Origin of the sequence: Streptomyces sp. NBC_01707, assembly GCF_041438805.1 — a bacterium.
Lineage (GTDB): Bacteria > Actinomycetota > Actinomycetes > Streptomycetales > Streptomycetaceae > Streptomyces.
This window is the reverse complement of record NZ_CP109190.1, coordinates 1,431,889-1,489,559: the sequence shown is the minus strand read 5'-3', so window position 1 is coordinate 1,489,559 and position 57,671 is coordinate 1,431,889. Positions and strand designations below refer to the sequence as shown.

Here is a 57,671-nt window from a genome sequence, read left to right as displayed (position 1 = left end):
GACCTGGGCCGGGTCGGCTTCCTGACCGAGGTGCCGGCCGAGGATGTCGTCCGGGCGCTCGACGCCGTCCACCGGGGAAGGGCGGCGGTCGAGGAGCGCATGCTGCTGACGATGAGGGCCTCTCGCGTCCTCGAGGTGCCCAAGGACATCGACGCTCTGATGGGCTACGGACGGCGCCCGATGCTGCCGCCACCTCAGGTCGACCAGGAAGCGGAGGCCGGGGCGGAGGGCTGGGGCGTGGCGTTGGATGTCACCGCTCTCAACGACGTCGTCGTGGAGAAGCTGGCGCGTGACCGGCAGGTGAGTCTCGGCGTCTATGTCGGCGGCCGGCTGCTCGCCTCGTACTCGGCCGACGCCGTCATCATCGCCACCCCCACCGGGTCGACCGCCTACAGCTTCGCCGCAGGTGGTCCGGTGGTCTCACCCCGCATGGATGCCGTCATCTTCACCCCTGTCGCACCGCACATGACCTTCGACCGTACGGTGGTCGTGGCGTCGGACGAACCGATCGCGGTCCGGGTGCTGCCCCACTCGGGACAGGGCGCTGTGACGATCGACGGCCACCTGCGCGGCGTGCTGGATGCCGGGGACTGGCTGGGGGTGTACGCGGCACCGCGTCGACTGCGGGCCATCAGACTCGGCCCGCACGACTTCTACGGGCGGCTGCGCACGCGTCTTCGCCTCACGGATGCTCCGGCCACGGCCGCGTACGGAGAGAGCCCACCGCTCTTCCGCCCCGACGGCCCGGTTCCGCGCGACCTGGCCCATCTCCATCTGTCCCTGGCGGACAGGGATGCGGCGGGCGGTGGTTGAGGCGGGCCGGGGGACAGCCGTCGGGTGAACCCTGGGTATCGCCGGTGGTGAGGCGTCCGTGGCGACCGGATGCTTCTCGGCCTCCGCGGGGACCCTGTCCTGTCCTGTACCGCTGCGCAACGCTGCCGCGACAGCCGCTGCGCCAGGGCCGGCTTGTGGCCCGTCGGGATCCCGCACGCTGACACATGCGGTCCCGACGGGCCTCGGATCGGCTCACGGCTGACGGAACTTCACCCGGCGCGCCGAACAGTCGGCATGGGGTCAGGACGCGGGCTCACCTGCTTCCGTGCGGGATCGCCCGCTCGCGCCGTCGCACTCGAGGTCCGCGAGGTCGATCGAGTCCGCCATCGCCTGCATGCCCTTGTCGTTGGGATGCAGATGGTCCCCTCCGTCGAACGTCGGCAGCAGCCGCTGCGGGTTGTACGGGCTGCGCAGGACCTTGTCGAAGTCCGCCACCGCGTCCACCGCGCCGCTGGTGCGGATCCACTCGTTCACCTCCATGCGTACCGCATCTCCCTGCGGATCCCACTCCGACCAGCCCTGGTACGGGAGGACGGTGGCGCCGACGACGCACTTCCCCGCCGCGTGCGCCCGGTCGATGATCCGGCGGTAGCCCGCCGTCAGCGCGGCCGCCGTGACACCGCTGTGGGACTTGATGTCATTGACGCCCTCGAACAGGACCACCGTGCGCACCCCGGGCAGCGACAGCACGTCGCGGTCGAGACGCGAGAGCGCGCTCTGCCCGGCGCCGTCCGCCAGGACCTGGTTCCCGGATATCCCCGCGTTGGCCACACCCCGCACCGTGGCGCCCGGCGCGCCGTGCAGCCGACGGGCCAGGAAGTCGGGCCAGCGCAGGTTCTTGTCGGTGGTGGACTGCCAGCCGTCCGTGATGGAGTCGCCGAGGGTGACCACGGCGCCGGTGCCGGGACCGGTGTCCACGCTGACCGCGTCGAGGTAGAACCACGACCCGACCTGTTCCGCGTACGCACCGTCCCGTTCCTCGGCCGCATGGTCGCCGGCGGTCGCGTACGACGTCTGGAGAGCCATCCCGTGCCCGGTGGCCGGGCCGCCCGCCGCCCGTACGTACAGGCTGATCGCGAGGTCGCTGCCGGCCTCGGTCCTCCCGGGCAGCGGATCGCTGTAGCGGATCTCGCCCGGTGCCAGGGTCACGGACGCCGCCCGGTCGAAACGCAGCTTCCTGTTGGAGCCCGCGACCAGCCCGGCACCACTTCTGCGCAGCCCGGCGTATGCGCTGCCGATGACCAGAGGCCGGTCACCGAACGCGTTGGACACCCGGATGCGCATACCGCTGCCGCCCGCGCTGGTCCGGACGACCAGACGGTAGGTGCGGTCGGACGGGACCTCGCCCAGCCGGTCCGCGCTGGCCGCCCAGGTGACCACCGACCGGTCGGGCACGGGAGCCGCCGCGGCGGTGGCGGAGGCGGCGTGGGCGGGGGTGAGAGTTGCGGCTGCGAGGGCCACGACCGCGACCAGGACGCGGTACGCTGCGCCGCTCATCGGAAGTTCCGCAGCGTGACGGATTCCCCGGAGCGGAGGCCGACGTCGTGCGAGACGCCGCCTGCCGTCACCGTCGTCCTGCGCCCGCCGACACTGCGGATGGTGGCTTCGCGGACCCTGCCGTCGCGCCAGCTCAGGTCGACGACGAAACCACCGCGTGCCCCGACGCCGGTGACCGAGCCGGAGCGCGCCCAGGCGGCGGGCAGCGCGGGGAGCAGTTCGATGTGTCCGGGGCGCGAGTAGAGCAGCATCTCGATCACGGCGGCGGAAGTACCGAAGTTGGACTCGATCTGAAAGATCCCGCGGCCCTTCCCGGTCTCGTAGATGTCGAACAGGTTCATCGCGCTGCCGTTGCTTCCGTCGACGGACGGCCGAAGATTGGTGATCACCAGCTGATACGCGTTCTCCGCGTGCTTCAGTCGTGCCCAGCACAGGGACCGCCAGGCGTTCGCCCAGCCGAAGTTCTCCATGCCCCGCGCGGTGAGGAGTTCGGTCGCGCCCTTCACCAGCGCCGCGGGCGACGCGTCGGGCCGGATACGGTCGCCCGGGAACAGGCCCACCAGCGGGGAGAGATGGCGGTGAGTGGTCTCGCCGAGGTTGTCCGGGGACATCCATTCCTGGAGCCAGCCGGTCTTCGGGCTGACCTCGGGCATGTACAGCCGCTCCTGGAGCCCGGCGACGGTCCTGCTGTACGCGGCGTTCCTGCCGAGCAGCGCGCTGGCCTCGCGGTAGTGCGCGAAGAGATCCCGTACCAGTTCCTGGGCGTAGGTGATGCCCTTCGCGTCCTGGGGGCCGTGCTCCGGCGACCAGTCCTTGTCGGCGACGAGGACCTCACGTTCCTTGCCGGTGTCCGCGTCGGTGACCGTCATGGTCAGCAGCCGGGTCTCCCAGAACTCGCAGGCGCCGTGCAGGAGCGGGTAGATCTTCGCGAGGTGCTGCCGGTCCTGGGTGTATTCGTAGTGTTCCCACAGGGTGTTGCACAGCCAGGCATTGCCCGACGGGTGCCACCACCAGCCCAGGCCGCCGTAGATGTTCGTGGAGAACGCCACGGTCCAGCCGGCGACCTTGCCCGAGGAGTTGCGGAACCTGTTGCGTGGATCGTTGAACAGGCTCTGGGTGAGTTCCGTCCAGACCGGAAGCTGGGAGACGCAGTAGTCGGTGAACGCGTCGAAGTTGCGGGAGAGCGCGGTGCGGTCGGCCATCCAGTAGTTCATCTGGATGTTGATGTCGGTGTGGTAATCACCCATCCAGTCAGGGTCGTTGCCGTCCAGCCATGGGCCCTGGAGGGCTACCGGAAGACCGCCCCGAGAACTGCTGATCATCAGATAGCGGCCGAACTGGAGGTACAGCGCTTCGAACTCGGGGTCGGGCTCGTCCTGCTGGGTACGCGCCTTCAGCCGCTCCCAGGTGTCGAGCGCCCGTTGCTCCGCCGTGGAAGGGCCCAGCGAGATCTGCATCCCGTCGAACTGGTCGCGATGGTCGGCCACATGGGTGTGCAGCAGGGCGGTGGGTGAATGGCCCACGGCGGTCCGGACCTTGGTCCTGGCGAGTGCTGCCGGGTCGAGGTCCGGGTCCCGGTAGCCGGCCTGCGCGTCGGGGGAGTAGTTCGTACCACCGCTGATCACGACCGTCAGATCCGCGCACCGGGTGAAGACGATCTTCGAGCCCTGGGTGGTGATCGATCCGCTCGTGCTGTGCGCGGTGACCGCCGCCCCGTACCGGAGCCCGTTGGTGAAGTCGGCGCCGAAGGAAAGGCTGTCGTGCGCGCCGTCCGCCGATGTCGTTTCGTCGTGCGTGCCGTCGAGCGAGACGGTGCCGGTGTAGTGACCGCCACCGCGTTGGGAGAACTGCACGACGATCACGTCGTCCGGCTGACTCGCGAAGACGCGGCGCTCGAAGGACACACCCGAGCGGATGTAGCTGGATGTGACCAGGCCCTGGGCGAGATCGAGTTCGCGGCGGTAGCCGTTGACCGTGCCGAGATCGTGCTCCGGGATGTCGACCGTCACATGCGCCAGCTGGGTGAGGCTGCCGAAATCGGTCCGCCCGTAGGGGAATTGACCGTCCTGCTCCAGTACGTCATTGATCCCGCCGGTCCACATGGTGGCGTCGGAGACGTAGAGCAGTTCGTGCGAGGGGTCGTTGCCGACGAGAGCGCCGAGCCGGCCGTTGCCGACCGGCAGCGCCCGCTCCAGCATCGTGTTCTCGCCGGCCGGCGCCCGGTACCACATCCGCGTCGTGGAACCTTGGCCGTCGGCCAGCATCGGGGACGTGGTGGGGCGCTGCGGCGGGGCGGTGGCGGCGAAGGCGGGGAGGCCGCCGAGAGCGGTGAGCGATCCGACGGCGGCGGCGAGCGAGAGCACGCGACGGCGGCTGGGGCTGGTGCTGGTGCTGGGCTGCGCAGGGGTGTGCGGATGCTGGTCGTTCACGGGACTTCTCCATTCCTGCGGACATGGTGGCGGGCGCGGTACGGCGTCGGGGGACCGGCGGGAGCGCGGGGAAGGGCAGCACGGGACGGGGGCGCGCCGATCAGGACGCGCCCCCGGATGTGATCGTGCGACGGGGCTACCGGAGCGGGACGTCGATCTTGTCGATGTCGGGTGAGTAGCCGGTACCGCTGTCGAAGGTGACGGTGTTGCTGCCCGCCTTCAGCGTGACCGGCACACTGATCGTGTCGGCGGCTCCCCAGCCGCCGGTGGACGGGAACGCCGTCGCGACGGGCGCCTTGCCGTTCGCGGACACGCCGATCGACCGCGGATCGCCCGACGTGTAGGCGACGTTGATCAGGTAGCGGCCGGCTTGCTTGACGACGACGTGCGTGAACTGGAGCGTGCCGCCCAGATACAGGTTGCCGACCTTCTTCGCGCCCGAGCACTCGGTGCAGTCGGCGACGGACGCGGAACCGGTCAGGACGTTGTCCGGGGACTCCGCCTCGTACGCCGTCGTCTTCAGTGCGGGGCCCTGCGGGGTGACGGTGAACAGGCGCGAGCCGTGGGCCGGCAGGGCCTGGGTGATGCCGTCCTTGTACCGGCCGAGGTTCTCGCTGTTCCACACGTCACGTACGGATGCCTGGCCCGTGAAGCCGAGGGCCGACCAGTCGGCGGTCACCGGGGAGGCGGAGTCACCCTGGTTGAACAGGGCGACGGTGTAGCTGCCGTCGGGGTTCTCGGAAGCCCAGACCTGCTCGTCACCGACCGAGGTGACGGGCTTGGCGGGCTTCCCCGGCTGCTGGTTGATCTTCAGCACGTCGCGGTTGGTCATCAGCGACAGGCCGTAGTCGTCGAGCTGGGTGAGGTCGTCCCCGCTGAAGAGCGGCGACTTGGCGATCGCCCACAGCGTCATGTAGCTCTGCCGCTCGGCCTTGGTCAGGCCGCTCATGGCGGCGTTGCCGACGTTGATCGAGTCGAGGTCGTTCCAGCCGCCGGGGCCGGCGTACCGCGTCCACCCGGGCGTGTCACGCCACCGGTCCTCGACGGAGTTCTCCCACGACACCAGCGTGTTGCAGTAGCACTCGACATCCGTGTCGACGCGCCATCCGTTGGACGTGGCCTTCCAGTCCTTGGCGTAGTTGATGTCGAGCGACCAGGAGATCTCCAGATGGATGGGCCGTCCGGTGCTCTTGATGGCCTTCTGCCAGGCCGCCACGTCCGCGCGGTTGTCGTAGTTGTCGCCGCTCTTGAAGGACCCGGGACCCACACCGTCGAGCTTGAGGAAGTCGTAGCCCCAGTCGGCGATGAGCTGCGCCTGCGAGTCGACGTACTTCTGGGCGCACGGCTTCGAGAAGTCGAGCTTGTACGAGCTGTCCCAGCCGTTGGTCGTCCGCAGATCGCTGTAGACGATGTCACCGGTGGTGCAGTTGTCGGTGTTCCAGATCGGCAGCTTGCCCTCGCCGTAGCCCTCTTTCTCCAGACCGACGGGCAGATAGATGCCGGCCTTGAGACCCTTGCCATGAATGCGGTCGGCGACCGCCTTCATCCCGCTCGGGAAACGTTCCTTGTCGGCCTTCTGGCGACCGTACGCGTCGAACTCCGGCGTCCAGTCCCAGCCGCGCCACCAGCCGGCGTCGATGTTGATGTACTCGTAGCCGTACTTCTTGAGCTTGGAGGCCAGGGCGTCCGTCTGCTTGTTGACGTTGGCTTCGGTGAGATAGCTGTAGTTGCCGTTGGGATTGATTCCCGGGTACGAGGTGGTCTGGAGGCTCCAGCTGCTCCAGCCCATGTACGGCTTCTGGGCTACGCCGTCCTCGCCGGTGCCGGCTGCGTCGGACACCGCGGTGGTGGCGACCGGGGAGGTGGCGGGGGCCTCGGACGGGGCAGCCTGCGCCGTCGGCACGGCGACTGCCAGGCCGGCGGTGACGGCGAGTACCAGCGCGGAGCGCAGGGCTCTGGCGGCGGGGCGGGTGGGTGACCGCATGAGAGGGGACCTCATTGCTTTCTCGGCGAAGGGATTCGGCAGTGGTGCGGTGTTCCGGTTGCGTGCGTGCAGGGCTGCGCAGCGCGGGACAGGGTTCGCTACTTGCCCGAACCGAGGGTGAGCCCGCTGATGAACTGACGCTGGAGCGCGAAGTACACGAGCAGCGTGGGGATCGCGGTCATCAGTGCGCCGGCCGCGATGAGGTTGGGATTGGTGAAGTACTGGCCCTGGAGGTTGGCGAGTGCGGAGGTGATCGGGCGTTTGTCACCGGTCTCGATCAGGGCGAGCGACCAGAAGAAGTCGTTGTAGATCCAGATCGATTCGAGGGTGGCCAGCGCCGCGAACGCGGGACGGCACAGCGGCAGCGCGATCTGGAAGAACTGGCGCCACACCGGGGCGCCGTCCACCAGCGCCGCCTCCGTGATCTCTTTCGGGATCGTCCGCATGTAGTTGCTGAGTACGAAGGTGCAGAAGCCGCACTGGTAGGCGATGTGGATGACGATGATGCCCCACACCGAGTTGTAGAGCAGGAACGAGTCGCTCATCCAGCCGGGCAGCGGGATGAGCAGGTAGAGCCGGTACAGCGGAGTGATCAGCACCTGGGCGGGGAGCAGGTTGCCGGCGGTGAAGAGCATCAGCAGGACGACGTTCCAGCGGAAGTCGAACCGGGAGACGAAGAAGGCCACCGCGGCGGAGAAGAGCAGCGTGCCGAGGACCGCCGGAACGGTGATCAGGACGGAGTTCCAGAAGAAGTGCGGCATCCCCGACTGGCGCCAGGCGTTGCCGAAGTTCTCGAAGCCGAGACTGTGCGGCAGGGAGAGGTAGCCGTGCCTGCTGGTGTCCGAGTAGGGCCGCAGTGAGGTGTACACGGCCCACAGCAGCGGTACGAGCCACAGGAAGGCGATCCCGCCGAGCAGCACATGCCGTCCGGTCTGTCGCGGCGGCCGCGAAGGACCCGCGTCCGGGAGTGGTGCACGGCTGCGTGGGCCGGCGGCCGGCGGTGTGACGGTCGCGGTCACTGGTCCTCCTTGCGGAAGGTCTGGGCAAGGAAGGTCCCGATGGCGAGCAGCGAGACGATGAGCAGGACGACCGCGAGTGCGGAGCCGTAACCGATGTGGCTGGACTCGCCGATGATGTTGTCGGTGATCAGAAGCGAGAGGAGCTCCATGCCGGGCTTGCTGCCGACACCACCGCCGAGCACGTAGACGATGTCGAACGCCCGCAGCGACTCCATGACGGTGACGACGAGAATGATGATGTTGACCGGCTTGAGCGCCGGGAAGACCACCCTCAGGAACGTCTGGCGTCCATTGGCGCCGTCGAGCGATGCCGCTTCCTTCAGCGCGGGGTCGAAGCCCTTCAGACCGGCCAGATAGAGAATCATGATGTAGCCGGTGTGCCGCCAGGCCGAGGCGATGAGTACGGCCCACAGGTTGAGGTCCGGATCGCCCAGCCAGTCGATGTGGTGGCCGGGTGCCACCCCGTTCAGGACGCCGCTCAGAAGTCCGTTGTCGGGGTTGTAGATGATCTCCCAGATGAAGCCGACCACGGCGAGCGAGAGCACCATGGGCAGGAAGATCGCGGTCTGGTAGAAGCGGGTGAACCTGATCTTCCGGTCGAGCTGGTACGCGAGGAAGATGCCGAACGGGGTGGGCAGCAGCGCCGTGAACAGCAGCCAGATGACGTTGTGCTGCACCGCGGGCCAGAACGGCGGGTAATTGGTGAAGATCTCCTGGTAGTTGTCCAGGCCGACCCAGCGGATGTCGCTCGGTTCGATGCCGTCCCAGCTGGTGAAGGAAAGTCCGACGGAGGCCAGCGCCGGCAGCCAGACGAAGACCAGCAGGGCGAGCAGCGGAACGCCGACGATGACCGTGAGGAACAGGCGGTCACCGCGGCCGAGCCGCAGCGGCCTGGGGCGGGCACGCGGCGCGTCGGGGCGCGCCGGGGCGGGCGCCCGGGGAGGGGCGGCGGGAGGCGCCGAGCGTACGGAGGACATGATGAACCTTCCCGGTCCGGATCAGGCCGTGAAGAAGCGCGAGCGCTGGGACTCGATCTTCTTCAGCAGGGCCGAGCCGTCGTCGGGGTGACCCAGCCACTGAGCCAGACCCGGCAGTACGACGGTGGAGACGAAGCCCGGGTCGCTGTCGCGGTCGCCGAACTGCGTGATGTGCTTCGCCGAGGCGATGAGTTCCGCCGACTTCTTCTGCAGGGCGTTGTACGAGCCGGTGTCCGCAGCGGAGTGGACGGCGACATTGCTCGGGTCGGCCCCCATGTACAGGTTCTCCGCCTGGGCGCTGCCGAGGAATTCGAGGAGGCGGGCCGCGCCCTTCTCGTTCTTCGGCTTGCGGCTGAGCATGAACCCGTCGGTGGGTGCCTCGACCGTGTCCTGGCCGTGGGCTGCGTCGATCTCCGGGAAGGCGAAGAAGTCGATGTCCGCGCGCAGCTTCTCGTCGGTGATCTGCTGTCCCAGGAACAGCCCGATGACCGCCATGCCGGACTTCTTGTCCAGCAGTGACTGAGCGGCGTCCTGCCATGAGCGGCCGCCCGCGCCCTGCTGGTAGTAGGGGCTGAGCTCACGCCACAGGTCCAGGGTCCGGCTCGTACGGCGGTCGGTCCAGGAGACCTCACCCCGCATGAGCGACATGTGGAAGTCGTATCCGTTGGCCCGCAGATTCAGATAGTCGAAGGCGCCGAGGATGGACCAGCTGTCACCCCCGCCGTATCCGGCGGCGATCGGCGACAGGCCGTCCTTCTTCATCCGCTTGGCCAGAGCGGTGAATTCGCTCCAGGTGCGGGGCGGTTCGTACCCGCGCTCCTTGAACACACTCTTGCGGTAGAAGACGGCCCACGGGTAGTTGTACAGCGGGACGAAGTAGTACTTGCCGTCCTCGCCCTTGGAGAGCTGCTTCGCGGCGTCGCTGAAGCCGGAACCTATGGTGTCCCAGACGTCGTCCAGCGGTCGGGCGAGCCCCTTCTTGGCGAAGTACTGCATGCGGTAGCCCGCGAACCAGGTGAAGACGTCGTCCGGAGTGCCCTGGAGATAGGTGGAGATGCTCTTCTGGAACGTGTCGTGGTCGACGGTGTTCGTCTTGACCTCGAGACCGCTGTCCTTGGTGAAGGCGCTGGTCAGGGCGGCGTAGGCGGCCTTGGGTGTGGCATCCGCACCGTTGGATCCGAAGGTCACCGTCTTCGGGTCGGCCGAAGGACCGCCGCCGCAGGCCGTCAGCAGCGGCGCGGCCAGTGCGGCGGCGCCGACTCCGAGTGTGCCCCGCACCACCGTGCGGCGGCTGGGATCGGTGACGGGCGACAAGATGCGGCTCTGCATCGTCATTACTGCTCCTCATACGTGTTCTGTACCGATGAAGGACTGGATCGCGGTCGCCGCGGCCCCGCGCGCCCACTCCTCGAAGGGCAGCGGACGTGTCATCACGTCGCACTGGGCGGCGGTACCGAAGGCGGCGGCGGCGAAGGTGTCGCGGATCTGTTCGGCGAAGAGGTCGTACGCCGCCAGGCCCTCGCCCGAGATGATCACCCGCTGGGGTCCGAGGACGTTGACGACGGCCCCGATGGCCCGTCCGATGGCCTCCCCGGCCCGTGCGTAGACCTCCCGGGCCCCGGGATCGCCACGGTGCGCGAGTTCAAGGGCCTGTGCGGAGTCGGTGACCGGCAATCCGGTCACCTCGCCGACCTGACGGATGATGGCGGCGTCACCGGCGATGGCTTCCACGCACCCGGTGTTGCCGCAGTGGCACGGCGGTCCCTGCGGGTCGATGGACAGATGCCCGATCTCGCCGGCCACCCCGTGCGCACCGGAGACCACCTTGCCGTGCACCACAAGACCGCAGCCGATACCCGCACCGACGGTCACCAGCGCGAAGTCCGGCACTCCCACCCCGGCGCCGAACCACTGCTCGGCCACCGTCAGGGCCCGGACGTCGTTGTCGACCGTGACGGGCAGACCCGTCACGGCCTGCGCCAGCTCGGCGAGCGGTACGTCGCGCCAGTCCAGGAACGGTGAGTAGCGGACCACCCCGGCGGTGCGGTCCACATCCCCGGACACCGCGACACCCAAGCCGCTCACCCGCACCCCGAACCCGTCGGCCTCCGTGAGGAGTTCCTGCACGAGCGCGGCGGTCGAGGCGAGCACGGCGCCCGGATCACGGGCGGTGATCCGGACGTGCCGGGCGACCCGGATACGGCAGCACAGGTCGGTCAGGACCGCGATGATCTCGTCCCCGGTGACCTTGACCCCGATGAACAGCGCGCGGCCGCCGTCCACCCGTACGAGGTTGGCGGGCCGCCCGAGGGACGGCCGTGCCTCTTCGTCCACGCCCTCCACGAGATATCCGGCCGCCATCAGGGGCCGTACGGCCTTGGTGACCGCTGCGGGCGAGAGGTCGGTCCGCCGGCCGATCTCGGCCCGGGTGAGTGGGCCGTGGGACAGCGTGGTGGTGAAGACCAGAGAAGCGGCCGGCGTCGGAACCGGGACTGCCTCGGTACGGGGCGACGAGTGCATGGCCGAAACGTAGAGGGTGTTCTTTTCTGCTGTCAATAAAAGAACCAGGCTCTTTAGAAATCTCAACTCAGCGTGGAAGAAGCATGCAAATCCCATACTGGCCCAAGGGGTTGACAGCTGATCAAAGGCACAGTTGGCTGCCGACTGCCTTCGTGGCGCAACCTGAACGTGAGGATCAATGCCTGTGATCGCCTTCGCCTCCGACACCGGGGTCTGGCTGCTCTCCACCCCGCGTACCTCGTACGCGCTACGGATCGATGCGACGGGAGCGCCGTGCCACCTTGCGTGGGGACCCGCGCTGACGCTCGAGGAGGTCCAGGAGTTCGTCACTGAGCCGGCGCCCCCGCCCAGCAGCTTCGAGGGACGGCCGTCCGTCGGTGACGAACTGCCCGTGGACGGCGGACCGCGGTACGGACCGCCTTCGCTGCAGGTGCGCTTCGCCGATGGCACCCGCGCCTTCGAATGGCAGGCCACCGGGCACCGCGTCCACGAGCCGGTACCGGGCTCGGCCGAGCTGGTCCTGGACTTCCGCGACCGCCTCCACCCCCTTCGGGTGGCACTCCACTACAGGGTCCACGACGACAGCGACGTCATCGAACGCTGGACCGTGCTGCGCAACGACGGCGACGCCCCCGTCGCACTCCAGCGCGCGGACTCCGCCGCATGGACCCTGCCGTTCCGGGAGGACTACCGGCTGAGCCATGTCACCGGCCAGTGGTCGTCCGAGACTCAACTGCGGCGGGACACCCTGCCGTTCGGTGAAACGGTCCTCACGAGCAGACGAGGTATCACCAGTCACCACGCGAACCCCTGGGTGATGCTCGACGCGGGCGACGCGACCGAGAACCACGGTCAGGTGTGGAGCGCGGCGCTGGCCTGGAGCGGCAGTTGGCGCATCACCGTGCAGCGCACCCCCGACGGCCGTGCGGGCTTCACCGCCGGCGCGGGCCACGAAGGGCCGTCCCTCCCGCTGGGCCCCGGTCAGGAGTACACCACCCCGGTCCACGCCGGCCTCTACTGCGAGGGCGGCTTCGGTGCGGCGAGCCGAGCCTGGCACGCGTACACCCTCGCCCACGTACTGCCACACCCTCAGGAGATCCGGCCGGTCCTCTACAACTCCTGGGAAGCAACCGGCTTCGACGTCGATGAAGCGGGTCAGAAGGCGCTGGCCGCGCGGGCGGCGGCGCTCGGCGTGGAGCTCTACGTCATGGACGACGGATGGTTCGGGGCGCGCCGCAGCGAAGAGGCCGGACTCGGTGACTGGGCACCGGCCCCGGACCGTTTTCCCGGAGGACTGGCGCCCCTGGCCGAGGAGGTGCACCGGCTCGGCATGCGTTTCGGCCTCTGGGTGGAGCCGGAGATGGTCAGTCCGGACAGCGACCTCTATCGCAAGCACCCGGACTGGGTGCTTCACTTCCCCCACCGCACCCGTACCGAGCTGCGCAACCAGCTGGTCCTCAACTTCGCCCGTCGCGACGTCGCCGAGTGGGCGTACGGATGGCTCACCCGGCTGGTCGGCGACCACGGCATCGACTTCCTGAAGTGGGACATGAACCGCGCGATCAGCGAAGCCGGCTGGCCGGACCGGGCGGAGGGGGCCGACGAGGTGTGGACGACGTACGTCCACCACCTCTACGACGTCGTCGACCGGCTCCGCGCCGATCATCCCCACCTCCGCATCGAGGCGTGCTCCGGCGGCGGAGGGCGGGTGGACCTGGGCATCCTGTCCCGCACCGATCAGGCATGGCCCTCGGACAACACCGACGCCGCGGACCGCGTCGCCATCCAGCACGGATACGGTCAGATCTACCCGGCACGGACCATGGCCGCCTGGGTGACCGATGTGCCCAACCAGCTCACCAGCCGTTCCGTCCCCCTGCGCTTCCGCTTCCATGTGGCGATGGCCGGGGTCCTGGGGATCGGCGGCGACCTCTCCCACTGGTCCGACGCCGAACTGGCCGAGGGCGCGGGCCTGGTCGCCGAGTACAAGCGGGTACGTCACCTCGTGCAGCACGGCACACAGCACCGGTTGCGAGCCCCGGTCGACGGCGGACCGGCCGCGACGCAGTACCTCGCCGCCGACGGCGGCGAGACGCTCCTGCTCGTCTGGCAGCGGACATCACCACATGGCAGGCCGTCACTTCCGCTCCGGCTGGCCGGCCTCGATCCCACCGCCCGCTACCGTGACGCCCGCACCGGTACGGTCCACTCCGCGACGGTGCTCCAGGAGTACGGGATGCAGCCCGAGCTTCCGCCGGGTGACTGGGCGAGCGCGGCGGTGCATCTGATCCGGGTTCCCTGACCGCTCAGCGGCGGGGGAGGAGCGGGCCGGTGACCGCCCACGCGGCTCCGGCAGCGGTCGACCGCACCCGTCGCAGATGTCGCCCGGCGACGAGGCGGGGGGCCGGCCTCATGCCGGGGGCGCCGTCGTCATCAGGATCAGGGGGACGCCGTGACAGGGGCGCAGTTGCAGCCCTCCGTGTTCGGCGCCGTCGGCCGATCCCGCCAGTACCGCCGCGAAGTCCGGGCCCTTGGTGAGCGATCCGACCAGGTGGTGGGGGTCGGTGGAGGCGGCGACCCGGCCGCGCGCGTTGACCAGGCGGGCGGGTCCCGGCAGGCGTTGGAGCAGGGGCATGACGACGGCTTCGAAGCGCCGCAGGTAGACGTCGGCGGCGGCCACTCCCATGAAGCGTCCTCCGATCGTCACCGGTGAGGAGAGGGTGAGGCTGTACTCGTCGGAGCAGAGGTAGTCGACGTACGGTCCCGCGACCGCCCGCTGTCCGGTGTCGCGCGGCAGGGCGAACCAGTCCCAGTGGGTGTAGTCGGAGTACGCCGAGTGCTCCGGGTCCAGGTCGAGCACCAGCGGATGCACGGCACCGTCCACGGTGGTCTGCCACCATTCGAGCCACGCCGGTACGTCGTCGAGCAGTCCTGGCGCCGCCACGAAGCCGATCCCCGAGACCAGGTCGTACTGGGCGAGACAGGCGCGCAGGCCGGGACGGAGCGCGGCCAGATCGGCCGAGACCGGCCGACGGCCGTCCTCGACGGCCGAGGCGAGCACCGCCTCCGTGTCCGTGGCGGTCCTGCCCACAGCGTCGAAGACTCCTTCGAGCGCGTCTTGGACGCGGGCGGCCGCGTCGGCGACCGCCGACTCGTCAAGTACCGCCGGTCCGGCGGTTGCGAGATGGGGAATGCTGCCCATCGGGGCCCTCCTTCGGACGGGGACCGCGCGCACTGTCGGCCGAGCCGAGTCGGAGTTCGATCAGGCGCGCCATGGAGGCCTGCACGCATTGTTCGGCCAGGGCCCTGGCACGGTCGTCCGCCCCATCATGCACGGCTGAGATCACGGCGTGGTGACGATCCGCTGTCTCCTCGAGGTGCCCGTCCTCGCAGAGTACGAGGCGCAGAAGTGCCCCGACTTCGGTCTGGAGAGTGACCTCTTCCCTGGTCAGCCGGGCGGACTGGGCGGCGGCGGCCAGCTCGACATGGAAGCGCCCGAAGATGCGGCTGCGCGCCCCCGAGTCCTTGGCTTCCACCAACTCTCCCAGGGATCTCTGCAGTTGCTGCAGATCCTCAGGTTCGGTGCGCTGGGCCGCGAGTCGCGCGGCGGCTCCCGAGACGGCTGCCCAGTGGTCGGCGAGATCGCGGAGTTCCTCGGTGCTCCAGTCGGAGAGGCGGGCGAGGAGCCGGTCCTCCGCAGGACCGTCGGGCACGGTGACGAAGCTGCCTCCGCCTCGGCCCCTGCGGGTGGTGACCAGGCCTCTTTGCCGCAGCGCCATCAGGGCTTCCCGCAGGGTCACGGTGGAGACGCCGAGCTGCCCGGCGAGATCGGTCTCGCCGGGCAGCTGCTCGCCGTCGGCGAGAAGTCCGAGGTCGATGGCGTCACCGAGCCGCCGCACGACGGCATCCACGCGGGCCAGGGTGTCGACGGGCGTGAAGACGACTCTGCGGGCGCCGGGTCTGTCTCGATTCACGAACACCACCTTGCCAGTTGACCAGGCTTTTACCTTAGCGGGGCCTTGAAATTAGAACTATGACTTCATATGTTTACGGCCAACTCCCGACAGCACCAGAAAGGTTCCCCCCATGGAGGGAATGGCCATCCGGTTGCAGAACCTGCGTAAGTCCTTCGGCCGGACAGAGGCTGTGGCCGGAGTCGACCTGGAGATCGCGGACGGCGAATTCTTCTCCATGCTGGGGCCGTCCGGGTCGGGCAAGACCACGGTGCTCCGGATGATCGCCGGCTTCGAGGCTCCCACCAGCGGAACCATCGAGCTCGCAGGCTCCGACGTCACCCGTCTGGCTCCCTTCGAACGGGACGTGCACACCGTCTTCCAGGACTACGCGCTCTTCCCGCACATGACCGTGGAGCAGAACGTCGCCTACGGCCTCAAGGTCCGCAAGGTGCCCAAGGCCGAGCGTCTGAGGCAGGCCAGGGAGGCTCTGGCGAGCGTCCGTCTCACAGACTTCGGGACGCGTCGCCCGTCCCAGCTCTCCGGAGGCCAGCGCCAGCGCGTTGCGCTGGCCCGCGCTCTGGTCGGCCGCCCGAAGGTGCTGCTGCTCGACGAGCCGCTGGGCGCCCTCGACCTCAAGCTGCGCGAGCAGATGCAGGTCGAACTCAAGGCGATCCAGCGCGAGGTCGGCATCACCTTCGTGTTCGTCACGCACGACCAGGAGGAAGCGCTGACGATGAGCGACCGGATCGCGGTCTTCAACCAGGGCCGCGTCGAACAGATCGGGACCCCGGCCCAGATATACGAACGCCCCGCCACCTCGTTCGTCGCGGGCTTCGTAGGTACGTCGAACCTGCTGACCGACGACGCCGCGGAGCAGGTCGTGGGCGACCGGGGAACGTACAGCATCCGGCCGGAGAAGATCCGCGTGCTCAAGGAGTCCGCCGTCGCCGACGAGCCGCAGCACTCCAGTGCCACCGGCACCGTGGCGGAGGTCGTCTACCTGGGGGACGCCACCCGCTTCCTGGTGGACCTCGACGCAGGCGGCCGGCTCACCGCCCTCCAGCAGAACCTCGAGACCTCCTCCGAGGACGTCGCCGCCTTCCGTGGCTCCCGGGTCACGCTCCAGTGGCACCGACGGCACAACTTCCAGGTCCCCGAGGCCCGGTGAACGCACACACCCGCACGACCCGTCCCCGCCCCTTCCCTCCCGTGGAGAACTCTGTGCGTCTGAACCGAACGTCCCGAGCAGCGGCAGCGCTCGGCGCCCTGCTCCTCGCCACCGCCTGCGGCTCCTCGGACACGGCCGCCACGTCGCCCGGCGGCAGTGACTTCACCCCGCCCAAGCTCTCCGCGCAGAAGACCCTCGGCAAGACCGAGGGCCAGGTGAACCTGATCGCGTGGGCCGGGTACGCCGAGGACGGCTCCAACGACCCGAAGGTCGACTGGGTCACCGACTTCGAGAAGCAGACCGGCTGTCAGGTCAACACCAAGACCGCGGGCACCTCCGACGAGATGGTCAGCCTGATGAAGACCGGCCAGTACGACGCGGTCTCCGCCTCCGGCGACGCGGCGCTGCGACTGATCGCCTCCGGCGACGCCGCGCCCGTCAACACCGATTTGGTGCCCAACTACAAGGACGTCTTCTCCGGGCTGAAGGACCAGCAGTGGAACTCGGTCAAGGGTGTCTCGTACGGTATCCCGCACGGCCGCGGCGCCAACTTGCTGATGTACAACACGAAGAAGGTCTCCCCGGCGCCCGACTCCTGGTCCGCTGTCTTCGACAAGTCCTCGGCGTACAAGGGGAAGGTCACGGCGTACGACTCGCCGATCTACATCGCGGACGCCGCCCTGTACCTGATGAAGACCGAGCCGTCCCTCGGCATCAAGGACCCCTACGCCCTGGACCAGAAGCAGTTCGACGCGGCCGTCGACCTGCTCAAGGAGCAGAACACCAACGTCGGTGAGTACTGGAGCGACTACCTGAAGGAGGTCTCCGCCTTCAAGAGCGGCGACTCGGTGGTCGGCACGAGCTGGCAGGTGATCCTGAACACCGCCCAGGCCGAGAAGGTCCCGGTCAAGGCTGTCCTTCCCAAGGAAGGCGCCACCGGCTGGTCCGACACCTGGATGATCTCCGCCAAGGCCAAGCACCCCAACTGCGCCTACAGCTGGATGAACTGGATCGTCTCGCCGAAGGTGAACGCCCAGGTCGCCGAGTACTTCGGTGAGGCCCCGTCCAACGCGAAGGCCTGCACACTGACCGCGGACAAGAACCACTGCACCACCTACCACGCCGCCGACGAGTCGTACTGGAAGGACGTCCACTTCTGGACCACGCCCATCGCGCAGTGCGTGGACGGACGTACGGACACCAAGTGCGTGCCCTACACCAAGTGGGTCCAGGCCTGGACCGAGATCAAGGGCTGAGGGTCACCCGTCCATGACCACCACCGCGCCTGCCGCCGGACCCGTCCGGCGGCTCGCCGGGACCCTGCACCGCCGTCCCCGGCTGCAGCTGTCCCTGCTGCTCTCCGCACCGCTGGCCTGGCTCGCCCTGGCCTACCTCGGCTCGCTCACCGTGCTGTTCCTCTCCGCGTTCTGGACCACGGACTCCTTCACCTCCAACGTGGTGAAGATCTGGAACGTGGACAACTTCACTGCGCTGTTCACCACCGACGTCTACCGTCAGGTCGCCCTGCGCAGCATCGGCGTGGCCCTTGCGGTCACCGCGCTGTGTGTACTGATCGGCTTCCCGATCGCCTTCTACACAGCCCGGATCGCGAATCCCAAGCGGCGGCCGCTCCTCGTCGTGGCGATCCTCACTCCGCTGTGGGCCAGCTATCTGGTCAAGGCGTACGCCTGGCGGCTCATCCTCGCGCAGGGCGGTCTGCTGGACTGGGTGCTGAAACCACTGGGACTCGAAGGCCCCGGCTACGGGCTGACCGCGACCGTCCTGGTGCTGACCTATCTGTGGCTGCCGTACATGATCCTGCCGATCCACGCCGGACTCGAGCAGCTCCCGGCCAGCCTCCTGGACGCCTCCGCAGACCTCGGCGCCCGCACCGGCCGGACCTTCCGCTCCGTGGTGCTGCCGATGATCCTTCCGTCCATCGCGGCCGGCTCGGTCTTCACCTTCTCGCTCAGTCTCGGTGACTACATCGCCGTACAGATCGTCGGCGGAAAGACGCAGCTCATCGGCAACCTCATCTACTCCAATATCACCCTGGACCTGCCGTTGGCCGCCGCGCTCGGCACCGTGCCCGTCGTGGTCATCGTGCTCTATCTGCTCGCGGTGCGCCGAACCGGAGCCCTCAGCAGTCTCTGACCCCTCTCCTTCACCTCCGTATCACGCACAGCGAAGGCCCCCGATGAATCTCTCCCGCCCCGCGCGCGTCACACTGCGCATCGCCGCCGGGCTCGGCTTCGCGGTGATCTACGTCCCGCTGCTCCTGGTGCTCGTCAACTCCCTGAACCCGGACCGCAGTTCGGGCTGGCCGCCCCCCGGTCTCACCTTCGACTGGTGGGTAGCCGCCTGGCACAGCTCAGGCGCCCGCGACGCACTGTGGACCTCGGTCAGGGCCGGGCTCGGCGCGACCGCGATCGCCCTGGTCCTCGGCACGCTCATCGCCTTCGCCTGCCAGCGCTACAAGTTCTTCGGACGCGAGGCCATCTCCTTCGTGGTCGTCCTGCCGATCGCACTGCCGGGGATCGTCACCGGTGTCGCGCTCAACACCGCCTTCCGCACGGTCCTCGAACCGCTCGGAGTGGGCCTCGGAATGTTCACGGTGGTCGTCGGCCACGCCACCTTCTGCATCGTGGTCGTCTTCAACAACGTGATCGCTCGGCTGCGCCGGATGCCCGGCTCGTACGAAGAGGCAGCCATGGACCTCGGGGCCCACACCTTCCGTACGTTCGTCGACATCACCTTCCCGCTGGTGCGTTCCGCGCTGGTAGCGGGCGGACTTCTCGCCTTCGCCCTGTCCTTCGACGAGATCGTGGTGACGACCTTCACCGCCGGGCCCGGCGTACAGACCCTCCCCGTCTGGATCTTCGCCAACATGGCCCGTCCTCAACAGGCCCCTGTCGTCAACGTCGTCGCCGCCGTACTCGTCCTGTTGTCCGTCATACCGATCTACCTCGCCCAACGGCTGTCCTCGGACACCGCCTCCGGCAGCCGGATCTGAGGACCGACTCCCGTGGTTCAGCTCGGCAGAATGCGCGGGTCCACATCCTGCACTTGGCGGCAGCATGGAAGGCCCTGGCATCCGCGTGGATTTTCACACCACCTCGGCTTGGACGACAGGGCCGCAACCGCAGTGCTCCGGCCGCGCGCCGCTGATCGAGGTCTGGACCGATCTCGCCCTGCGCCCGGCGGTCGACCGATGGCCTATGACGCCGAGCGGTACAAGGAGCGCAACACGGTGGAGCGCCGCATCAAGGTGATCCGGGCATGGCGAGGCCTGGCCACGCCCCACGACAAGACGCCCGCAAAGCAGATGGCGGGGCTCCGACTGCGCGGATCCATCATCTGGATGCGCAGCCTCAACCCGGGCCCGCGGTTGCGGCGCCCGGCCGGCAAGCCGGACGCCGCAACCGCTCAGGTCATGCCGACGCGGTGACTGCTCCGCCGAGGTGCCGGGCGAAGAAGCGGACCGCGCTGTCGACCTCGAACCGCGGCAGCTCCTTGTGCTTGCCCGAGTTCACGTGCAACGACTTCTCCTTCGAGGCGAAGGCGTCAAACAGCGCGAGACCCTCCTCGCGCGAGATGTGCTCGTCATCCCACTGCATGTCGAACTCGATCGGGATGGTGATCCGCTTCGCCTTCTCGGCCAGGACATCGGGCCAGTGCTGACCGAAGACCGCGGCCGTGATCCTGGGTTCGATCGCCACGAACGGTATGCCGATCGCGGTGCCCATGTTGATGCCCCAAAAGCCGACCGGCCCGTCGGTGCCGATCTCCGGGAGTCCCTGGAGGGCATCCAGGGTCGCCTGGTACTCGGGCACGGCGAGCTCTGCCAGGTAGTCGTTGTAGCGCACGACGATCGGCCCTTCCGGCTCGCCCGCCGCCCTCGCCCGGAACAGCTCGGCGATTTCCGCCTCGTCGTGCGTCGTGCGCGGCCGGTCGCCGTGACCGGGCGCGTCGATGACGGCGACATGGAGGCCGCAGGCGGTCACGAGGCGCTGGGCGCGGCCGGACATCGCCGGGTGCTTCTTGTGATTGCCGCCGCCGTGGGCCATCAGGATCAGGGGCGCGCGAACGGCCGCGTCGGAGGCCGGCGACCAGAGGACGCCGGGGACGCCGCCCACAGTGAACGCGCGTTCGAGCATGCCGTTCGATGCCGACTCGGCGGTGAACTGCAGAGAGTGCATAGGTGTTGCCTTTCGGGAGTGCCTTGTTATCGAGGCACTCCCGGCGACACCTGCGTCAATCGCCTGACCGTGACGAGAGGGGGAGCACCCACATGAATACAGCGTTCATGGGTCTCACCTCCTCGGGACGGTGTCTCGGTCGACTGCAAGCTAGCAGCCCGGCCGCGATCCCGCCCACCCCTTTTTCCCGCCACGTGATCACAACTCCAGACAGGCTCTGGACGCCCGTCACCGGACGACGTCGTCGTAGGTGGTACCGACCTTCGGGGCGTCGATGCGGTTGGTCGCGGCATGTCCGGGAGTGTCGCGGTCGTAGACGCCCCACTTGGGGTCGTTGTAGGTGTTCCAGGTCCGGCCCGTGAAGCGGGTGGTGCCGTTGCTGAACGTCCGCCTGCTGCGGTTGCACCAGAGGTCGACCCAGCCGCCCGAGGCTGAGTCCGAGGTGTGGATGCCCAGGACAATCCGGTCCCACCGCCAGGCGGGCACGGGTGTCGACCAGATCAGCTGCCAGCGCTCGGTCGTCGGAGTGCCGGCCGGCTCAGCGCGGAGTTACCGGGCGAGTGCGGGGGAGCGCACCCGCCCGGTTCCCGGGGCCCAGTCGACGGCGGCGCGTGTCGTGCCCATCTTGAGGCCGTTGATCCAGTTGACCGATTCGACGTCGGTGATGGTGGAGCCGTAGGTGCCCCGGCCGATTACCGGTATTTCTTCCTCGGTTGGGGTACTCCTGGTGCTAGCAGTTGGGGCACGGTGACGAAGGTGTAGCCGCGTTTCTTGAGTTCATCAGGCCCTGGAGGACCTGCGCGAGATCATCGGCGTGCTACGCGCCGCGTCGCCAGGTGACGACGAAGCCGGGTCAGGACCGGTCGGACGAGCCGGCCCGTACCCGCCTCGCGCACCTGGGCGACCGGGAACTGGAAGTCGCCCGCGCGATCGGCCAGGGAAAAACCAAGCCGAAATCGCAGCCGCCCTCTACCTGAGCATCCCCACCATCAAGACTCACGTTTCGACCATTCTCACCGAACTCGAGCTCACCAACCGGGTGCAGATCGCACTCCTCATCGACAACGCCAACCAGCAATGATCGAGGACTGACGTAGGTGCGCCCGCAGGGTCACGTTCGTCGAGGGTGACGATCACCATCTGCTCCGCTCCGCGCTTCGTTCCGGACAAGCCGTCAGGACAGTCGTGCCCGGAGCCTGCGCCAGGGCTCGAGGACGAGCCGGTCGGTCGATCATTTTCGTTCGATGCGATCGTCGGGGCATCGGTGCTCCATCCACCGACTGCCTGGATTCAGCCCTCGCCCTGTCCGCGGTAGAGATCGAGTTCGCCGTCGAGTTCGAGGGCGAGGACGGTGGCGTATGGATCGCAGACGGTCGGTGCGTTGATACGGACGACGCCTGGTACGCCGCGGCTGGGGAAACCCCCGACGACCCGGTGGTCGAGCTGCTCCCCGGTGCCGAGTGCGGAGATGCTCCTGACGGTGTTGCGTAGGCCGCGGAGCTCGACGAATACACGGGGCGCGTCGAAGCAGACGAGGAAGAGCGTGCGGCGGTCCTTGGAGAGCATCGACGGACCGTAGTGATGTCCGTAGGGAAGGCCGGCTTCGGTGGGGTACACGGCCTCGCTGTTGCGGCGGATCCAGCGGCCGAGGCCCTCGAGTCGCTGGGCGTGGTCGGGTCGGATTCTGCCGTCCTCCTTCGGGCCGGTGTTGAGCAGCAGATTGCCTCCGTGGCCGATGGTCTCCGTGAAGACACGTACCAGCTCGCGCACCGACTTGTGGTTGACGTCCTGGGGCTGGTACCCCCACATGTCGCCGATGGTGTAGCAGAGTTCCCACGGCCCTACGGGCCGCACGATCGGCACACCGAGCTCGGGGGTGGCGTAGTCACCGTGGCCGAGCATCCGGCCGTTGAGTACGGTCCGGGGGTTCAGCCGAAGGATCTCATCACGGAGTTCCTTCATCCGCCACTGACGCTCGTCGCGCTCCCAGGCGCCGTCGAACCACAGCAGATCGGGCCGGTATCCGTTGATGAGCTCGCGGACCTGCCCGCGGTGCACGGTCTCCAGGTAGCGCTCCCAGCGCTCGGGGTCCTCCTGGCCGGGCGCCGGCATCGCACGGCGGTTGTCGACCCACGGCCTGTGCAGCTGCGCGGGCCGGACGCTGGGGTAGTCGGGATGGCTCCAGTCGTTGTGCGAGAAGTAGAGACCGACGCGCAGGCTCTGGCGGCGTAGTGCTTCGGCGAATGGGCCGACCAGATCGCGGGCGGCCGGACTGCGCCGGACGACCGACAGGTCCGTCTGCCGGGTGTCCCAGAGCGCGACGCCGTCGTGGTGCTTGGTCGTCAGTACGGCGTACTTGGCGCCTGCCCTGACAAAGAGCTTCGCCCAGTCGTCCGGGTGGTAGTGCGATGCGGTGAAACCCCCCAGCTGCTCCATGTACTGCTCGTGAGAGATGTCTCCGCCGAAGAACGACCAGGACTCCGCGACACCCCGGACCGCGTAGATCCCCCAGTGGACGAAGATCCCGAGCTTGGCCTCGGGAAACCAGGGTTGCATCGTCACGCCGTACGCTCCAACTCGTTGCGGAGCACCGGGTGGGCGAACGGCAGGCCGGCCGCGTACCGGGCGATCTCGTCGACCGCCGAGTCGGCCATCCGCTGCACCTCATTGCCGAAGGAGCCGGCGAAGTGCGGGGTGAGCAGCACATTGGGGAGTTCGTACAGAGGGGATCCTGCGGGCAGCACCTCGGGCTCGGTGACATCGAGCACGGCGCTCAGCCGCCCCGATACCAACTCCTCTATGAGCGCGTCCTGTTCGACGAGCGAACCGCGCGCGGTGTTGATGAGTGTCGCGCCGTCCCGCATCAGCCCGAGCCGGTGGCGGTCGATCATGTGGCGGGTCTCCGGTGTCTCGGGGGCGTGCACACTGACCACGTCGGAGGTCTCGCAGAGCTCGTCGATTCCGACGGCGAGGACCCCGAGCGCGGCGGCATCGGTTCTGCTCAGATACGGATCGTGGACGATCACCTCCAGGTCGTACGGGCGCAACAGCTCGACCACCCGTCGGCCGATACGCGAGGCGCCGACGATGCCGACAGTCCTGCGGTAGTTCCCGACGTCGGGGAAGGCTTTGCGCCAGTCATGTTCCCCGCGGATCCGGCGGTAGGCCTCACGCACCTCCAGCAGGCGCTTGTTCGAGAGCAGTACCGCGGCCACGGTGAACTCGGCGACGGGCAGCGCATTGGCTGCCGCCGCCGAGGAGACGAGGATCCCGCGCTCCCAGCACGCCTCGGTGACATACGGCTTGACCGTGCCGGCCGCGTGGACCACGGCCCGCAGTCGGGGCGCTGCGGTCAGCACGTAGTCGTCGACAGGAGGGCAGCCCCAGAACGTCAGCAGCACCTCGGTGTCGCGCAGGGCCGCGAGCGCGTCTGCCTGCGAGAAGTCGTCGACGATGAGTCCCTGGTCCACCTCCGCCGTCTGCGCGAGCCGGCGAAGCGTGCGTGGACTGAGGAGCGTGGGGGTTACGGAGGGGTCCATCGCCAGCAAGGTGCGGGGGCGGCGGTGTGGCTGCGGACCAGGGAAGGGGGACTCGTTGGAGTCCGTGGTCGGGGCGGTCATGCGCCGACCCTAGGGATCGTCGTTTCGATCGTCAAGATCGAATGATCGAAAGAGCGAAAATGGATCAGATCGATCTCCGTGATCGCCGGAGTAGTCTGACCTGTATGAATGACGTCCCTACCAGCGTGGGAGCCCGGTGTGCGGTACACGGTCGACGAACGCCATGAGCGGATCCTTGAGCTGGTCCGTCAGCACGGCAGCCTGCGGGTCACCGACCTTGCGCACCATCTGGGCATGTCCACGGTCACTCTGCGCCGCGATGTGGAAGCTCTGTCCGGCGCGGGGCGGCTGGACCGGACGCGGGGCGCAGTCTCCTGGCCCGGCGCACCGGCTGCCGCGTTCGTGCAGGGGCCGCATCTGATCCCGGAAGCGGGCCCGTCGGACCTGGCCGACGGCGCAGGCGTCACCCTTGGCCTGGTGGTCCCGCAATCCCAGTACTACTTCGGAGAGATCATTCGAGGTGTGCGGGAGGAGGTCCAGTCGGTCGGCGGCCGGCTCGTGCTCGGCTTCTCGGGCTACATCCCCGGTCAGGACGAGGAACAGGCGCGCAGGTTGCTGGACTCGGGCATCGACGGGCTGCTGCTGACCCCGGGCTGGATGCGGGACGGCTCCGAGGAGGACGCCCCTGACCTCGACTTCGGCGTTCCGACCGTCATGCTCGAACGTCGAGCGGCCGCCGGCACGCAGGCCGCCGAGTTCGACTTCGTCTGCTCGGACCACTACGCGGGAGTCGGGCTCGCGGTGCGTCATCTCGTCTCGCTCGGGCACCGCGACATTGCGTTGTTGGCCGGCGGGAGTGCGACGGGAGTGCATGTGCGGGCCGGATACGAGGCAGCACTGCGGTCTGCCGGCGTCGCCCGGCCGCCGATCGACCCCATTGATCTGTACGAGGGCGAGCTCGACACGGGCCGCCTCGAGCGGGCGGCGAAGAGGCTGGTCGAAGCCGTCGACGCAGGGCAGGTGAGCGCGGCAGTCGTGCTGAGCGACACGGATGCCATCCTCCTGCTGCAGATCCTGCGCAGCCTCGAGCCGCAGCTCCGGATACCGCAGGACCTGGCGATCATTGCGTACGACGACGACGTGGCGGCACTCTCCGACCTCCCGCTGACGGCGGTCGCACCGCCGAAGTACGAGGTGGGCCAGGAGGCCGTGCAGTTGCTTCTTCGGCGTGTGCGGGAGCGTCGGCAGGGGCAGGGGGCCTCTTCGAAACGACACCTGGCCCTACTGCCCGAGCTTCGTGTACGGCAGTCCTGTGGCGCCGAGCTGAAGAGCTAGTTAATTCGATCGTAATGATCGAAGGATCGAAACTTCGATCCCGCCCTCTTGACTGCGATCGGAACGCTCGCCAGTATTCGGAACATCGCCGGAACGTCGGCGAAATTCGGAGCGCGCGGCGAGCCGCTCCTCTGCTCCCGCATCCCTCACGCGCCATGCCCCTTGGGCCGACGTGTGCCTCGAATCGGGCGCAGAGCACGCCGGACGCCATGGAGAGGGGAGCCGCATGTCGGTCGCAGTGAAGGAACTGGAGGCGCGCCGGCTACCACCGGTCGTCCCCGGCCGGCCCGGGAAGGAGAGCCGGCACACCGTTGGCCTCTGGTCCCGGATACGCAGGGACCGCACGCTACTGCTGCTGATGGCGCCGGGTGTTCTCTTCTTCCTGGTCTTCCAGTATCTGGCGCTGTTCGGGAACGTGATCGCGTTCAAGGACTACATGCCGTTCCTGGGGGTGAAGGACAGCCCGTGGGTGGGTTTCGCCAACTTCCAGGCGCTGTTCGGTGAGCCGGCGTTCTGGCATGCGGCGTCGAACACGGTGGTCATCTCCTTGGCGCAGCTGGTGTTCTACTTCCCCGTTCCGCTGGCGCTGGCTCTGCTGCTGCACAGTCTGATCCAGGGGCGGGTGCGCAAGTTCGTCCAGAGTGTGGTGTATCTGCCGCACTTCATCTCGTGGGTGATCGTGGTCGCTCTCTTCCAGCAGGTGCTGGGAGCGGACGGCGTCCTGAACGGTGCGCTGGGCGGATCCGACGGTCACTTGGTCGACGTGATCGGCAATCCGGACCTGTTCAAGCCCCTGATGGTGCTGGAGCTGATCTGGAAGGAGTGCGGCTGGGGCACCATCATCTTCCTCGCCGCGCTGGCCCAGGTCGACGGGGGGCTGTACGAGGCTGCGGCTCTGGACGGGGCGGGCCCGTGGCGCCGGTTCTGGCACGTGACGCTCCCGGGGCTGCGTGCGGTGATCTTTCTGCTGTTGATCCTGCGCCTCGGTGACATTCTCTCGGTCGGCTTCGAGCAGATCCTGCTGCAACGCGACGCCTTCGGCCCCGACGTGTCCGAAGTGATCGACACCTATGTCTTCTACCACGGCATCCGCGACCAGAACTGGGGCGTGGCGGCCGCCGCCGCCCTGTTCAAGGGCGTCATCGGCGCCTGTCTCGTCTTCGCCGCGAACAAGATCGCTCACCGTATGGGCGAGCAGGGGGTGTACCGCTGATGAGCGCTGCTGTTTCGGAGCACGCCGAGCGCCCGGCCTGGATGGAGAAGCCGAAGCCGGTCACCCAGGGGGTCAAGGGCCTGGCCCTGGTCGTCACCGTGCTGGTCGTGATCGTCCCGTTCTGGGTCGTGATCGCCACCAGCTTTGCCCCGGACAAGCAGGTGATCGCGAACGGCGGCTATGCGCTCTGGCCGGACCAGTGGACCACGCATGCGTACGACTTGATCTTCTCCGGCGGCCAGATCACCCGGGCGATGCTGGTTTCGGGCGGCATCACCGTGGTGGGTACGGCCTTCAGCTTGACGTGCACAGTCATGCTGGCCTACGCCCTGGCCCGGCCGAATGTCGTCGGCGGCAAGCCGGTGATGTTGATGATCCTGTTCACCTTCCTCTTCCCTGCCGGCATGATCCCCAGCTTCCTCGTGGTCAACGGCATGGGGCTGCGCAACACCTACTGGGCACTGTTCCTGCCGGTACTGATCAGCGCGTTCAACCTGGTCGTGATGCGCGGTTTCTTCCAGGGCATCCCGGCCGAGCTCTTCGAATCGGCCAAGATCGACGGCGCGGGTGAGCTGCGCACCCTGGTCACGATCGTCCTGCCGCTGTCCAAGGCGGTCGTCGCGGTGGTCGGCCTGTTCTACGCGGTCGGTTACTGGAACGACTTCTTCCGCGCGATTCTCTACACCGACCAAGCCACGATGTGGCCCCTGCAGACCTGGATGCGCACCTACGTCGTGCAGAGCCAGAACAGCCTCATCTCGGTCGGCGGTGGCGTCAGCGAGCAGATCCAGTTCGCCCCGCAGACCGTGAACATGGCGGTCGTGGTGCTCGCCACCGTGCCGATCCTGTGCGTCTACCCCTTCATCCAGCGCTACTTCACCAAGGGCGTCCTCACCGGCGCCATCAAGAGCTGACTGACTCTCGCTCCCCCTCACCGCTGACCCACCCCGCCCCTGTTCGGGGCTCCTCATGAAGGATCGGTTCGTCATGTCCTCTATCTCCCGCAGATCTGTCCTGCGCACGATTGGTATCGGCACTGCACTCGCCGCCACCGGCGTCTCGCTGTCCGCCTGTTCCAGCTCCAGCGGCGGCAGTGCTCTTGGTAACGAGGGCAAGAACCTCGCACCGTGGCCGACCTACACGCCTCAGCCCGATGCGCCGAAGCCGGACCTGGCCCCGACCGACAAGGGTGTACAGCCGGGCTTCCTCTCGTATCCGAAGGAGCTGAAGCAGTCGGTCGCCGAGAAGCCGGGCGACGGCTCCAAGGTGACGGTGTGGACGATCACGTGGGGTGCGCCGCCGAAGGCGAAGGAGAAGCACAAGCTGTGGCAGGCGCTGAACAAGGAGCTCGGTGTCGACCTCGACCTGGTCGTTGTGCCCGCCATGGAGAGCAATCAGAAGTTCGCCACGCTCGTCGCCGGTGGTGAGTTGCCGGACATCATCGCGGTGTCGGCCAACCTGCCCAACCCGACCGAGCTGATCGCCGCCAAGTGCCAGGACCTGACCGAGTTCGTCTCCGGGGACGCCATCAAGGAGTACCCGAACCTGGCCGCCATCCCCACCTACGCCTGGAAGGCCGCCGGCCGAATCGGCGGCAGACTCTACAAGCTTCCGATCGAGCGCTCCCGCATCGGCCACTCGCTGTCCGCCAACATGGAACGCCTCAAGGAGGCTGGGATCTGGGTCCCTGAGATCGGCGGAATCGCGGTCGACGACTTCACCAAGGGTATGCAGCAGATCTCCGGCCGCAAGAAGTGGGCCATGGGTGTGGCCGGCCTCGGCGCCTTCGGCTTCAACTCCATCGTGCCCGCCTTCGGTGCGCCGAACCAGTGGGCGGTCAAGAACGGCCAGTTCACCAGCTCCCTCGAGACGGACGAGTTCACGGCGGGCATCGAGCAGCTGGCCAAGTGGCAGAAGGCCGGTGTCTTCCGCGCCGACCCGCTCTCCCACGACGCCGCACTCGGCATCGACTTCCAGACCGGTATCACCGCGACGGTGTCCAGGGCCAACGCCGACTTCTTCGGCAACGCCGTGGCCATCAAGGATGGCTTCACCTTGGAGACCGCCCGCCCGTTCAAGCCGTCCAACGGCGCACAGCCCGGTCACTGGTTCTCGCCCGGCGCCGACTACCAGACCGTCCTGAAGAAGGCTCCCAAGGACCGCATCAAGCTGCTGCTGCGGGTCCTCGACTATCTGGCCGCACCGTTCGGCACCAAGGAGTACGAGCTGATCAACTACGGTGTCGAAGGAACCCATTTCGACAAGCGTGCTGCTGACGGCAGCCCGGTGGCGAACCAGCTCTTCCTCGACGGCGACAACAAGGACACCCTGGGCGTCGGCTTCCTGGCCTGCCCCCAGCAGGTGGTCTTCCTGCCCGCCTCTGTCCCTGACGGGGCCGACCTCGTGAAGCGTCGTCATGCCTTCCAGTCCGAGATCGCCGAGGTCGGCATCGCCGACCCGTCGGTGGGGCTGCTGTCCAAGACCTGGAACGCCAAGCTCAACGAGCTGATGCTGCTCAAGGAAGACACGATCAAGGCGATCGTCATGGGCCGCAAGCCGCTCTCGGCCTGGGACGCCATGGTCAAGGACTGGAAGGCCAAGGGCGGAGACAAGGCCGCCGAGGAGTACGCGAAGGAGCACGCCGCCGCCCAAAAGGCCTGACCCCGCAGACCAGGTGGGGCCCTCCCTCGACCCGCCTCCCCCGATCGGGGAGGGCCTCACCTAACCCGCTCACTCAGGTCCCGCAGAGGGCTGTCCGTGACGTTTTCGAACGGGCACGACCCCCCACCGCCACGCTCATCGTCGTCCTCCGCTGAGCCGCCGAGGGCGAGGTGCCGGCCCACCAGAGTGGTCGGCCGGAATCTGGACGCCGACATATGGCAGGCCCGTTGCCTCTACGGACTCGCTTTCCCGCAACGCAAGGAGGAGACAATGCAACGACGCAAGGTCCGATCCGTCCAGCACGCAGCCCTCAGCACCCTGCGCATACGCACGTTGGCGGCCGCGGCAGGTCTTCTCGCGGCGACGCTCGCCGTCCCGGGCGCCACCCCTGCGCAGGCGGTCGGTTTCGTCGATCCCAACACCCCGGTCGGCGTCCGGCCCAACGGCGGCAGCTCCCACGCAACACTCGTCTTCAGCGATGAGTTCTACGGCACCTCGCTCGACAGCTCCAAGTGGTCTTCGGTGGATTCGAAGCGCAGGGACGGCGAGTACTTCGACAGCTGGTGGAAGCCGTCGAACGTCAAGGTCAACCCCAACCCCAACCCCAATTCCGTCAACGGCGGCAACCTGTGGATCTCGCTGTCGAAGCTCAGCGACACCGAGTACGCCACGGGTGAGATAGAGGGGCGGGGAAAGTTCGAGTTCACCTACGGCACCGTCGAGTGGCGGGCGCAGATGCCGCCCGACAACGATCTCTTCGGCGCCCTGTGGATGATGCCCCCCGGCGGTGTCAACGGCGTGGACGGCACGGCCCGCGACGGCGGCGAGTACGACGTCATCGAAAGCACCTCCGCGTCGGACAGCTACGGCAACACCATCCACTACGACGGCTACGGAGCCGACCACAAGGTCTCATCCGTGTCGGTCAACGCCCCCGGGCTGCACAGCGGTTACCACACCTACACCGTCGAATGGCGCTCGGACCGGATCATCTACCGGTACGACAGCGCCATCGTGCGGGACATCACCGACCCGAAACTCATCAGCCAGGTCCCCATGTTCCCGGTGATCTCGAGCGAATCCGCCGAGTGGGCCGCCGGCTCCATCTACGACGCCCCTCTGGACTACCGATCCAACATGTACGTCGACTACATCCGCGTCTGGCAGTAGCGCCAACTGCTTTGACACAAGTGGCGGTGTACCACGGACCGAAACGCCGTGGCGCACCACCACTGCCCGCCCCCAACCCCTTCGGAGGCCCACATGACAATGACGTCCTGGTCCCGCCGCGGTTTCCTCGGCGCCACAGTAGGTGCTGCCCTGGCGCTCACCCTCGTCCCGGCTTCTCCCGCCTTTGCCGCCGACGAGTACGACACCCTGCGCCTGAGATGGCGGGACCTGCTCCTCGGCACCGGGGTCGACGCCTCGGATCCGCTCTTCGCCTCCCGCCTGGCCACATTGGGCACGCAGGCCACCACGTACCGCTCGTCCATGGCGCCGTCAAGCACCTCACTGTGGCCCGACCAGCCGTACTCCTCGGTGGGCGGGGACCCGGTCACGGGCAGCTTCAACCGGCTCAAGACCATGGCGCTGGCCTGGTCCCTGCCCGGCACCGGGCTGACCGGCGACGCCTCGCTCGCCTCCGACGTCGTCGCCGGCCTGGAGCATGTGCACACCAATGTCTACAACGCCTCCTTCACCCTGCCCTCCAGCAACTGGTGGTGGAACGCGGAGATCGGCTCCCCACAGGCGCTGCTCGACGTCTGCGTGCTGATGTACGACAAACTGTCGGCCGCGCAGATCGCCGACTACTGTGCGGCAATCGACCACTTCCTGCCCGAGTCCGAGCTGACGTCGTACTCGGGGCACAGCACCGGTGCCAACCGGGTCGACTTCTGCCGGGTCTTCGCCCTGCGTGGCGTGGTCGGCAAGACCTCCGCGAAGATCGTCTCGGGCCGGAACGGGCTCTCCCCGGTCTTCCCGTACGTCACCTCCGGCGACGGGTTCTACACCGACGGCTCGTTCATCCAGCACACCAGGATCCCTTACACCGGCTCCTACGGCGCGGTGCTGGTCAGCGGTCTGGCCTGGATATTCGCCCTGCTCAAGAGCTCCACCTGGGACGTCACCGACGGCAACAAGCAGCTGATGCTGGACGCGGTCGAGGATTCCTTTGCTCCGTTCCTGTACAACGGCGTCTTCATGGACAACGTGATGGGCCGGGCGATCAGCCGGGGCCTGTCCGCCTCCAGCACCAACGGCTTCGCAAGCAGCGACCACTCGCGTGGCCAGGGCGCCATGGCCGCGATCCTCATGCTGGGGATGGGCGCGAGCTCCGCCGAGCAGTCCCGCTGGAAGGGCCTGGTCAAGGGCTGGCTGCAGCGCGACTACTTCCTCACCCTGGAGAACAACCTCTCCCTCGACGTAGCCTCGCTCTCCCGGTTGAGGTCGGTGCGCGATGACGCCGCGGTGGCTGCGGTGGCGGAACCGAGCGGGCACCGGCTCTTCGCGGCCATGGACCGCGCCACGCACCGCCGTCCCGCCTGGGCCGCCACACTGTCGATGTGCTCGGCGCGGACCGCGTTCTACGAGTTCGGCAACCAGGAGAACAAGCGCGGCTGGCACACCAGCTCCGGAATGCTCTACTGGTGGAAGGACAGCACGCTGGGGCAGTTCTCCGACGCGTTCTGGCCCACCGCCGACCCGTACCGGATGCCCGGTACCACCGTCTCCAAGAAGGCCCTGGCCGACGGTGCGGGTGGTGACTTCGGCGGGCCGGCGCCGACCTCCAGTTGGGCGGGCGGTGCCACCGACGGCACGTACTCGGCCATCGGCATGGACATTCGCGGACTGCAGTCCACCCTCGCCGGACGCAAGTCCTGGTTCCTGCTCGACGATTCGATCGTCTGCCTGGGCGCCGGGATCGGCTGCGCGGACGGCACCGGGGTCGAGTCCATCGTGGAGAACCGCAACCTCGGTGCATCCGGCACTCACACCTTCACCGTGGACGGCACTGCGCAACCGTCCACGCTGGGCTGGTCCGCAACGCTGACCGGCGCCAAGTGGGCCACCCTCGCCGGCATGGGCAGCTACGTCTTCCCCGGCGGCGCTACGGTCAAGGCGCTGCGTGCCGAGCGCACCGGCGCGTGGAGCGATATCAACAACGGCGGCTCCACCACCCCACTGACCCGCCGCTACCTCACCCTGTGGTTCGACCACGGCACCAACCCCAGCGGCGGAAGTTACTCCTACATCCTCATGCCCGGCGCCGACACCGCCGCCGCCTCCGCGCGGGCCGCCGACACCAACTGGCTCACAATCCTGGCCAACTCGGCCAACCAGCAGGGCATCAGGGTGCCCTCGCTCGGCTATACCGCTGTGAACTTCTACGGCGCCGGCACGATCGACAAGCTGACCTCCAGCGGCGCGGCCAGCGTCATGACTCGGGAATCGGGTACCACCGGCACGCTCTGTGTCTCCAATCCCACCAAGACTGTGACCAGCCTCGACATCACCTGGAACCGGCCGGTCTCCGCCGTGGTGTCCAAGGACCCGTCCGTGACCGTGCTGGCCAGCGGATCCTCGCTGCAACTCCGCATCGACAGCAGTGCCAAGACCGGAGCCACCCACAAGATCGCGGTCACCCTCGCCTGACCCCCACAGACACCAGCCCCGGTGGACGAAGGCGGGTGCTTTGCCGCAGACGGCGGTCCGACTGCCCGCTCCCCGCAAACCGGACCGGAGCAGTAACACCCATGTCACTCATACAAGGAGGTCTGAGTGCGCACCCGTGTGACGTTCACCGCTGCCGTCGCCGCAGGGCTGCCGGCCATCACACTGCTGTCCACGCCGCCCGCGGACGCCGCGCCCGATGCCGGCTTCGTCGACCCCAATACCCCCGCGGGTGTCCGCCCCAGCGGCGGATCTTCGCACGGCACGCTCGTCTTCAGCGACGAGTTCATGGGCACGGCTACGGCGCCGACCACAAGGCATCCTCCGCGAACATCAACGCCCCCGGGCTGCACTGCGGTTGTCACACGTACGCCGTCGAGTGGAAGCCAACGCAGATGATCTTCCGTTACGACGGAGCGGTCGTCCGCACCGTCAACGATGCGAACCTCATCAGCCAGGTGCCGATGTTCCCGGTGATCTCCCACGAGGCCGCCGAGTGGGCGGACGGCAGCATCTACGACGCCCTCCTCGACTATCGCTCCAACATGTACGTCGACTACATCCGCGTCTGGCAGTAGAGAGCATCCCCCCACGTCAGCAGTATTCCCCCCACTCCAGGAGGAGGACTCTTGCAAAGCCGCACGGTCCGATTCATCCCCCGCGCCCTGCGCGCAGTCCTGTCCCCACTCGCCGCAGGCGCCACCGCGATGATGCTCACGGCGACGCCCGCCCATGCATCGGTCATCTGGGACGGTGACGCGTCCAATGGATCCGGTGTCTTCGCCGATGTCCTCTGCGACTCCCCGAACTACCTCTACACCACCGACTGGAATGACGGTCGCGGAGACATCTTCGGCTTCGTCAACAAGGCCGGCCAGGTGCGCTGCGAAGGACACAGCGTACGAGTAGGGGGTTCGGAGTACCAGTTCACCGGCGGCAACACGTACTGGTTCGGCTGGGAGTCCGAGACCCTCACCGGCGACATGGGCACGGTCTTCCAGTGGAAGTCCAACGGCACCGGAGAGCAGCACCAGCAGAACTACCCGCTGATCATGATGGTCCTCGGGAACCAGCTCCGCGTCTGGTACGTCGCGCCGGGCGAGGAGTGGATCGGCGTCGGCAGCGGTGCCTGGACGCCCGGCGCCTGGCACAAGATCAAGCTGGGCATCAACGCGCAGTCGGCCACCACCGGTTCGTTCCAGGTGTATCTGGACGGCAGTCTGATCGTCGATCAGAAGAACGTGCGGACCTGGGACGACCTCGGCAACAAGCCCCGCTGGGGCACGTACGACTCCAATGTCACCGACACCGACCAGGTCAACTGGATCAACGGTCTGAAGATGGGCACGACCAGCAGCGACGTCTAGGGCCTCTCGTTTGGATCACTCTGGGCTCGCGGGGTCTGGCACGCGCATCTGCCGCGTTGTCGTCAGTCGCCGACGCTCCGCGTGGGCTCGTTCCTCCGCCTTGCAGCTGCACGCACCACGGTGACATCAGCCGCTCCGCGGCGGGCCGCTCCCTGATCCGGCCTGATCCGAACGAAAGACCCCAGCCCGAACCCCCAAGACGTGGGCCCGCCGTCGTGGCGGGGCCACTCCACCCTCGGCACGTGTGATCCACCCGTGCCGTGGTTTCGACTTCCCACCGGAGGAAAGCTCGTGTCCAGATCCACCTCGCCGCGCCTGACCCGGATCGCCATAGTGGGCGCGGCCCTGGCGGGCACCCTCGCTGTGGTCGTGCCCGCACCCTCGTACGCCGCCGAACTCATCACCAACGGCGATTTCGAGCAGGTCGCCGCAGACGGCAGTATCGTCGGTTGGCCGCAGAGTGAGAACCGGGCCAGTGGTCACGCCACGATCGTGGACGGGGCGGGCCCCGACGGCAGCCGGGCTCTCGCCCTCGACCTCGGTGACCCGGGCGACAAGGCGGCGGTCGGCCAGGACATCCCCATCGCCGACAACACCACGTTCCAGGCGTACCGGATCACATTCGACGAGCGTGCCGTCGGCCTGTCCGGCTACGGCGGCGACCTGTGGGCCCGTAACTTCGGCCATGACGCCATCGTCGGCCGGATAACCGGAAACACAGGGTGGCGCAAGGCCAACGCCGTCGTCCTCGCCCGGCCCGGCGCCAAGGCTGTCAACCTGCTCCTCGCCCTCGAGCAGACCACCGGCCGCATGCTCATCGACAACGTCAAGGTCGAGCACATCGAGGGCAACGCCGTGGGAGCCAATGTCCAGCCCACCGGCGCCGTCCAGCTCACCTGGCACTTCGCCGCAATCGAGGACACCCCGGCCTCGTACCAGGTGCACCGCTCGACCCGCGCGGACTTCACGCCGGGTGCGAAGACCCTGATCCGGGAGGTCCCCGACGCGTGGACCGCAGAAGACGGTTCGGCCCGCCCCGGCGTGCGCTACACCTACAAGGTCGTCGCCCTTGCTGCGGACGGCACGAAGCTGGCCACCACCGACCCCGAGACCGTCACCACGCCCTCGGCCTACCTGGACGAGCAGCAGACGAATGTGCTGACGGCGACCGAGGACGGCGAGGGCGCCCGCCTCGCTTGGCGGCTCAAGGCCGGCACCAAGGGCCCGGTGACGCTGTACGCAGGCGGCCCCGAGGTCGCCGACGGCAAGCTGCACAAGGCCCGCAGAGTCTGCACGCACGGCGGCCACGACACCACCGGCGGGGTCACGCTGCGGGACGGGGAGCGCCGCGGCGCCACCGGCTTCGCAGTCGTCGGACAGGGTGGCAAGGTCCTCGCCACCGCCAGCCTGGCGAGCCTGCAGCACCCGCGGATGGGCGTCACCGACGACAAACTCGCAGCGATCCGCGCCGCGATCCAGCAGGACGGTACCCCCAAGTCGACGTACGACAGCATCGCCAACCGGGTCGCCAAGGGCCTGCCGGGCTACAACTACGGGCAGGGCGCGTCTCAGGCGTCCTGGGCCATGGACGCCGCACTCCTCTACCAGGTCAGTCAGGACCCGGCCTACGCGCAGACCGCCTATGACGCGCTCATCGAGTCCGGCCGGACCATGCCGTTCATCAACGGCACCGCATACGCCGGGGCCGCGGCCCTGGAGACCGCCAATGCCGCAGGGCCCCTGGCCACCGCCTATGACTGGGCCTATCCGGGCTGGACACCCGAGCAGCGCGCCGAGGCGCAGAAGGTACTGCAGCGCGTCGCCGCCTACCTGGAGGTCTCGTACCACCCGAACTTCGACCTGCCGACCAAGCAGAGCAACTGGACCGCGGTAGTGCGCGGCGCCGAGCTGTCGCTGCGGCTCGCGGTGCGCGGCGACGGCCCGTTCGACCTCCAGGAGTACCGGATCCCGCAGCTGGTCGACGCCCTCGGCCGGCACCTGGACACCGCGTACTCCGACGCCGGCTGGGATCAGGAGGGAACCGACTACTTCAGCTACGGACTCGGCGTCGGAGCACCCGCTGTCGTCGGCTCCGTCGACGCCGGGCTCGGGGCGCTCAAGGCGAAGTGGCAGCGGCCCGCCTTCGCAAACCTGGTGCTGCACAGTGCCTCCGCGCAGCCCGACAACGCTCGGCTGCAGTGGGGCGTCGGCACCGCCAATGGCGGGGTGCCCATTCCTGGCCTGATCTTCACCCAGGTGCCCGCCGACCAGCGGGCGGCATGGCTGTGGCAGTACGAGAGGACCGTCGGCGGCGGTGGTGGTGTCTACGGCCTGCTCAACTACCCGTACGGTGTCACTCCGCAGGACCCTGACGAGGGACCGGCGGCGGTGCGCGCGGCGCTCCTCGACGACCACGGCGGCTCGTACCTCTTCCGCAGCCGCTACCAGGACAAGGACGATGTGCTGGTCGGTGCCCAGAACCGCAACGACAACCACATCGGCTGGGGCGGATTCGACACTTTCGCCCTGTCGCTGGTCGGCCAGGACGTGACCTGGGCCCGGCAGCCCGCCAAGGACTACGCCAAGCGGGAGCTGTTCTCCAAGCCGCTTGTCGACGGCTTCCCCGAGAAGCGCAGCACGGACAGCATCGCGGGCAAGGGCGAGACCTTGGAGTCCCGTGCCTACGCCGGTCAGGGCGGCGGTTACGTCTCCCTCGACGGCCACCTCAACTACGAACTGGCCAAGGCCCACCGCGACCTGGCGGTCGATCTGCGCTCGGTCGGCGGGGCGGATTCCGTCATTGCCGTCCACGACGAGTTCGCGGATTCCGACTCACACCGCTACGACTGGCAGTTGGCTCCCGAGTCCGGCACGACGATCACCTTCGGTGAGACCGAGTCGGGTGCGAAGACCTTCCTCTTCAAGAAGGGGGAGGGGTATCTCAAGGGCTGGGTCCTGGCTCCCGAGGGCGCCGAACTCTCCTTGGACAAGGGTGCGTTCAGGGTCACCCGCAACGGCGTGGACGCCGACTTCAAGATTGTCCTGGCCGTCGGCAAGGGCACCCCGCCCACGGCCACCACATCTGGCGATGCGCTGACACTCGGTGACACCACCTACGACCTCGCCGATCTCAAGGGTCACAGCCCGGCCGGGGGCTGATGGGGACTCCGCGGGAGCCGCTGATACCTGACCATCGGCGGCTCCCGCGGAACTAGGTTTTCCGTAAAGGATGTTGAGTGCGGAATGATCGGATCACTTGGCACAGGAACCACTGTATTTCCATGAATCCAGGGGAGTAGTGTGTCTATTCCTGAATTTCATCCGATCGATCAAGATCTGGTGTGCCTCGTCGGCGTACATTCCTCATCGGCAGCGCGGCCCTCGCGGCCGGGGTTCTGGGTGCGGCGACGACCGCCTCGGCGGCGACCGGGTCCGCCGGACAGTACGGCTCTTCAAAGCCGCGAACATCAATCCGATCCGCACCTCGCACTACCCGCCCACCGAGGCCCTGCTCGACGCAGCCGACCGGTACGGCATGTACATGGAGGAGGAGACCGCGGTCTGCTGGGTCAACCAGCAGGGCCCCGACGACTCCCTCGACGACCCGGCAGCCAAGGCCGACTGGCTCGGTCAGCTCGCCGAGATGGTGGAGCGGGACCGCAACCACCCCAGCGTGCTTCTCGACACCACGGTCGACCAGTACGCCCCCGTGAAGCAGTACCAGCAGATCATCTACCGCAAGACGGGACTCGCGGCCGGGCGCCACACGATCCGTCTGATCATCACCGGCGAGAGAAACCCCTCGTCCTCCAACATCCTCCCACTCGTCGACGCCTTCCACGTGCTCCCCGAACCGGCCGCCTCGCGCTCGGTCTGCATCGACACGCACTGGAACTACCCGGACTACGGCTACGGCGGCGGCGACTACTACCGGCCGGCCGTGCGCGTCGACGACGACGCCACCGGCACGGTCTCGCTGCGCCTCGGACGGTTCGAGGCGCACTGACACACAGGGGCTCGTTTCCCTCCACGTTCCACCGGCCCGCCGTCGGCGGCGGGCCGGTGTTCCCCCCTCGACCAAGGAGGACAGTTGCAGAGTCGCAGAGTCCGATCCCGGCTTCGCGTACCACGCATTGCGAAGCTCATCCGCACAGTCGCGGTCCTTGCCGCAACACTGCTCGTGGGCGCGCTTCCCGCTCTCAGCACCCCCGCGTCGGCCGCCGCGAGCTACACCGTCTTCGTCAACGAACGCGGCACCAACCGCCCGACCCTCGAGCAGTACGGCTCGACCCGCTCCACGGTCGTGTACGACGTATTCGCCTTCACCTGCGACACCAACGGCTGCTATTCCAACGGCGGCGCGCTGCCGACCCAGGCCACGTACGAAGCCAAGGTCAAGGAGTACATGGGCGCGAGCCAGTTCGGCGGCGCGGCCACTGCTCCGGTCGTGCTCGACTTCGAGTCGATCGAGCTGACCCAGGTGGCGACGGGCCAGACGGCCACCAACGCGTACAACCTGTGGCGACAACTGCTGACCTGGACCCACAATGCCGCCCCACAAGCGCCTGTCTGTCACTACGGCTACGACTGGCAGACCCGCAATCAGGACCTGATCAAGCAGCTGCACACGGACAACCTGCTCAACTGCTTCGCACCGCGCGCATACTTCAACGACGGTCAGACACTGGCCAGTTGGGACAGCACGCTCGACAGCGCCATCGCCCGTGACCGGGCCATGGCGCCGAGCCACCCGATCTACCCGTACGTCAGCCCGACGGCGTTCCCCTCCGAGACCTATGTGGCCGGCAATACCTGGGCGCACATGTTCGCGCAGGTGAAGGCCAAGACGGAGGGCGTTGTCATCTGGGAGCCCGGCGCCGACAACGCCAATGCCTGCCCATGGATTTCGCAGCATTCGTACGAGATGGGAGTCATCACCGGCACCAGCAGCAGCGGTCCGCTGAAGGCCACGGCCTCTCTGCCGAGCGGCAACTGCACCGTGACCCGCGGGACCACCACCACCGTCCCGGTCACCATCACCAATACCTCCACGTCCACCACCGCCGCCACCCAGATGCAGAGCTTCGCCGACGCCCCGGGCTTCTCCGGCAGCTGGCAGTACTGGAACGTGCCCTCGCTCGCACCGGGTGCGAGCTGGTCGACGTCACTGCCCATGGCGATCGCGTCGACCCAGACGGCCGGAACGGCGCTGCTGCACATCCGCACCGGCGTCAGCGACACCCGCTGGGCGGTGATCGTCCAGTGACCGTAGCCCGAAGCATCTGGTTCGACGGGTAGATGTACGACCCGGGTGCGATGGGTTCCACCGCCATGGGTTCCGCTCGGACATGCGGAGCCCGTGGCGTGTGGAGCGGTCGGGGACAAGGGAGCCCCGAGTCCCCGGACAGTGAATGGACCGAGCGGCCTGCGCGGCCGGTCCGGTCCACCAGCCAGCGCGGTCAGGCCTGACCGGTGTCGAACCGGCTGACCTTGCCGTCCTCGACCGTGAAGGCCCACGTGGTGCGCATGGTGCCCCAGGTGTCGTTTCGGTACCGGGCGACCAGGGACAGGCCGTCGTCCGCCTGGGACTCGATGTCCATATGGCCGTTGGAGGAGAAGATCTCCCGCTCGGTCCACTCGTCCAGGTCCCGCTCGGACCCGTCGTCGGACATCGTCGCGGCGGGGGCGAGAGCTGCCCGGAAAGCGTCCCGGTCGTGCGCGTTGACCGCCTCCACGAGCGCGCGGACGGCGGGTTCGGCCAGTTGCGAGGTGGGGATCATGAGGTTCCTCATCCCTGTGTTTCCTGTTGTGGATGGGCATCGCGGTCACGCCTGGTCGTCGAGCCCCGCGCGGTAGGCGATCCGCGCGGCCTTCACGCGGCTGTCCGCACCCAGCTTCGCGAGGATGCTGCTGACGTGGCCCTTGACCGTGCCCTCGGTCATGCCGAGCGCGGAGGCGATGTCGGTATTGGTCAGGCCGCGTGCGAGCAGCCGGAGCACCTCGTGCTCACGTGGGCTGAGCGCGGCGATTCTGCTCTCCTCTTCGGGGTCGGTCCGCGAGGCGCGGTCGGCCAGGCCGTCCACCAGGCGACGGGCCACCGGTGGGGCGAGCGCGGCGTGACCGCCGTGCACGTCGCGGATGGCACGCAGCAGTTCGTCGGGTGGTGTGTCCTTGAGCAGGAAGCCGGCCGCTCCGGCCCGGAGTGCGACCCGTACCGACTCGTCCTCGTGGAATGTTGTGAGCATGAGGATCCGCGGTGGGTGCGGGAGGTTCAGAAGGCGTCCGATGGACTCGATTCCGTCGAGCCTCGGCATGCGGACGTCGAGAAGGACCACGTCCGGCTGGAGATCCCCGGCCCGGGCCACCGCCTCCTCGCCGTCGACGGCTTCGCCGCACACTTCGATGTCGGGACTGGAGTCCATGATCCAGGTCAGCCCGCGGCGCGTGATCTCGTTGTCATCGGCGAGCAGGACACGGATGGTCATGACACTCCTTGTCGATGGGGAATGAAGGCTGACACGAGGAATCCGTCGCCGTGCGGTCCCGCTGTGAGTGTCCCGTCAAGGAGCTCGACGCGCTCGGCCAGGCCGACGAGCCCGTGCCCGCCGCTCGGCAGGTCCGCAGACGGGCGACCGGATCCCGCGCCGTTGCCGACGCTGACATGTACCCCGTCGCTCCGGCAGTCCACGTAGATGCGTACTTGAGCTCCCGGAGCGTGCTTTGCGGCATTGGTCAGGGACTCCTGGACGATCCGGTGCACGGCGCGCTGCACCGGCGCCGACAGGGTCTCGGGGTGGCCGTTGACCTGAAGCTGAACCGATTGGCCGCGTTCGGTGGCATGGGCCACGATCCCGGGCAGCTGGGCGACGTCCGGCTGCGGTGTGGTGGGGGCCCAGTGGACCGGACCCACGGACAGCACACCGAGAATCTCGCGCAGCTCCTCCAGTGCCTGGCGGCCGTCGGACCTGATGAGCTCGGCGGTACGGACCACATCCGGATGCCCGGCCGCGGGGCCCACCTGCAGCGCGCCCGCTGCCAGCACCATGTTGCTGACCCGATGGCCCACCACGTCATGCATCTCGCGGGCGATGGCCGCGCGCTCCTCCGCCCTCGCCCGCTCGTCGAGGACGAGATGCTCGCGCTCCAGGTCGGCCACGCGCGCCTGTGTGGCGGCCGTCAGATCACGCCGTACCGCGACCACGTACCCGACAGCCAGCGGGCCCAGGATCAGTGCCAGTGAGTACGCGGCCTCGCGCACCCCGGCGTCCGGCAGCCCGCCGCGCAGTCCGGCGATGCCCGCGATGAAGCCTGCCACGGTGTACGCGGCGAGGATCCGCGGTCGGCGATGCACTGTGCCGATTGTGTACATGGCAACCGCCAGTGCGGCCGGCGTGAACGTCATGACATACGCGACGATCACCACGGCGGCCACCAGGTCGGGGCGGCTCCTGCGCCACCACAGCGTGGCGCCCACGGCGCCCGATGCAGCCGCGATCACGGGCGTCGGCAGCCCTGTGAGCAGCCCACTGGACGGCTTGACCCAGGAATCGACGACGCCCAGGGCAATGACCGCGACGGTGACCAGCGCATCCACGCGACGCGGCGACCAATGGGACCTTTCCTGCGCGCGCATGCCGTCACCGTAGATCGGCGGTGGACCGTCCGGCTCGGCGACGAGCTGGCCCGTTCACCCGTTCGGGCCGTCCACAGGCCCGGGGCGCCGCGTCGGGCGACGATGGATGCGTGAGGCATACGACATGATCACGGTTCTGCTCGCGGACGACGACCCGGCGGCGCGGCAAGGGCTCCGCACAATCATCGACTCGAGCCCGGACGCCAGGGTGGTGGCCGAGGCATGGGACGGCCGGTCGGCGGTCGACCAGGCGCGGCGGCTGCTGCCGGATGTCGTGGTCATGGATGTACGGATGCCGGGGACCGACGGCATCGCCGCCACTCGGCAGCTGCGGGAGCTGCCCACACCGCCCGCCGTGCTGATTCTCACGACGTTCGGCCTCGAGGAGTACGTGGAACAGGCCCTGAAGGCGGGCGCGTCCGGTTTCCTGATCAAGGACACGCCGCCTGCCGAGCTGTTGAGCGCCCTACGCGGCCTCGCCGAGGGACACGCCGTCTTCGCCCCCGAGGTCACCGGTCAGGTCATCGACCTGACCACCGGCGAAGTCCAGGCACCCGCCGACTCCCGGTACACCGAGCTCGTCGCTGCCCTGACCGAACGCCAGGTCGAGGTGCTCCGCCTGCTCGCCCTCGGCCTGTCCAACGCGAACATCGCCACCGAACTCGGCATGACCGAGGGCACGGTGAAGGGGCATGTGACGCAGCTGCTCGCGCGGCTCGGGGTCACGAACCGGGTGGCGGCCGCCCGCATCGCCTACCGGGCAGGATTCTCCGCAGAGGACGTCTGACCCCGACCCACCCCCGTCGAAGGTGAGGGGTGAACCCGACGAAAGGCGGGCCCGGGACCGGCGTGCGCCGGGCGACGATGGATGCGTTGCCCGTACGCGAGGCGTCCGTCGACCCTGCACACGGCTGCCGGACGGCTACGGCTCCGCCCGGACCGGGGGAGATCAACCTCCCCGCGCGGCGTCGCCCCTCTCGCCCGGTGACCCACACTGATGGAGACCTCGATATTGATGCAACACCCTTCTGCCCAGGTGGCGCGCAGGACCTGGTTCCTGGCCGTCGGTGCCCCGCTCGGTCACCTCATGGCCGCGCTCGCGGCTCCCGCACTCGGGCGCACCTTGGTGGTGCAGCGTGACGCCCCTGCCGCGGTGACCGAAGGCCTCGTACTGTCCGGGCTCGACGCAGTATTTCTGCGGCCGACTGTCGACCCGGAGCATGGCGTCGCGCATGTGGTGCGGGCCGTCGACCTGGCGCAGATGCTGGCAGCGCATGACCAGGTGGCCGCCGTGCACGTCGTGTCACCCAGCCGGTGCGGGGCGGTGGCGGACATCCCTGCACTCGCCGAGACGGCGCACTCGGCCGGCGTTCCACTGATGGTCGACGAGACGTGGCGGGAGCCTCTGTGCGGAGTCCACCCCGACCTTCCGCCCGGTGCGCTCGCGCAGGGGGCGGACCTGATCGTCGCCGGTCACGCCCCGCTCGGGGAGGACGCCTCGGGACCGGTCCTGCTGCGCCTGGGGCACGGTCCGCAGGCGGAGCGGCTGGAGTCCTCGGTGGACAAGGCGTTCGACTTCGTGCGGTCCATGGCAGGCAGCGGGGATCCGGAGCGGGTCCGTACCGTGCTGCCGCCGCCGCGCGACCGGGTACAGGCTGCCATAGCTTCGGCGGAACGGATCCGGTACGCGATACGTGGACAGGGGCGGTTCGCGCTCGTCGGCGAGGGTTTCGGACGCTTCCCGGAGATCGCTGCCGCCGATCCGCTCCGTATCGCGGTCGACACCGGGGTCGGCGGCATCTGTGCGTACGACGCCCGCAACAGGCTGGCCGACGGTCACCGCATCCGGGTCGAGGCCGTCACCGGATCGGTGATCGTTGCGTCGGTCGCCGCGGGATCCGTGTCCTGCACGGAGCGGTTCATCGATGCCGTTCACGCACTGCCGTCGCCACGGCCTGCGGCTCATGCGGCGCTCCAGGTGTCCCCGCCCATGCCCGGACCCTCACAACTGACCGTCCGCGAAGCCTACTTCGCAAAGAGCAGGACGGTTACCGCAGCCGAGGCCGTGGGACGGCTGTCGGCCTCCGCAGTGACGGCTTGTCCGCCGGGCGTGCCGATCGTGCTGCCCGGCGAGGTGATCACCGCGCAGACGGTGGCCTTCCTCGCGCTGGTGGTGGCATCGCCGTCGGGCCGGGTGCTGGGGGCGGCAGCCGCCGATGCCACCATGCTGCGCGTGGTGGCCGAGTAGTTTCCGGACGCTCTGCCCGCCGCCCGGTTTCCGGTGGCCTCGCGCGTGGGCCGGACGACCGCGGGGCGGGACGCCGCCCGCTGTTTGCGACGCCTAGCCCGGCACAGTGCCGCTCCCTCGCTGGTAGGTTTTCATCGTGCGCCCCGATGCGATGACCGGCTCCCTCGTACAGGTGTGCCTGGACGAACCGCCCCGTGTGGCGAGCGTTGGCGTCGGCGTGCACGGGACCGGGAGCCTTCGGGACGTATTCAGGCTTCCGGATCTGTGGCAACTGCATCTGTACCGGTACGCGGGTGAGCTCACCGTCGACGGTGTGGTGCACGCGATCCGTCCCGGGCACGTGAGCCTGGCGCCGCCGGGTGCGTTGGTGCAGTACCGCTACCGCGGGCGGTCCGAGCACCTCTATGCGCACCTGGAACTTCCGCAGTCCGGGGAGCAGTTGACCGTCCCCCTCATGCAGAACGCCGGTGCGGAGGCGCCGATGCTGTCCGGTCTGCTGCAACAGGCTGTCGCGGTGGCTCCGCGCAGCCAGGCCCGGGCCTCCGCCGAGGTGTGGGCCGCCCTGTGGCGGGTCGCCGAGCTCGCGGCGCCCCGCGGAGAGGGCGCCGAGCGGGCGCACAGCCCGGTCGCGGCGGCCGTCGCCCATGTCGAGGCCCACCTGGCAGGTCCGTTGTCCGTGCCCGAAGTGGCGGAGGCCGCCGGGGTTTCGCACAACCACCTCATCCGGTTGTTCCGGGCGGAGACCGGTGGCACCGTCGTCGCGTACATCCGGCGGCGCAGGATGGAGCAGGCCCGGCATCTGCTCCGCGAGTCGACGCTGTCCATCCCCGCCGTGGCGGCCTCGGTGGGCATCGGCGATCTGCAGGCCTTCAACAAGGCGTGCCGGCGCGAACTGGGCGCGTCGCCGCGCGCGATCCGCGCCGGCGGCTGACATCAGTCGCGGCCGGTGCCCTGGTACAGGTCGAGCTCGCCGTCGAGCTCCACGGCCAGCACGGTGGCGTACTCGTCCACATCTGCGCCCGTGGGGGCGTCGATCCATTGAACTCCGGGTACCTCGCCCAGGCCGCCGATGACCCGGTGGCCGAGCTCGGCGCCAGAACCGACCACGCTCACGCGCTTGACCGGGGTCCGCAGACCACGGATGGCGATGGTCTCGCGCGGTGCGTCGAAGCAGATCAGGTAGAGGGTGCGGCGGTCCGCGGACAGGGTGCTCGGACCGTAGTGATGCCCTGCTGGGAGCCCGGCCACCGTGCCGTACACGGCGCCGCAGTGCTTGGCGATCCAGCCGCCGAGTCCTTCGAGGCGCTCGACCTGCTCGGCCGGAATCGTGCCGTCCTCCTTCGGGCCGACATCAAGGAGCAGATTGCCGCCCATTCCGATGGTCTCGGCAAAATAGCGGACCAGCTGGCGCACCGACTTGTGGTTGTTGTCCTGGTGCTGGTAACCCCAGGAGTCGTTGACGGTCAGACACAGTTCCCACGGCCCGTCCGGGGTCTGGAGCGGCACGCCCTGCTCGGGCGTGGCATAGTCCCCGTAACTGAGCATCCGCGCATTGAGAACGGTGTCCGGGTTGCCCGCGAGGATCTCCTCGGAGAGCTCCCGCATCTTCCACTGTTCCTCGCTGCGCTCCCACTCGCCGTCGAACCACAGCAGGTCGGGGCGGAAGTGCTCGACGAGCTCGGCGACCTGGGCATTGCGGTAGGCCAGGAAGCGTGCCCAGGCCTCGGGGTCCTCCGTGCCGGGCGCGGCCGAGGCGTAACGGTTGCCGGCCACCTCCTCGTTCGGTGGGTCGGTGTGGACCGTGCTCGCGTAGTCGGGGTGGTTCCAGTCCGAGTGCGAGTAGTACAGGCCGACCTTTAGGCCCTGCTCGCGCAGCGCGTCGGCGTACCCGGCAAGGAGGTCGCGGCCGGCGGGCGTGTGCCGCACGACATTCAGGTCGCCCTGCTCGGTGTCCCAGAGGGCGACGCCGTCGTGGTGGCGTGCGGTCAGCACCGCGTACTTGGCGCCCACGCGCGCGAACAGCTCCGCCCACGCCTTCGGGTCGTACTTCGAGGCGGTGAAGCGGTCGAGCTGCTTCATGTACTGCTCGTGCGGGACCTTGCCGGTGTAGAACGACCAGGACTCGGGGACGCCGTCGACGGCGTAGATCCCGTAGTGGATGAAGATGCCCAACTTGGCATCGGAGAACCAGGGCTGCATTGGCATGCGATCACGCTAGGCAGGGGTGCCCCGTCCGCGCGTGGGGCGCAGTCACCATTACTGGTCTGTTTTCACCCTGTGAGTGGCTTGCAGGAGCACGCCCAGGGCTGCAGACTCCTGCCGGATCGACTGGCTGGCCGGGTTCCGTGCCGAACGGCGTCCAGCCTTCTGCGCGGTAGCGGTGACAACGCTGCCGCCGTGTGGTGATGTCGGCCAGGACCTCTGACTGATTGCATCAGGCGTCGTGTATGGCCGTCACGCCGCCGAAGGGGCGGTGGCGCCGAGCGGTCCGATCGACGACTGAGTGCAGGGTCTCAACCCCAGGGCGTGGACAGAGAATTAATACGACGTCAGCTGCCAAACCGGCCATTGGTCTTGACCATTGACCCTGTTGGTCGAAACGATGACGGCCGATCCCACCCCCCATGTGACACTTCTGCGGGAGAACCCGAACCCATGCGCATATCCACGTCCGCCGCTGTCCTCACGCTCGGCGGATCCCTCGTTCTGGGCCTGGCCATGCCCCCGGTCGCCCAGGCAGCGCCCCGTGACACGGCCGGCACCTGCTCCACCGGTGCCTTCGGAATCGCCGCCCAATACGGCGAGTTCGTCCTGGGAGACGACACCCACACCCCCGACGCCGAAGGCGCTGTCGCGGTCGGCGGCAACGCCGACTTCACCGGCGGCTTCAGCATCGGCCACGAACTGACCGATGCCGAGCTGGCGGCTCTGCCCGGCCGCGCAGCGCTCGTGGTGCGCGGCACCACCGAGACAGGTTCCTCCTTCACCGTGGTGGAGCAGGGGAACGCCGTCGTGGGCGGCGACATCAACGGCGGGCACACCATCGAGTTGAAGAGTGGCTCGCTGAGCAAGAATGCCCATTTCATCGACTTCGAAAGCGAGTTCGCGAAGCTTCGCGCACTGTCCACGGGTCTGGCGGCCGAGCCGATGACCGCGGGCGCGAATGTCACCCCGAAGATCGACGGAGGCAACACTGCCCTGACACTCACCGGCAGCCACAGCGACCGCAACGTCTTCACTGTCCCGGCCGCCGAACTGATGAAGGCCAAGGAGGTGTACATCCGGGTGCCGAGCGGCGCGACCACCGTCGTCAACGTCACCGGAGACACCTACGACATGGCGAAGGCAGGCACCACCGGCTTCTTCCTTGCCGCCGGTGACGGAAAGTTCATCCTGGACGACAAGTCGCAGAGTGCGGGCGACGGCGCCGTGCGCGCCAAGCTGCTGTGGAACTTCCCGGATGCAAAGACGATCACCAAGCACAGCAACGCAGCCTGGCCCGGGACCGTGTTGGCCCCGCAGGCGCACTTCGAGCTCGGTTCCGGTGCACCGATCAACGGCTCGCTGCTCGTCGCGTCGTTGCACGGCACGGGCGGTGCGGAGGCACACCACTACCCGTTCAACGGCTGCCTGCCGCCCGCCACCCCGGCGTCGGCGCCGAGCGGGACACCGTCCGAGCCTTCGCCGGCCCCGGGCACAATGACACCTTCGGACTCCCCGTCGCCGACCGACTCGCAGCCGCCCGGCGCCACCCCGTCCGCGTCCGTCAGCCCGCCCCCGGCCGACGGTGGGCTGGCCGTGACCGGCGCGAACGGCACGATCCCGATGACGATCGGTGCGGGCATCGTGGTACTGGCGGGCGCGGGCATCGTCCTCGTGACCCGGCGTCGCAAGGCCGGCGCACGCACCTGACCGCCGCAGCCGGCCCGGCCGGGTGGGCGCCCGCGCCTGACGCGGCGGTCCACCGCGGGGTAGGGCGCTCGGAGATCCGCTCCGGGCGCCTCACCCACCCTCTCGCTCGATCCAGGCCTGCCCAGTTCGCGGCCTGAGCCTTCACGAACTGGCCCGAATGCCCATCGGCAGGGGCCACCCGCGACGGGTCGGTCAGCGTCTGCGCACATTCGGTGCCGGGACCAGACGGACGACAGTGTTGAGTACATGGTCGATCACGTCGTGCGAAGGCTTGTCGGTGAGGTTGGTGAGCATCCGGGCCAGGGTGTTGAGCAGAAATGGCGATCCCATGACGTACCGGTTGAGGATCGGTTGGAAGCCCGAACGGCTGAAGACGATGTCGGCGGCCGCGTTGCCGAGACGGTAGTAGCGTCCCCAGCGGCGGTTCATCTCGACAGGGTAGCCGTGCAGCACCCGCTCCCGTCCGGGGCCCGGGGGAAGGGCGAGGGCGAGCGCGGCGCTCTCGGCTGCCACTTCGCCGGCTTCCATGGCCTGGCCGATGCCCTCCCCGTTCCAGGGGCTGATCATGCCTCCGGAGTCGCCGACCAGGAGGAGTCCTTGGGTGTAGAGGGGATGACGGTTGAAACCCAGGGGCAGCGCCGCACTCCGGACAGGACCCTCGGCGTTCTCCTCACGCAGTCCCCAGGTGTGAGGGGTGCGGGCCAGCCACTGGTCCAAAGTGTTCCGCAGGTCCGCGGTGCCGTGCCGCCGGTGAGGCAGCGCACCGAGGCCGACGTTGACGCGTCCGTCTCCCATGGGAAAGATCCAGCCGTACCCCGGCAGGTAGTGATTGCTCCCCGGGAAGCGGAGATCGGCCCACAACTCCAGGTACTCCTCATGCGACCGTTCCGGGCTGCGGTAGTAGCGGCGAGCGGCTGTCGCGATCTGCTTGCTCTTGTCCCGCTGGAGTCCCATGGCGAGGGCGAGGCGGGCGGAGGCGCCGTCGGCGGCGATGACGATCGGTGCTCGGAAGACCACCGGCTCCTTCGCTCCGGCCGTGGCGGTGACGCCGGTGATGCGGCCGGCGCGGTCGGTCACGGGCCGGGTCACCTTCACGCCGCTGCGCAACCGTGCTCCGGCTCCCACGGCGTGGCGGGCGAGGATGTCGTCGAAGTCATGCCGACTGCGCGAGAGGCCGAAGTCCGGGTAGCGCCCCAGAGCGGGCCAGTCGATGTGCACCTGATGCTCACCGGCCACCCATCGCATTCCGCGTGAACGCGTCCACCCCGGAGCCTTGATGTCGATGCCCATCCGGATGAGCTGATACACCGCCCGTGGGGTCAGGCCGTCCCCGCACACCTTTTCCCGGGGAAAGTGGGCCTTCTCCAGGAGCAGGACATCGATGCCCGCCTTGGCGAGGTGGAAGGCTGCGGACGAGCCCGCAGGGCCCGCGCCCACCACGATCACATCGGCTTCTTCGACCGGGCCGTGGCCGGAGCGATCGTCCGGCGGGGACTGGTCTGGCGTCGTTTCCCGCATAGGGGACCCCTTTCCTGGGACAGCCGGTGCCGCACCGAGGACGGCGGCCCGGTAGGTCATCATCGATCAGGACGAGCCGGTGCGGAACCTGGCCGGATATCCGGCCGCGCTCCGGTAGCCTCCGGTTCACCTCGGCCGATCTCCTCGGCACACCCGCGGCCCGAACAGCGCGCCCCGGGTGGTTGTGTCGCGCGAACGGTCCACCGGGGTCGCGAACGGCTTGGACCGCGTGCTCCCTGGTAGCGAGCCACGTGCGATGCAGTCGTCCCAGGAGTGGAGCTGTGATGGGGTCCCGATCGAAGTTGCCCGAACTCGCCGCTGCCGTCGTCGCCGCCGTCGCCCTTCTGGTCGGTGGCTGTGCCGGCGAGCGGTCACCGGACCGTGAACCGGCGCGGACCGAGTCAGTGCCCGTCCCCGCGCAGTCGCCGGCGGTTGCGCAGGGCGCCCCGCTGGAGGAGCCGGCGCAGATGGTGAGCCGCAACGGGGTCCTACGGGCGGAACTCGTCGTGGAGAGGCGAAAGGTGGAGGTGGGCGGTCGCAAGCTGTGGGCCCTCACCTACAACGGCAGTTACATGCCTCCCACGCTGCGGATCCGGCCGGGGGATAGGCTGGACCTGGCGATGAAGAACTCGCTGGACGAGTTCACCAATCTGCATGTTCACGGACTTCATGTGTCGCCGAGCGGAAACTCCGACAACGTCTTCATCCACATCCGTCCCGGCAAGACGTTCCACTACGCCTACCGGTTCCCGAAGAGCCTCGCCCCCGGCACCTACTGGTACCACTCACATGCGCACACGATGTCCGCCCCGCAGGTCGCCGGGGGCATGTCGGGCGTCCTCATCGTCGACGGACTGCAGCAGTACCTGCCGACGGGCCTGCGCCACATCACCGAGCACGTGATCGGGCTCAAGGACTTCCAGGTCGCGGGCGATGCGGTCAGGACCAAGGGCCTGCACATCGGCGCACCCACAAACCGCACGGTCAACGGCCAGCTGAACCCGACCATCCGCATCCGGCCGGGCGAGACCCAGCTGTGGCGGCTGGCCAACATCAGCGCCAACATCTACTACAAGCTCCGGCTGCAAGGTCAGCGGTTCCGTGTGATCGCCCACGACGCCAACCCCGTTGACCGGATCTGGACGGTCGACTCGCTGCTCCTCGCGGCGGGCACCCGCTTCGACGTGCTCGTACAAGGCGGTCCGGCCGGCCGCACCCAGCTGCAGACGCTCGCCTACGACACAGGGCCGGCCGGCAACAAGTTCCCGCAGGCCACCTTGGCGACCCTGGTGACCGAAGGGCCTGCCGTGCACTCGGCGGCCCTGCCCACGTCGCCCTTCGCACCGACCGACGACCTGAGCCACGCGGCGATCGCCGCCCGACGCACCCTTGTGTTCTCCGAGAACAAGGAGGGCACCGAGTTCTACATCAACGGCAAGCAGTTCGACCCGAATCGGGTGGACATCCGGTCCAAGCTGAACACGGTCGAGGAGTGGACCGTACGCAACGACAGCGAGGAGGAACACTCGTTCCATGTGCACGTCGACGACTTCCAGTTGATGAGCATCAACGGGCGTCCGCACCATGGTCACGGATTGCAGGACACGGCGAGTGTGCCCGCCAAGGGGCGGCTTGTCATCCGGATCCATTTCACGAACTACACCGGCAGGACCGTCTACCACTGCCACATCCTCAATCACGAGGACGCCGGCATGATGGCGGTGCTCGAGATCGTCAAATAGCGTGTCGGCGCGCTGGGCAGCGCGTACCGACGGCTCGCGTGTCGCGAGGTGGCGGGCAGGGCCAGCTGTCCGGTCCGTTGCGCGGGGTCAGCCCGCAGGGTGCTCCGACTCTTCCTCTCTGCGGACCGTCAGTTCGCCGTCGGCGACGTCGATCCTGAGGCGGCTGTGGGGCTGCAGGCTGCCGTCGAGCAGCATGCGGGAGAGCCGATTGTCGACCTCGCGCTGGATCGTACGGCGCAACGGGCGGGCGCCGTACTCCGGTTGGTAGCCGCGTTGGGCGAGCCATTCGACAGCAGCCAAGGTGACATCGACGGTGACGTCCTGGGCGCGCAGCCGGCGTCTGGAGTCGTCCAGCAGCATGTTGGTGATCTGCCGAAGCTGCTGGTCGGCGAGTTGGCGGAAGATCACGATCTCGTCGATGCGGTTGAGGAACTCCGGCCGGAAGTGCTCGCGCAGCGGGCGCAGCACCCGCTCACGGCGGGCCTGTTCGTCGGCCTCCGTGTCGCCGGCACCGAAGCCCATCGCGCCACCACGACCGGTGATGGCCTGCGAACCGAGGTTGCTGGTCATGACGATGACGGTGTTCTTGAAATCGATCGTGCGGCCCTGGGAGTCGGTGAGACGCCCGTCGTCGAGTACCTGCAGCAGGATGTTGAAGACGTCGGGGTGCGCCTTCTCGATCTCGTCCAGGAGCAGCAGCGAGTAGGGGTTCCTTCGCACCGCTTCGGTGAACTGTCCGGCCTCCTCGAAGCCGACGTAGCCGGGGGGAGCGCCGACCAGTCGGCTGACGGTGTGCCGTTCCTGGTACTCGCTCATGTCGAGACGGATCATCCGGTCCTCGCTCCCGAAGAGTGCCTCCGCGAGCGCGCGGGCGAGTTCGGTCTTGCCGACGCCGGTGGGGCCGAGGAAGAGGAAGCTCCCGATGGGGCGGCTGGGGTCGGCCAGGCCGGCCCGCGAGCGCAGGACGGCGTCGGCGACGGCGGTCACCGCTTCGTCCTGGCCGATGACGCGCTTGTGCAGATGTTCTTCCAGTCCCAGCAGCCGGTCCCGTTCCTCCTGGGTGAGGCTGCTGACGGGAATTCCGGTCTGGCGGGACACGATGTCGGCGATGTCTTCGATGGTGACCTCGGTGACATGACTGCGGGGTTGCTGTTCGTGGTTTCCCTCGGCGATCCGCTGCTCGAGGTCGGAGAGCCGGTCGCGCAACTCGGACGCCCGCTCGTACTGCTCGGCGGCGACGGCCTGGTCCTTGTCCCGCGTCAGTTGCTCCACTTCGCGTTCCAGGGCGCGGATGTTGGTGCCGCGCGTGGAGGAGCGCAGCCGGACCCGTGCGCCGGCCTGGTCCATGAGGTCGATCGCTTTGTCGGGCAGGTAGCGGTCGGTGAGGTAGCGGTCGGACAGCTCGACGGCGGCGAGCAGGGCCTCGTCGGTGTACCGGACCTGGTGATGGGCTTCGTAACGGTCCTGGAGACCCCGCAGGATCTCGACGGCGTCCGCCAGGTTGGGCTCGGGGATCAGAACCGGCTGGAACCGGCGGGCGAGCGCGGCGTCCTTCTCGATGTAGCGGCGGTACTCCTCCAGCGTGCTGGCCCCCACGACATGGAGTTCACCGCGGGCCAGGGCGGGCTTGAGCATGTTGCTCGCGTCCATCGGGCCGCCCTCGGAGCCGCCGCCCGCCCCGACGACGGTATGCAGTTCGTCGATGAAGATGATCAGCTCACCCGAGTGGGCGCGGATCTCGTCGATGAGACCGGTGAGCCGTTCCTCGAAGTCGCCACGGAAACGGGTACCGGCAACGACACCTGAGAGGTCGAGCTGGACGACACGCCGACCCAGCAGGATGTCCGGCACGTCGCCGTCCGCGATGCGCTGGGCCAGTCCCTCGACGATGGCGGTCTTGCCCACTCCGGCCTCGCCGATCATGACGGGATTGTTCTTGCTCCGGCGTGCGAGGACCTCAATGGTCTGCTCGATCTCCTCGTCACGGCCGATGACCGGGTCGATGCGGCCTTCCCTGGCGAGGTCGGTGAGGTCGCGGCCGAACTTGTCCAGGTTCGGGGTGTTCCGCTCGGCCGGGCCGTGTCGTTGGCCGGTGCCGCCGGGTACGGGTGCGAGGCCGTCCCGGGCGCCGGTGGGCGGCGAGAAGTGCGCGGCGTTGAGCATCTGTCCCGCTGCGGAGTCGCGGTTGGCGGCGAGTGCCACCAGTACGTGTTCCGGGCCGATGTAGGAGGCACCGGTGGAGCGCGCGATCTCATGGGCGTCGAGGAGAGCGCGCTTGACCGCCGGCGTGACGGCGATGAAGTTGCGGGGCGGCCCGTCCCCGGCCTGCCGGTCGATCTCTGCGGCGAGCGCGTCGGGATCGGCGCCCGCCCGCGAGACCATGCGGCGCGTCGGCTCGGCTGAGAGCGCGGCCCGCAAGAGGTGCTCGGTGTCGAGGTCGGTGCTTCCGTGCTGGGCGGCATAGGACGCGGCGGTGGTGACGAGTTGCCGTGCGGGGCCGCTCAACAGCCTGCTGAAGTCGATGCGCCGCGAGTCGGGCGGCTCGCCCCCCTGTCCGCTGCCGAGAAAGTGCGAGAGGAATTCTCCGAGGGGGTCCGGACCGTGGTCCTCGGGACCCTTCTGTCCGTCGGTCATGAGTATCCGTCCCCGTGGCCCGGCCCGACCGGGCCACGCTGTCTCAGTGCACGTGTAGCCGTGTTGGACGCGGTCCCGCAGGTCCGGCGTCACCTCAGATCGCCGCAACCCCACTTGCCCCAATTTAGACGATATGAGAGATGTGTGTCAGTCGGTCGGCCCAAGGGGCGGTGGGCCGCAGGGGTGCCCGCCGAGTCTCGATCTGCTGCTCCCGGTGCTTGGGGATGGCCGACCTCCGTGGGAGAGGGTTGCTCGGCCTGCCGAGGCCCGCACCGCAGTGCATCCGTCCGGGGCGCACCGAGCTTCCTAATAGCGCACGTGTTCGAACGCGAGGTATGCTGCAGACATGGCATCGCACCAGCTCCAGGGATCCCTGTTCGATCAGAGCGACGACGTGCGCCTACGCCCACTGGACGGGCTCCGCAGAACCGAACTCGGTGACGGAGCCTGGATCGACCTCCTCCCGAGCTGGCTGAGCGGGGCCGACGCCCTGTTCGAACAGCTGGCCACGGACGTTCCCTGGAAGGCCGAGCGACGGCAGATGTACGAGCGGGTCGTGGACGTCCCGCGTCTGCTCGCCTTCTACCGCGCCGGCGAACCGCTGCCGCACCCCGTCCTCGACGAGGCGCGGCAGACACTCTCCACGCACTACGCCGTCGAACTCGGCGAACCCTTCACGACGGCCGGCCTGTGCCACTACCGCGACGGGCGCGACAGCGTGGCCTGGCACGGCGACCGGATCGGCAGGGGGGCCCGCGAGGACACGATGGTCGCCATCCTCTCCGTGGGAGCGCCCCGTGACCTGCTGCTGCGCCCGTGCCGCGGCGGTGATGTCGTCCGGCGGCCGCTCGGACACGGCGACCTGATCGTGATGGGCGGCTCCTGCCAGCGGACCTGGGAGCATGCCATCCCCAAGACCACGCGGGCCGCGGGCGGGCGTATCAGCATCCAGTTCCGGCCCCACGGGGTGCAGTGATCACTCGTCTCGTCGATGCCGGGATTCCGGCATCAGGGAACTGACGATTCCCCCCTCGTGCCGATGTCATCCAGCCCGACACGCCAGGCGACCTCGGACGTGGGGATCGGGCACGTAGTGCGACGCCGGCACCTCGACCCAGGCCGGGTCACTCGGTGATCGTGCGGACGGGCTGACGGGAGGTCCGGTCCGTTCGGTCGAGGTCCTGGACACCATGTTCCAGCTCGGCCACGGTGTTTCACAGTCTGCTGAAGGGCTCCGGCGATGTCATCGCCGGAGCCCTGTCCGCGCGCCGGCGGCGGACGGCCTGAGAGGCCGCGATTCCGTCAGCAGCCGGGCGAACGTCAGAGGCGGCACCGGCTGCCGGTTTCCATGATCGGTGGGTCAGGCCTCGGACTTGGAGCGGGACCGGGTGGCGGGTCGGCGCAGTTCTTCGTTGATGCGCTGGGCTTCGTCGAGCTGGTCTTCGAGGATGATGATGCGGCAGGCCGCCTCAACCGGGGTGCCCTGGTCGACGAGTTCACGGGCGCGGGCGGCGATCTTCAACTGATAGCGGGAGTAGCGGCGGTGGCCGCCTTCGGAGCGCAGGGGAGTGATGAGGCGAGCTTCGCCGATGGCCCGCAGGAACGCGGGGGTCGTACCGAGTATTTCGGCGGCCCGGCCCATGGTGTAGGCGGGGTAGTCGTCGTCGTCGAGACGGCCGAGCGGATCTTCTGCGGTCATTTGCACCTCTGGTCGGGGAACGCGTCAGGGGGCCCTGGTGCCGTACGGCACCAGGGCCCCGAGGGATTTGAACACCATCTGCCGGCCTAATGCGGTGCCGGCTTGTCGTTTCCGCACCGGCGCCCGGGGAATGGGCGCGAGCGCGGGGATCGCGGATACGTGACCGTGGGACCACCTTCCGTTCCGGGACTGCGGTACCCGGGCTGTCTACGTCCTCGCCCGGGCGATCCTGATGGCGTCTGCCTCCTTCTCGTCCTTCTGATCCTTTTGCTTGCCAATTGCGGTTTGTGTACCGCTGACGGCCCCGCTGGGCCGCCCGGCCCGGTAGTCAGCGAGGGGACCCCTGGTTACTTCCGGCCCCGCCACTCCACTGCCGTGCCCCAGCCTCCTTCTGTCCTGCATGCGCGGCAGTTCGTCTCTGCCGCGCCTTGCCGACTTCTTGGCTACAACAAAGACGCTAACTCCGACAAGCACGCATGTCTACTTCCGCCACGACAGATTTTCTACGCGGGGGAATGGTGGGGTTCTCTCGCTCGCGCCCCTTCGAAACCGCATCGGGAAGCGCGATGGCGGGGTGCCGCGGCTGGGGGGTGGCGCGCCGCCCGACACGGGGGAGGCGGGACGGCGACGCAGTGGTGCGGACGCGACCCGGCCTGATCCGCGGCTGACATGCCGGGCGCATGCGCCGCCTCGGGACAGGGACACAATGAGGTGTATGGGTGTCCAGCGCGCATCGATGGACCGCCTCCTTCAGCAGCCGTCGGGTCGCGGACTGGTGGCGATCCCGCTCGCGTTGATCATTGTGATCACTGTGGTGGACATCCACTCTCCGGTCGATGTCCACCTGGGCCCGCTGCTGGTCATCGCGCCCGCGCTCACCGCCTCTTTCGCCGGACCATGGCTGACTGCGGCAATCGGCGTTCTGGCTGTGGCCGCTCAGGTATTCATCGCTGTTCTCCATGGCGGGCTGGGCACGTCCAACCACATCGCGCAGATCACCGCCCTGATCGTGCTTTCCGCTTTGGTGGTTTTCGTCTGCTACGTGCGGGAGCGGCGTGGTCGTCAGTTGAGCAGGGCACGATCGGTCGCGGAGACAGCACAGCGAGTTCTGCTGCGGCCTCCGCCTCGACGGATCGGGCCGCTTCGTGTGTCCTGGCTGTATCTGGCCGCCGAGGACGAGACCCAGATCGGCGGCGACCTGTTTGCGATCGCCCGCGCGGCCCATCCAGGCACGCGGGTGATCATCGGTGACGTCCGTGGCAAAGGCATGGCCGCCATCGGTGAGGCATCGCTGGTGCTGGGCGCGTTCCGTGAGGGTGCTCACCGCTACGGCACGCTGCCCGAGCTCACGGCGGCACTCGAGGAGAGCTTCTGCCGGAACCTGGAGGATGTGGCGGATACCGAGCACGACCCCGGCGAGCACTTCATCACCTCCCTCGTGCTCGACATTCCCGACCACGGCTCACAGGCCCAGATGATCAACTGCGGCCATCCTCCGCCGCTGCTGGTGCACGATCGCCAGGTGACGGCCCTGCACTCGCGTCGCCCCGCACCCCCGCTGGGCATGTGCGGACTACCCGGCGCGAGCCACCTCGCCGACCCGTTCCCGTTCGAGACCGGCGACATCCTTCTGCTCTACACCGACGGCGTCATCGAAGCGCGGTCACCGACCGGAGCCTTCTACCCGCTCGAAGAACGCGTCGCCTCCTTTTCTGCCACCAGCCCCGATGCCCTGCTGCGTCACATCCACGACGACCTGCTCGCCCACGTCGGCGAGCAGCCGACCGACGACGCCGCCCTCCTCGTCATCGAACGCACCGCCTCCCACCACCTCCACCTGCCGCACGCGGAGTGAGCTGCGCCGGTGGTCATGTAAGTGGTCCGTTCCGGTCGA

General features: G+C 68.3%; 45 protein-coding genes and 2 pseudogenes (1 of these 47 running past the window's edge). 26 read left to right on the top strand and 21 right to left on the bottom strand.

Annotation, left to right across the window (positions count from 1 at the left end):
• On the top strand, nt 1-813 hold the 3' portion of the coding sequence (locus tag OG963_RS06905) for an NAD(+)/NADH kinase (RefSeq protein WP_093770371.1). It extends 267 nt beyond the left edge of the window; only the last 813 of its 1,080 coding nucleotides appear in the window; its start codon lies beyond the left edge, outside the window; it ends in the stop codon at nt 811-813.
• Between the two features lie 261 nt (nt 814-1,074).
• On the opposite strand, the gene OG963_RS06900 is transcribed toward OG963_RS06905, so the two are convergent.
• From OG963_RS06900 to OG963_RS06870, 7 genes are all read right to left on the bottom strand, one after another.
• Entirely contained in the window at nt 1,075-2,331 is a 1,257-nt protein-coding gene (locus tag OG963_RS06900; RefSeq protein WP_371798650.1) for an SGNH/GDSL hydrolase family protein, read from the bottom strand.
• On the bottom strand, nt 2,328-4,760 hold the full coding sequence (locus OG963_RS06895) for a glycoside hydrolase N-terminal domain-containing protein (RefSeq protein ID WP_093770373.1): 2,433 nt from the start codon (nt 4,758-4,760) through the stop codon (nt 2,328-2,330). Before OG963_RS06895 ends, OG963_RS06900 begins: the two co-directional genes overlap by 4 nt.
• Nucleotides 4,761-4,896: 136 nt before the next feature.
• Nucleotides 4,897-6,744 carry a carbohydrate-binding protein gene (locus OG963_RS06890; protein WP_093770374.1) on the bottom strand — a complete coding sequence of 616 codons (1,848 nt, stop codon included), beginning with the start codon at nt 6,742-6,744 and terminating at the stop codon, nt 4,897-4,899.
• A gap of 98 nt (nt 6,745-6,842) precedes the next feature.
• A complete protein-coding gene (locus OG963_RS06885) occupies nt 6,843-7,763 on the bottom strand; it encodes a carbohydrate ABC transporter permease (RefSeq protein ID WP_093770375.1) in 921 nt (306 codons plus the stop codon).
• On the bottom strand, nt 7,760-8,740 hold the full coding sequence (locus OG963_RS06880; RefSeq protein WP_093770376.1) for a carbohydrate ABC transporter permease: 981 nt from the start codon (nt 8,738-8,740) through the stop codon (nt 7,760-7,762). The genes OG963_RS06885 and OG963_RS06880 overlap by 4 nt, the downstream gene beginning before the upstream one ends.
• A 21-nt stretch (nt 8,741-8,761) precedes the next feature.
• Nucleotides 8,762-10,075 (bottom strand): ABC transporter substrate-binding protein, encoded by a 1,314-nt coding sequence (locus OG963_RS06875; protein ID WP_093770378.1) that lies wholly within the window; start codon nt 10,073-10,075, stop codon nt 8,762-8,764.
• 9 nt (nt 10,076-10,084) lie between these two features.
• Nucleotides 10,085-11,260, bottom strand: coding sequence for an ROK family transcriptional regulator (locus OG963_RS06870; protein ID WP_093770380.1), 1,176 nt, complete (start codon nt 11,258-11,260; stop codon nt 10,085-10,087).
• Between the two features lie 178 nt (nt 11,261-11,438).
• Between OG963_RS06870 and OG963_RS06865 the strand changes: the two genes are divergently transcribed.
• Complete coding sequence (locus OG963_RS06865; RefSeq protein WP_093770382.1) at nt 11,439-13,562, top strand: alpha-galactosidase; 2,124 nt, start codon at nt 11,439-11,441, stop codon at nt 13,560-13,562.
• Nucleotides 13,563-13,670: 108 nt separating this feature from the next.
• On the opposite strand, the gene OG963_RS06860 is transcribed toward OG963_RS06865, so the two are convergent.
• Complete coding sequence (locus OG963_RS06860; RefSeq protein WP_176902024.1) at nt 13,671-14,462, bottom strand: cache domain-containing protein; 792 nt, start codon at nt 14,460-14,462, stop codon at nt 13,671-13,673.
• Nucleotides 14,416-15,234 (bottom strand): FadR/GntR family transcriptional regulator, encoded by an 819-nt coding sequence (locus OG963_RS06855; protein WP_093772109.1) that lies wholly within the window; start codon nt 15,232-15,234, stop codon nt 14,416-14,418. Before OG963_RS06855 ends, OG963_RS06860 begins: the two co-directional genes overlap by 47 nt.
• A gap of 112 nt (nt 15,235-15,346) precedes the next feature.
• Here OG963_RS06855 and OG963_RS06850 point away from each other — a divergent pair, with 112 nt between their 5' ends.
• The 5 genes from OG963_RS06850 to OG963_RS06830 all read left to right on the top strand — a co-directional run bounded on the left by OG963_RS06850 (nt 15,347) and on the right by OG963_RS06830 (nt 19,832).
• Complete coding sequence (locus OG963_RS06850; RefSeq protein ID WP_093929123.1) at nt 15,347-16,384, top strand: ABC transporter ATP-binding protein; 1,038 nt, start codon at nt 15,347-15,349, stop codon at nt 16,382-16,384.
• Between the two features lie 53 nt (nt 16,385-16,437).
• Nucleotides 16,438-17,640 (top strand): ABC transporter substrate-binding protein, encoded by a 1,203-nt coding sequence (locus tag OG963_RS06845; protein ID WP_093929122.1) that lies wholly within the window; start codon nt 16,438-16,440, stop codon nt 17,638-17,640.
• 13 nt (nt 17,641-17,653) lie between these two features.
• Entirely contained in the window at nt 17,654-18,538 is an 885-nt protein-coding gene (locus tag OG963_RS06840; RefSeq protein ID WP_362271024.1) for an ABC transporter permease, read from the top strand.
• 43 nt (nt 18,539-18,581) lie between these two features.
• Entirely contained in the window at nt 18,582-19,397 is an 816-nt protein-coding gene (locus OG963_RS06835; RefSeq protein WP_093770393.1) for an ABC transporter permease, read from the top strand.
• Between the two features lie 198 nt (nt 19,398-19,595).
• Entirely contained in the window at nt 19,596-19,832 is a 237-nt protein-coding gene (locus OG963_RS06830; RefSeq protein ID WP_371798649.1) for a hypothetical protein, read from the top strand.
• On the opposite strand, the gene OG963_RS06825 is transcribed toward OG963_RS06830, so the two are convergent.
• The 3 genes and pseudogenes from OG963_RS06825 to OG963_RS06815 all read right to left on the bottom strand — a co-directional run.
• Complete coding sequence (locus OG963_RS06825) at nt 19,816-20,583, bottom strand: alpha/beta hydrolase (protein WP_093770397.1); 768 nt, start codon at nt 20,581-20,583, stop codon at nt 19,816-19,818. The genes OG963_RS06830 and OG963_RS06825 overlap by 17 nt on opposite strands.
• A 228-nt stretch (nt 20,584-20,811) precedes the next feature.
• Complete coding sequence (locus tag OG963_RS06820) at nt 20,812-21,069, bottom strand: hypothetical protein (protein ID WP_319326192.1); 258 nt, start codon at nt 21,067-21,069, stop codon at nt 20,812-20,814.
• A gap of 206 nt (nt 21,070-21,275) precedes the next feature.
• Nucleotides 21,276-21,365: pseudogene (locus OG963_RS06815) on the bottom strand (polysaccharide deacetylase family protein); the annotation flags it as partial.
• 93 nt (nt 21,366-21,458) lie between these two features.
• On the opposite strand from OG963_RS06815, the pseudogene OG963_RS06810 reads away from it, so the two are divergent.
• A pseudogene (locus tag OG963_RS06810) lies at nt 21,459-21,664 on the top strand (response regulator transcription factor); the annotation flags it as partial.
• A gap of 209 nt (nt 21,665-21,873) precedes the next feature.
• On the opposite strand, the gene OG963_RS06805 reads toward OG963_RS06810, so the two are convergent.
• Nucleotides 21,874-23,145 carry an alpha-L-fucosidase gene (locus OG963_RS06805; RefSeq protein WP_093770401.1) on the bottom strand — a complete coding sequence of 424 codons (1,272 nt, stop codon included), beginning with the start codon at nt 23,143-23,145 and terminating at the stop codon, nt 21,874-21,876.
• The gene (locus OG963_RS06800) at nt 23,142-24,203 is read right to left on the bottom strand and encodes a hydroxyacid dehydrogenase (protein WP_093770403.1); all 1,062 of its coding nucleotides are present in this window, start codon (nt 24,201-24,203) and stop codon (nt 23,142-23,144) included. The genes OG963_RS06805 and OG963_RS06800 overlap by 4 nt, the downstream gene beginning before the upstream one ends.
• Before the next feature lie 108 nt (nt 24,204-24,311).
• Here OG963_RS06800 and OG963_RS06795 point away from each other — a divergent pair, with 108 nt between their 5' ends.
• The 11 genes from OG963_RS06795 to OG963_RS06745 all read left to right on the top strand — a co-directional run bounded on the left by OG963_RS06795 (nt 24,312) and on the right by OG963_RS06745 (nt 39,657).
• Complete coding sequence (locus OG963_RS06795; RefSeq protein WP_256223291.1) at nt 24,312-25,478, top strand: substrate-binding domain-containing protein; 1,167 nt, start codon at nt 24,312-24,314, stop codon at nt 25,476-25,478.
• 226 nt (nt 25,479-25,704) lie between these two features.
• Nucleotides 25,705-26,691, top strand: a complete 987-nt coding sequence (locus OG963_RS06790; protein ID WP_093770407.1) for a sugar ABC transporter permease — start codon at nt 25,705-25,707, stop codon at nt 26,689-26,691.
• On the top strand, nt 26,691-27,605 hold the full coding sequence (locus tag OG963_RS06785) for a carbohydrate ABC transporter permease (RefSeq protein WP_093929117.1): 915 nt from the start codon (nt 26,691-26,693) through the stop codon (nt 27,603-27,605). The genes OG963_RS06790 and OG963_RS06785 overlap by 1 nt, the downstream gene beginning before the upstream one ends.
• 73 nt (nt 27,606-27,678) lie before the next feature.
• Nucleotides 27,679-29,352 (top strand): extracellular solute-binding protein, encoded by a 1,674-nt coding sequence (locus OG963_RS06780; protein WP_176902026.1) that lies wholly within the window; start codon nt 27,679-27,681, stop codon nt 29,350-29,352.
• Between the two features lie 270 nt (nt 29,353-29,622).
• Nucleotides 29,623-30,522, top strand: coding sequence for a family 16 glycosylhydrolase (locus tag OG963_RS06775; RefSeq protein ID WP_371798648.1), 900 nt, complete (start codon nt 29,623-29,625; stop codon nt 30,520-30,522).
• A gap of 99 nt (nt 30,523-30,621) precedes the next feature.
• Nucleotides 30,622-33,006 (top strand): polysaccharide lyase 8 family protein, encoded by a 2,385-nt coding sequence (locus OG963_RS06770; protein ID WP_176902103.1) that lies wholly within the window; start codon nt 30,622-30,624, stop codon nt 33,004-33,006.
• A gap of 101 nt (nt 33,007-33,107) precedes the next feature.
• Complete coding sequence (locus OG963_RS06765; RefSeq protein WP_093770417.1) at nt 33,108-33,602, top strand: family 16 glycosylhydrolase; 495 nt, start codon at nt 33,108-33,110, stop codon at nt 33,600-33,602.
• Between the two features lie 51 nt (nt 33,603-33,653).
• The gene (locus tag OG963_RS06760; RefSeq protein ID WP_093770419.1) at nt 33,654-34,391 is read left to right on the top strand and encodes a heparin lyase I family protein; all 738 of its coding nucleotides are present in this window, start codon (nt 33,654-33,656) and stop codon (nt 34,389-34,391) included.
• 291 nt (nt 34,392-34,682) lie between these two features.
• Complete coding sequence (locus OG963_RS06755) at nt 34,683-37,550, top strand: hypothetical protein (protein ID WP_371798647.1); 2,868 nt, start codon at nt 34,683-34,685, stop codon at nt 37,548-37,550.
• Between the two features lie 139 nt (nt 37,551-37,689).
• A complete protein-coding gene (locus tag OG963_RS06750; protein WP_371798646.1) occupies nt 37,690-38,397 on the top strand; it encodes a glycoside hydrolase family 2 TIM barrel-domain containing protein in 708 nt (235 codons plus the stop codon).
• 174 nt (nt 38,398-38,571) lie between these two features.
• Nucleotides 38,572-39,657 carry a hypothetical protein gene (locus OG963_RS06745; protein ID WP_093770425.1) on the top strand — a complete coding sequence of 362 codons (1,086 nt, stop codon included), beginning with the start codon at nt 38,572-38,574 and terminating at the stop codon, nt 39,655-39,657.
• Between the two features lie 193 nt (nt 39,658-39,850).
• On the opposite strand, the gene OG963_RS06740 is transcribed toward OG963_RS06745, so the two are convergent.
• The 3 genes from OG963_RS06740 to OG963_RS06730 are packed head-to-tail and all read right to left on the bottom strand — an operon-like array spanning nt 39,851 to nt 42,024.
• Nucleotides 39,851-40,183, bottom strand: a complete 333-nt coding sequence (locus tag OG963_RS06740) for a nuclear transport factor 2 family protein (RefSeq protein WP_256223288.1) — start codon at nt 40,181-40,183, stop codon at nt 39,851-39,853.
• A 33-nt stretch (nt 40,184-40,216) separates the two neighbouring features.
• Nucleotides 40,217-40,876, bottom strand: coding sequence for a response regulator transcription factor (locus tag OG963_RS06735; protein ID WP_093770427.1), 660 nt, complete (start codon nt 40,874-40,876; stop codon nt 40,217-40,219).
• Nucleotides 40,873-42,024 (bottom strand): sensor histidine kinase, encoded by a 1,152-nt coding sequence (locus tag OG963_RS06730; protein ID WP_093770429.1) that lies wholly within the window; start codon nt 42,022-42,024, stop codon nt 40,873-40,875. Before OG963_RS06730 ends, OG963_RS06735 begins: the two co-directional genes overlap by 4 nt.
• Before the next feature lie 106 nt (nt 42,025-42,130).
• On the opposite strand from OG963_RS06730, the gene OG963_RS06725 reads away from it, so the two are divergent.
• The 3 genes from OG963_RS06725 (at nt 42,131) to OG963_RS06715 (ending at nt 45,203) form a co-directional block, all read left to right on the top strand.
• Nucleotides 42,131-42,811 carry a response regulator transcription factor gene (locus OG963_RS06725; protein WP_256223287.1) on the top strand — a complete coding sequence of 227 codons (681 nt, stop codon included), beginning with the start codon at nt 42,131-42,133 and terminating at the stop codon, nt 42,809-42,811.
• Nucleotides 42,812-43,039: 228 nt separating this feature from the next.
• Nucleotides 43,040-44,272: an amino acid decarboxylase gene (locus OG963_RS06720; protein WP_176902030.1), complete on the top strand. Its 1,233-nt coding sequence runs from the start codon at nt 43,040-43,042 to the stop codon at nt 44,270-44,272.
• 151 nt (nt 44,273-44,423) lie between these two features.
• Nucleotides 44,424-45,203 carry a helix-turn-helix transcriptional regulator gene (locus tag OG963_RS06715; RefSeq protein ID WP_093770435.1) on the top strand — a complete coding sequence of 260 codons (780 nt, stop codon included), beginning with the start codon at nt 44,424-44,426 and terminating at the stop codon, nt 45,201-45,203.
• Between the two features lie 2 nt (nt 45,204-45,205).
• On the opposite strand, the gene OG963_RS06710 is transcribed toward OG963_RS06715, so the two are convergent.
• Complete coding sequence (locus tag OG963_RS06710) at nt 45,206-46,477, bottom strand: alpha-L-fucosidase (RefSeq protein ID WP_093770437.1); 1,272 nt, start codon at nt 46,475-46,477, stop codon at nt 45,206-45,208.
• A gap of 450 nt (nt 46,478-46,927) precedes the next feature.
• Here OG963_RS06710 and OG963_RS06705 point away from each other — a divergent pair, with 450 nt between their 5' ends.
• Complete coding sequence (locus tag OG963_RS06705) at nt 46,928-48,184, top strand: choice-of-anchor A family protein (RefSeq protein ID WP_093770439.1); 1,257 nt, start codon at nt 46,928-46,930, stop codon at nt 48,182-48,184.
• Between the two features lie 192 nt (nt 48,185-48,376).
• On the opposite strand, the gene OG963_RS06700 is transcribed toward OG963_RS06705, so the two are convergent.
• Nucleotides 48,377-49,702: a geranylgeranyl reductase family protein gene (locus OG963_RS06700; RefSeq protein ID WP_093929110.1), complete on the bottom strand. Its 1,326-nt coding sequence runs from the start codon at nt 49,700-49,702 to the stop codon at nt 48,377-48,379.
• Between the two features lie 284 nt (nt 49,703-49,986).
• Between OG963_RS06700 and OG963_RS06695 the strand changes: the two genes are divergently transcribed.
• A complete protein-coding gene (locus OG963_RS06695; RefSeq protein WP_319738304.1) occupies nt 49,987-51,444 on the top strand; it encodes a multicopper oxidase family protein in 1,458 nt (485 codons plus the stop codon).
• An 87-nt stretch (nt 51,445-51,531) separates the two neighbouring features.
• On the opposite strand, the gene OG963_RS06690 is transcribed toward OG963_RS06695, so the two are convergent.
• On the bottom strand, nt 51,532-54,078 hold the full coding sequence (locus OG963_RS06690) for an ATP-dependent Clp protease ATP-binding subunit (protein WP_093770445.1): 2,547 nt from the start codon (nt 54,076-54,078) through the stop codon (nt 51,532-51,534).
• Between the two features lie 346 nt (nt 54,079-54,424).
• On the opposite strand from OG963_RS06690, the gene OG963_RS06685 reads away from it, so the two are divergent.
• The gene (locus OG963_RS06685; protein WP_093770448.1) at nt 54,425-55,054 is read left to right on the top strand and encodes an alpha-ketoglutarate-dependent dioxygenase AlkB; all 630 of its coding nucleotides are present in this window, start codon (nt 54,425-54,427) and stop codon (nt 55,052-55,054) included.
• Nucleotides 55,055-55,438: 384 nt separating this feature from the next.
• On the opposite strand, the gene OG963_RS06680 is transcribed toward OG963_RS06685, so the two are convergent.
• Nucleotides 55,439-55,777: a MerR family transcriptional regulator gene (locus tag OG963_RS06680; protein WP_093770450.1), complete on the bottom strand. Its 339-nt coding sequence runs from the start codon at nt 55,775-55,777 to the stop codon at nt 55,439-55,441.
• A gap of 715 nt (nt 55,778-56,492) precedes the next feature.
• On the opposite strand from OG963_RS06680, the gene OG963_RS06675 reads away from it, so the two are divergent.
• Entirely contained in the window at nt 56,493-57,632 is a 1,140-nt protein-coding gene (locus OG963_RS06675) for a PP2C family protein-serine/threonine phosphatase (RefSeq protein ID WP_093770452.1), read from the top strand.
• The last annotated feature ends 39 nt before the right edge of the window (nt 57,633-57,671 follow it).

Excerpts from the sequence above, each read along its gene's own strand:
- OG963_RS06900 (WP_371798650.1), bottom strand. The coding sequence starts at position 2,331 with ATGAGCGGCGCAGCGTACCGCGTCCTGGTCGCGGTCGTGGCCCTCGCA.
- OG963_RS06890 (WP_093770374.1), bottom strand. The coding sequence starts at position 6,744 with ATGCGGTCACCCACCCGCCCCGCCGCCAGAGCCCTGCGCTCCGCGCTG.
- OG963_RS06880 (WP_093770376.1), bottom strand. The coding sequence starts at position 8,740 with ATGTCCTCCGTACGCTCGGCGCCTCCCGCCGCCCCTCCCCGGGCGCCC.
- OG963_RS06875 (WP_093770378.1), bottom strand. The coding sequence starts at position 10,075 with ATGACGATGCAGAGCCGCATCTTGTCGCCCGTCACCGATCCCAGCCGC.
- OG963_RS06870 (WP_093770380.1), bottom strand. The coding sequence starts at position 11,260 with ATGCACTCGTCGCCCCGTACCGAGGCAGTCCCGGTTCCGACGCCGGCC.
- OG963_RS06865 (WP_093770382.1), top strand. The coding sequence starts at position 11,439 with ATGCCTGTGATCGCCTTCGCCTCCGACACCGGGGTCTGGCTGCTCTCC.
- OG963_RS06860 (WP_176902024.1), bottom strand. The coding sequence starts at position 14,462 with ATGGGCAGCATTCCCCATCTCGCAACCGCCGGACCGGCGGTACTTGAC.
- OG963_RS06850 (WP_093929123.1), top strand. The coding sequence starts at position 15,347 with ATGGAGGGAATGGCCATCCGGTTGCAGAACCTGCGTAAGTCCTTCGGC.
- OG963_RS06840 (WP_362271024.1), top strand. The coding sequence starts at position 17,654 with ATGACCACCACCGCGCCTGCCGCCGGACCCGTCCGGCGGCTCGCCGGG.
- OG963_RS06835 (WP_093770393.1), top strand. The coding sequence starts at position 18,582 with ATGAATCTCTCCCGCCCCGCGCGCGTCACACTGCGCATCGCCGCCGGG.
- OG963_RS06830 (WP_371798649.1), top strand. The coding sequence starts at position 19,596 with ATGGCCTATGACGCCGAGCGGTACAAGGAGCGCAACACGGTGGAGCGC.
- OG963_RS06825 (WP_093770397.1), bottom strand. The coding sequence starts at position 20,583 with ATGCACTCTCTGCAGTTCACCGCCGAGTCGGCATCGAACGGCATGCTC.
- OG963_RS06800 (WP_093770403.1), bottom strand. The coding sequence starts at position 24,203 with ATGACCGCCCCGACCACGGACTCCAACGAGTCCCCCTTCCCTGGTCCG.
- OG963_RS06795 (WP_256223291.1), top strand. The coding sequence starts at position 24,312 with ATGACGTCCCTACCAGCGTGGGAGCCCGGTGTGCGGTACACGGTCGAC.
- OG963_RS06790 (WP_093770407.1), top strand. The coding sequence starts at position 25,705 with ATGTCGGTCGCAGTGAAGGAACTGGAGGCGCGCCGGCTACCACCGGTC.
- OG963_RS06785 (WP_093929117.1), top strand. The coding sequence starts at position 26,691 with ATGAGCGCTGCTGTTTCGGAGCACGCCGAGCGCCCGGCCTGGATGGAG.
- OG963_RS06780 (WP_176902026.1), top strand. The coding sequence starts at position 27,679 with ATGTCCTCTATCTCCCGCAGATCTGTCCTGCGCACGATTGGTATCGGC.
- OG963_RS06775 (WP_371798648.1), top strand. The coding sequence starts at position 29,623 with ATGCAACGACGCAAGGTCCGATCCGTCCAGCACGCAGCCCTCAGCACC.
- OG963_RS06770 (WP_176902103.1), top strand. The coding sequence starts at position 30,622 with ATGACGTCCTGGTCCCGCCGCGGTTTCCTCGGCGCCACAGTAGGTGCT.
- OG963_RS06765 (WP_093770417.1), top strand. The coding sequence starts at position 33,108 with ATGTCACTCATACAAGGAGGTCTGAGTGCGCACCCGTGTGACGTTCAC.
- OG963_RS06740 (WP_256223288.1), bottom strand. The coding sequence starts at position 40,183 with ATGAGGAACCTCATGATCCCCACCTCGCAACTGGCCGAACCCGCCGTC.
- OG963_RS06735 (WP_093770427.1), bottom strand. The coding sequence starts at position 40,876 with ATGACCATCCGTGTCCTGCTCGCCGATGACAACGAGATCACGCGCCGC.
- OG963_RS06730 (WP_093770429.1), bottom strand. The coding sequence starts at position 42,024 with ATGCGCGCGCAGGAAAGGTCCCATTGGTCGCCGCGTCGCGTGGATGCG.
- OG963_RS06725 (WP_256223287.1), top strand. The coding sequence starts at position 42,131 with ATGCGTGAGGCATACGACATGATCACGGTTCTGCTCGCGGACGACGAC.
- OG963_RS06720 (WP_176902030.1), top strand. The coding sequence starts at position 43,040 with ATGCAACACCCTTCTGCCCAGGTGGCGCGCAGGACCTGGTTCCTGGCC.
- OG963_RS06715 (WP_093770435.1), top strand. The coding sequence starts at position 44,424 with ATGACCGGCTCCCTCGTACAGGTGTGCCTGGACGAACCGCCCCGTGTG.
- OG963_RS06710 (WP_093770437.1), bottom strand. The coding sequence starts at position 46,477 with ATGCCAATGCAGCCCTGGTTCTCCGATGCCAAGTTGGGCATCTTCATC.
- OG963_RS06705 (WP_093770439.1), top strand. The coding sequence starts at position 46,928 with ATGCGCATATCCACGTCCGCCGCTGTCCTCACGCTCGGCGGATCCCTC.
- OG963_RS06700 (WP_093929110.1), bottom strand. The coding sequence starts at position 49,702 with ATGCGGGAAACGACGCCAGACCAGTCCCCGCCGGACGATCGCTCCGGC.
- OG963_RS06695 (WP_319738304.1), top strand. The coding sequence starts at position 49,987 with ATGGGGTCCCGATCGAAGTTGCCCGAACTCGCCGCTGCCGTCGTCGCC.
- OG963_RS06690 (WP_093770445.1), bottom strand. The coding sequence starts at position 54,078 with ATGACCGACGGACAGAAGGGTCCCGAGGACCACGGTCCGGACCCCCTC.
- OG963_RS06685 (WP_093770448.1), top strand. The coding sequence starts at position 54,425 with ATGGCATCGCACCAGCTCCAGGGATCCCTGTTCGATCAGAGCGACGAC.
- OG963_RS06680 (WP_093770450.1), bottom strand. The coding sequence starts at position 55,777 with ATGACCGCAGAAGATCCGCTCGGCCGTCTCGACGACGACGACTACCCC.
- OG963_RS06675 (WP_093770452.1), top strand. The coding sequence starts at position 56,493 with ATGGGTGTCCAGCGCGCATCGATGGACCGCCTCCTTCAGCAGCCGTCG.